The sequence below is a fragment of the Armatimonadota bacterium genome, assembly GCA_031081585.1.
Lineage (GTDB): Bacteria > Sysuimicrobiota > Sysuimicrobiia > Sysuimicrobiales > Humicultoraceae > Geohabitans > Geohabitans tengchongensis.
The window spans coordinates 1-56416 of record JAVHLY010000011.1 but is presented as its reverse complement, the minus strand read 5'-3'; the positions used below and the strand labels follow the sequence as shown (position 1 = coordinate 56416).

General features: G+C 75.3%; 55 protein-coding genes, 1 tRNA gene and 1 pseudogene (1 of these 57 cut by a window edge). 51 read left to right on the top strand and 6 right to left on the bottom strand.

Annotated elements, in window-relative coordinates:
- From RB146_06125 to RB146_06065, 13 genes are all read left to right on the top strand, one after another.
- Nucleotides 1-635 carry the 3' portion of a zinc metallopeptidase gene (locus tag RB146_06125; GenBank protein ID MDQ7828555.1) on the top strand. Its footprint begins 58 nt before the window's first position, so 635 of the gene's 693 nt are visible here — the last part of the coding sequence; the start codon falls outside the window, past its left edge; the stop codon is at nucleotides 633-635.
- Nucleotides 632-1936, top strand: a complete 1305-nt coding sequence (gene rsmB, locus RB146_06120) for a 16S rRNA (cytosine(967)-C(5))-methyltransferase RsmB (GenBank protein MDQ7828554.1) — start codon at nucleotides 632-634, stop codon at nucleotides 1934-1936. The genes RB146_06125 and rsmB overlap by 4 nt, the downstream gene beginning before the upstream one ends.
- 10 nt (nucleotides 1937-1946) lie before the next feature.
- Nucleotides 1947-2750 carry a DUF3662 and FHA domain-containing protein gene (locus RB146_06115; GenBank protein MDQ7828553.1) on the top strand — a complete coding sequence of 268 codons (804 nt, stop codon included), beginning with the start codon at nucleotides 1947-1949 and terminating at the stop codon, nucleotides 2748-2750.
- Nucleotides 2751-2850: 100 nt separating this feature from the next.
- A complete protein-coding gene (locus RB146_06110; protein MDQ7828552.1) occupies nucleotides 2851-3378 on the top strand; it encodes an FHA domain-containing protein in 528 nt (175 codons plus the stop codon).
- 5 nt (nucleotides 3379-3383) lie between these two features.
- The gene (locus RB146_06105) at nucleotides 3384-6083 is read left to right on the top strand and encodes an FtsW/RodA/SpoVE family cell cycle protein (protein MDQ7828551.1); all 2700 of its coding nucleotides are present in this window, start codon (nucleotides 3384-3386) and stop codon (nucleotides 6081-6083) included.
- A gap of 128 nt (nucleotides 6084-6211) precedes the next feature.
- The gene (pknB, locus tag RB146_06100) at nucleotides 6212-8242 is read left to right on the top strand and encodes a Stk1 family PASTA domain-containing Ser/Thr kinase (GenBank protein MDQ7828550.1); all 2031 of its coding nucleotides are present in this window, start codon (nucleotides 6212-6214) and stop codon (nucleotides 8240-8242) included.
- Nucleotides 8239-8940, top strand: coding sequence for a ribulose-phosphate 3-epimerase (gene rpe / locus RB146_06095; GenBank protein MDQ7828549.1), 702 nt, complete (start codon nucleotides 8239-8241; stop codon nucleotides 8938-8940). The genes pknB and rpe overlap by 4 nt, the downstream gene beginning before the upstream one ends.
- Nucleotides 8937-9995, top strand: coding sequence for a histone deacetylase (locus RB146_06090; GenBank protein MDQ7828548.1), 1059 nt, complete (start codon nucleotides 8937-8939; stop codon nucleotides 9993-9995). The genes rpe and RB146_06090 overlap by 4 nt, the downstream gene beginning before the upstream one ends.
- 253 nt (nucleotides 9996-10248) lie before the next feature.
- Nucleotides 10249-11514, top strand: a complete 1266-nt coding sequence (locus tag RB146_06085) for a S1 RNA-binding domain-containing protein (GenBank protein ID MDQ7828547.1) — start codon at nucleotides 10249-10251, stop codon at nucleotides 11512-11514.
- Between the two features lie 46 nt (nucleotides 11515-11560).
- Nucleotides 11561-11639: transfer RNA gene (locus RB146_06080), tRNA-Pro, on the top strand.
- 157 nt (nucleotides 11640-11796) lie between these two features.
- Nucleotides 11797-12309 (top strand): hypothetical protein, encoded by a 513-nt coding sequence (locus RB146_06075; protein MDQ7828546.1) that lies wholly within the window; start codon nucleotides 11797-11799, stop codon nucleotides 12307-12309.
- Between the two features lie 196 nt (nucleotides 12310-12505).
- Nucleotides 12506-14185 (top strand): SpoIIE family protein phosphatase, encoded by a 1680-nt coding sequence (locus tag RB146_06070; protein MDQ7828545.1) that lies wholly within the window; start codon nucleotides 12506-12508, stop codon nucleotides 14183-14185.
- A gap of 58 nt (nucleotides 14186-14243) precedes the next feature.
- Complete coding sequence (locus tag RB146_06065; GenBank protein ID MDQ7828544.1) at nucleotides 14244-14615, top strand: STAS domain-containing protein; 372 nt, start codon at nucleotides 14244-14246, stop codon at nucleotides 14613-14615.
- A 74-nt stretch (nucleotides 14616-14689) separates the two neighbouring features.
- On the opposite strand, the gene RB146_06060 is transcribed toward RB146_06065, so the two are convergent.
- Nucleotides 14690-15673, bottom strand: coding sequence for a Gfo/Idh/MocA family oxidoreductase (locus RB146_06060; GenBank protein MDQ7828543.1), 984 nt, complete (start codon nucleotides 15671-15673; stop codon nucleotides 14690-14692).
- Between the two features lies 1 nt (nucleotide 15674).
- On the bottom strand, nucleotides 15675-15995 hold the full coding sequence (locus RB146_06055) for a DUF5658 family protein (protein MDQ7828542.1): 321 nt from the start codon (nucleotides 15993-15995) through the stop codon (nucleotides 15675-15677).
- A gap of 265 nt (nucleotides 15996-16260) precedes the next feature.
- Here RB146_06055 and RB146_06050 point away from each other — a divergent pair, with 265 nt between their 5' ends.
- The 15 genes from RB146_06050 (at nucleotide 16261) to RB146_05980 (ending at nucleotide 29989) form a co-directional block, all read left to right on the top strand.
- A complete protein-coding gene (locus RB146_06050; GenBank protein ID MDQ7828541.1) occupies nucleotides 16261-17451 on the top strand; it encodes a glycosyltransferase in 1191 nt (396 codons plus the stop codon).
- Between the two features lie 92 nt (nucleotides 17452-17543).
- Nucleotides 17544-21278: an AAA family ATPase gene (locus tag RB146_06045; protein ID MDQ7828540.1), complete on the top strand. Its 3735-nt coding sequence runs from the start codon at nucleotides 17544-17546 to the stop codon at nucleotides 21276-21278.
- A gap of 50 nt (nucleotides 21279-21328) precedes the next feature.
- Complete coding sequence (gene ftsY, locus RB146_06040) at nucleotides 21329-22246, top strand: signal recognition particle-docking protein FtsY (protein ID MDQ7828539.1); 918 nt, start codon at nucleotides 21329-21331, stop codon at nucleotides 22244-22246.
- A gap of 142 nt (nucleotides 22247-22388) precedes the next feature.
- Entirely contained in the window at nucleotides 22389-22859 is a 471-nt protein-coding gene (locus RB146_06035) for a sigma factor-like helix-turn-helix DNA-binding protein (GenBank protein ID MDQ7828538.1), read from the top strand.
- 73 nt (nucleotides 22860-22932) lie between these two features.
- Nucleotides 22933-23550, top strand: coding sequence for a methyltransferase (locus RB146_06030; GenBank protein MDQ7828537.1), 618 nt, complete (start codon nucleotides 22933-22935; stop codon nucleotides 23548-23550).
- Nucleotides 23547-24911 (top strand): signal recognition particle protein, encoded by a 1365-nt coding sequence (ffh, locus tag RB146_06025; protein MDQ7828536.1) that lies wholly within the window; start codon nucleotides 23547-23549, stop codon nucleotides 24909-24911. Before RB146_06030 ends, ffh begins: the two co-directional genes overlap by 4 nt.
- On the top strand, nucleotides 24902-25186 hold the full coding sequence (gene rpsP / locus RB146_06020) for a 30S ribosomal protein S16 (protein MDQ7828535.1): 285 nt from the start codon (nucleotides 24902-24904) through the stop codon (nucleotides 25184-25186). Before ffh ends, rpsP begins: the two co-directional genes overlap by 10 nt.
- Nucleotides 25183-25545, top strand: coding sequence for a KH domain-containing protein (locus tag RB146_06015; GenBank protein ID MDQ7828534.1), 363 nt, complete (start codon nucleotides 25183-25185; stop codon nucleotides 25543-25545). The genes rpsP and RB146_06015 overlap by 4 nt, the downstream gene beginning before the upstream one ends.
- Nucleotides 25530-25934: a YlqD family protein gene (locus RB146_06010; protein ID MDQ7828533.1), complete on the top strand. Its 405-nt coding sequence runs from the start codon at nucleotides 25530-25532 to the stop codon at nucleotides 25932-25934. Before RB146_06015 ends, RB146_06010 begins: the two co-directional genes overlap by 16 nt.
- Entirely contained in the window at nucleotides 25903-26586 is a 684-nt protein-coding gene (gene rimM, locus RB146_06005; protein MDQ7828532.1) for a ribosome maturation factor RimM, read from the top strand. The genes RB146_06010 and rimM overlap by 32 nt, the downstream gene beginning before the upstream one ends.
- A gap of 7 nt (nucleotides 26587-26593) precedes the next feature.
- Nucleotides 26594-27478: a tRNA (guanosine(37)-N1)-methyltransferase TrmD gene (gene trmD, locus RB146_06000; protein MDQ7828531.1), complete on the top strand. Its 885-nt coding sequence runs from the start codon at nucleotides 26594-26596 to the stop codon at nucleotides 27476-27478.
- A gap of 131 nt (nucleotides 27479-27609) precedes the next feature.
- Nucleotides 27610-27951, top strand: coding sequence for a 50S ribosomal protein L19 (gene rplS / locus RB146_05995; protein ID MDQ7828530.1), 342 nt, complete (start codon nucleotides 27610-27612; stop codon nucleotides 27949-27951).
- Nucleotides 27952-27969: 18 nt separating this feature from the next.
- A complete protein-coding gene (gene lepB / locus RB146_05990) occupies nucleotides 27970-28614 on the top strand; it encodes a signal peptidase I (GenBank protein MDQ7828529.1) in 645 nt (214 codons plus the stop codon).
- Between the two features lie 54 nt (nucleotides 28615-28668).
- Nucleotides 28669-29502 (top strand): ribonuclease HII, encoded by an 834-nt coding sequence (locus tag RB146_05985; GenBank protein MDQ7828528.1) that lies wholly within the window; start codon nucleotides 28669-28671, stop codon nucleotides 29500-29502.
- A gap of 109 nt (nucleotides 29503-29611) precedes the next feature.
- Nucleotides 29612-29989 (top strand): YraN family protein, encoded by a 378-nt coding sequence (locus RB146_05980; protein ID MDQ7828527.1) that lies wholly within the window; start codon nucleotides 29612-29614, stop codon nucleotides 29987-29989.
- On the opposite strand, the gene RB146_05975 is transcribed toward RB146_05980, so the two are convergent.
- A complete protein-coding gene (locus tag RB146_05975) occupies nucleotides 29986-31119 on the bottom strand; it encodes a transposase (protein ID MDQ7828526.1) in 1134 nt (377 codons plus the stop codon). The two genes, RB146_05980 and RB146_05975, sit on opposite strands and share 4 nt — an antisense overlap.
- A 259-nt stretch (nucleotides 31120-31378) precedes the next feature.
- Here RB146_05975 and RB146_05970 point away from each other — a divergent pair, with 259 nt between their 5' ends.
- Complete coding sequence (locus RB146_05970; protein ID MDQ7828525.1) at nucleotides 31379-31822, top strand: MOSC domain-containing protein; 444 nt, start codon at nucleotides 31379-31381, stop codon at nucleotides 31820-31822.
- A 38-nt stretch (nucleotides 31823-31860) separates the two neighbouring features.
- On the opposite strand, the gene RB146_05965 is transcribed toward RB146_05970, so the two are convergent.
- Nucleotides 31861-32451: an SPOR domain-containing protein gene (locus RB146_05965; protein MDQ7828524.1), complete on the bottom strand. Its 591-nt coding sequence runs from the start codon at nucleotides 32449-32451 to the stop codon at nucleotides 31861-31863.
- 43 nt (nucleotides 32452-32494) lie between these two features.
- On the opposite strand from RB146_05965, the pseudogene RB146_05960 reads away from it, so the two are divergent.
- From RB146_05960 to RB146_05885, 16 genes and pseudogenes are all read left to right on the top strand, one after another.
- Nucleotides 32495-33998 (top strand): annotated as a pseudogene (locus tag RB146_05960) (YifB family Mg chelatase-like AAA ATPase).
- Nucleotides 33999-34178: 180 nt separating this feature from the next.
- Nucleotides 34179-35036 carry a DNA-processing protein DprA gene (gene dprA, locus RB146_05955; GenBank protein ID MDQ7828523.1) on the top strand — a complete coding sequence of 286 codons (858 nt, stop codon included), beginning with the start codon at nucleotides 34179-34181 and terminating at the stop codon, nucleotides 35034-35036.
- 193 nt (nucleotides 35037-35229) lie between these two features.
- Entirely contained in the window at nucleotides 35230-37362 is a 2133-nt protein-coding gene (gene topA / locus RB146_05950) for a type I DNA topoisomerase (protein ID MDQ7828522.1), read from the top strand.
- Between the two features lie 244 nt (nucleotides 37363-37606).
- A complete protein-coding gene (locus tag RB146_05945; protein ID MDQ7828521.1) occupies nucleotides 37607-38377 on the top strand; it encodes a GTP-sensing pleiotropic transcriptional regulator CodY in 771 nt (256 codons plus the stop codon).
- Nucleotides 38378-38648: 271 nt separating this feature from the next.
- Nucleotides 38649-39476, top strand: a complete 828-nt coding sequence (gene rpsB / locus RB146_05940; protein ID MDQ7828520.1) for a 30S ribosomal protein S2 — start codon at nucleotides 38649-38651, stop codon at nucleotides 39474-39476.
- On the top strand, nucleotides 39473-39988 hold the full coding sequence (locus RB146_05935) for a translation elongation factor Ts (protein MDQ7828519.1): 516 nt from the start codon (nucleotides 39473-39475) through the stop codon (nucleotides 39986-39988). Before rpsB ends, RB146_05935 begins: the two co-directional genes overlap by 4 nt.
- A gap of 13 nt (nucleotides 39989-40001) precedes the next feature.
- Nucleotides 40002-40739, top strand: coding sequence for a UMP kinase (gene pyrH, locus RB146_05930; protein ID MDQ7828518.1), 738 nt, complete (start codon nucleotides 40002-40004; stop codon nucleotides 40737-40739).
- Nucleotides 40740-40750: 11 nt separating this feature from the next.
- Entirely contained in the window at nucleotides 40751-41308 is a 558-nt protein-coding gene (gene frr, locus RB146_05925; GenBank protein ID MDQ7828517.1) for a ribosome recycling factor, read from the top strand.
- Nucleotides 41305-41505, top strand: coding sequence for a PASTA domain-containing protein (locus tag RB146_05920; GenBank protein MDQ7828516.1), 201 nt, complete (start codon nucleotides 41305-41307; stop codon nucleotides 41503-41505). The genes frr and RB146_05920 overlap by 4 nt, the downstream gene beginning before the upstream one ends.
- A complete protein-coding gene (locus RB146_05915; GenBank protein MDQ7828515.1) occupies nucleotides 41502-42218 on the top strand; it encodes an isoprenyl transferase in 717 nt (238 codons plus the stop codon). The genes RB146_05920 and RB146_05915 overlap by 4 nt, the downstream gene beginning before the upstream one ends.
- A complete protein-coding gene (locus tag RB146_05910) occupies nucleotides 42211-43059 on the top strand; it encodes a phosphatidate cytidylyltransferase (GenBank protein MDQ7828514.1) in 849 nt (282 codons plus the stop codon). Before RB146_05915 ends, RB146_05910 begins: the two co-directional genes overlap by 8 nt.
- Nucleotides 43060-43063: 4 nt before the next feature.
- The gene (locus tag RB146_05905; protein MDQ7828513.1) at nucleotides 43064-44116 is read left to right on the top strand and encodes a M50 family metallopeptidase; all 1053 of its coding nucleotides are present in this window, start codon (nucleotides 43064-43066) and stop codon (nucleotides 44114-44116) included.
- A gap of 18 nt (nucleotides 44117-44134) precedes the next feature.
- Nucleotides 44135-45292: a flavodoxin-dependent (E)-4-hydroxy-3-methylbut-2-enyl-diphosphate synthase gene (ispG, locus tag RB146_05900; protein ID MDQ7828512.1), complete on the top strand. Its 1158-nt coding sequence runs from the start codon at nucleotides 44135-44137 to the stop codon at nucleotides 45290-45292.
- A gap of 6 nt (nucleotides 45293-45298) precedes the next feature.
- Nucleotides 45299-45979, top strand: a complete 681-nt coding sequence (locus tag RB146_05895; protein MDQ7828511.1) for an MgtC/SapB family protein — start codon at nucleotides 45299-45301, stop codon at nucleotides 45977-45979.
- Nucleotides 45979-47181 (top strand): methionine adenosyltransferase, encoded by a 1203-nt coding sequence (locus RB146_05890; GenBank protein ID MDQ7828510.1) that lies wholly within the window; start codon nucleotides 45979-45981, stop codon nucleotides 47179-47181. The genes RB146_05895 and RB146_05890 overlap by 1 nt, the downstream gene beginning before the upstream one ends.
- 53 nt (nucleotides 47182-47234) lie before the next feature.
- Nucleotides 47235-48392, top strand: coding sequence for a hypothetical protein (locus RB146_05885; GenBank protein ID MDQ7828509.1), 1158 nt, complete (start codon nucleotides 47235-47237; stop codon nucleotides 48390-48392).
- On the opposite strand, the gene RB146_05880 is transcribed toward RB146_05885, so the two are convergent.
- Nucleotides 48350-48559 (bottom strand): hypothetical protein, encoded by a 210-nt coding sequence (locus RB146_05880; protein ID MDQ7828508.1) that lies wholly within the window; start codon nucleotides 48557-48559, stop codon nucleotides 48350-48352. The two genes, RB146_05885 and RB146_05880, sit on opposite strands and share 43 nt — an antisense overlap.
- A 557-nt stretch (nucleotides 48560-49116) precedes the next feature.
- Entirely contained in the window at nucleotides 49117-49770 is a 654-nt protein-coding gene (locus RB146_05875; GenBank protein MDQ7828507.1) for a hypothetical protein, read from the bottom strand.
- Between the two features lie 301 nt (nucleotides 49771-50071).
- Here RB146_05875 and RB146_05870 point away from each other — a divergent pair, with 301 nt between their 5' ends.
- From RB146_05870 to RB146_05845, 6 genes are all read left to right on the top strand, one after another.
- The gene (locus RB146_05870) at nucleotides 50072-50377 is read left to right on the top strand and encodes a hypothetical protein (protein MDQ7828506.1); all 306 of its coding nucleotides are present in this window, start codon (nucleotides 50072-50074) and stop codon (nucleotides 50375-50377) included.
- Complete coding sequence (locus RB146_05865; GenBank protein ID MDQ7828505.1) at nucleotides 50377-50997, top strand: transcription termination/antitermination NusG family protein; 621 nt, start codon at nucleotides 50377-50379, stop codon at nucleotides 50995-50997. Before RB146_05870 ends, RB146_05865 begins: the two co-directional genes overlap by 1 nt.
- Nucleotides 50998-51020: 23 nt before the next feature.
- Nucleotides 51021-52205 (top strand): SLBB domain-containing protein, encoded by a 1185-nt coding sequence (locus tag RB146_05860; protein MDQ7828504.1) that lies wholly within the window; start codon nucleotides 51021-51023, stop codon nucleotides 52203-52205.
- Between the two features lie 65 nt (nucleotides 52206-52270).
- On the top strand, nucleotides 52271-52735 hold the full coding sequence (locus RB146_05855; GenBank protein MDQ7828503.1) for a zinc ribbon domain-containing protein: 465 nt from the start codon (nucleotides 52271-52273) through the stop codon (nucleotides 52733-52735).
- A gap of 459 nt (nucleotides 52736-53194) precedes the next feature.
- Complete coding sequence (locus tag RB146_05850) at nucleotides 53195-56173, top strand: GNVR domain-containing protein (protein MDQ7828502.1); 2979 nt, start codon at nucleotides 53195-53197, stop codon at nucleotides 56171-56173.
- Nucleotides 56125-56352, top strand: coding sequence for a hypothetical protein (locus RB146_05845; GenBank protein ID MDQ7828501.1), 228 nt, complete (start codon nucleotides 56125-56127; stop codon nucleotides 56350-56352). Before RB146_05850 ends, RB146_05845 begins: the two co-directional genes overlap by 49 nt.
- Nucleotides 56353-56416: the final 64 nt, after the last annotated feature.

Here is a 56416-nt window from a genome sequence, read left to right as displayed (position 1 = left end):
CGCTGTACGCGCAGTACAAGGTGAGCAGCACCTTCAACCGGTACGCCCAGGTGCCCCTGCAGCGCGGGCTCACCGGCGCGGAGGTGGCCGCCGAGCTGCTGCGCCGACGGGGGCTTGGCCACGTGAGGATCGAGCCGGTGCACGGCCTGCTGGCCGACCACTACGACCCGCGCACGAAGACGCTGCGCCTCTCCCCCGCCGTCTACGGGAGCGCGTCGGTGGCCGCCGCCGGCGTCGCCGCCCACGAGGCCGGGCACGCCTTCCAGGACCGGGAGCGCTACGCGCCCCTGGCGCTGCGCTCGGCCATCGTGCCGGTGGCCCAGGTGGGGACGCCCGCCGCCTGGATCCTCTTCCTGCTCGGGCTGGTCCTGGGCGCGCCGCGCCTGGTGGACCTGGGGATCCTGATCTTCCTGGGCTACGTGCTCTTCGCCCTGGTGACGCTGCCGGTGGAGTTCAACGCCAGCAGCCGGGCGGTGGCTGTGCTGCAGGGCGAGGGGTTGGTCCTGCCGCAGGAGGCCGACGGCGTGCGCGCCGTGCTGAACGCCGCCGCGCTCACCTACGTCGCCGCCGCGGCCATGGCCGTGCTGCAGCTCGTCCGCTTGCTGGTCCTGCGGAGCGCGATGCGGGAGGAGTGACGGGCGCCGCCGACGCCCGCGAGACCATCTTTACCGTCCTGCGCCGCGTCGAGGCCGGGCAGGCCTACAGCACGGCGCTCCTCCACCACACCCTGGCGCGGACGCGCCACACCCCCGCCGACCGGGCCTTCATCACCGAGGTCGTGCTGGGGACGCTGCGGCAGCGCGGCCGCCTCGACCACGCGCTGAACGCCGTGCTGCCGCGGGGCCTCGCCACCCTCCCCGTGGCCATCCAGGTGATCCTGCGCCTGGGCCTCTACCAGCTCTGGTTCCTCGACCGGGTACCGGACGCGGCGGCCGTGGACACGAGCGTCGAGCTGGCCCGCCGCCACGGCCACCGCGGGACCGCGGGGCTGGTGAACGCCGTGCTGCGGCGCCTGGCCGCCGCCGGCGAGCCGCCGCCGCCCGACCCCGCCGCCGACCCGGCCGGCCACCTGGCCGTCGTGTACTCACACCCGCGCTGGCTGGTGGAGCGGTGGCTGCGCCGCTGGGGGTGGGAGGAGACGGCCAGGCTGTGCGCGGCTAACAACACCCCGCCGCCCTCCACGCTGCGCGTGAACCGGCTGCGGGCCACCCCCGACGAGGTGGCGGAGCGGCTGCGCGCCCGGGGCATGGCCGTCGCGCCGGGGGTGGTCCCCGAGGCGCTGCGCGTGCGCGGCCCGCTGGACGAGCGCCTCGACCTCTACCGGGACGGCCTGGTCACCATGCAGGACGAGGGGTCGATGGTGGTGGCGCGCGCCGTCGACCCGCGTCCGGGCGAGACGGTGCTGGACGCGGCCGCCGCGCCCGGCGGCAAGGCCACCCACCTGGCGGAGCTGATGGAGAACTGCGGACGGGTCATCGCCTGCGACGTCCAGCCGGGGCGGCTGCGGCTGGTGGCGCAGCAGGTGGCGCGCCTGGGGCTCGACATCGTGGAGGCCCACCACCTGGACGCCCGGGAGGCGGGGCGGCGCTTCGCCGGGGCGGCCGACCGCGTCCTGCTCGACGCGCCGTGCACGGGGACCGGCGTGGTGCGGCGGCGGCCGGAGATCCGCTGGCGCCTGCGCCCCTCGGCCCCGACGGAGATGGCCGCGCGCCAGGCCGCCCTCCTGGCCGGGGTCCGTGGCGCGGTGCGCCCGGGCGGGCGCCTGGTCTACGCGGTCTGCTCCCTCGAGCCGGAAGAGGGGCCGGAGGTCGTGGAGGGGTTCGTGCGCCGCTACCCGGCCTTCCGGGTGGAGGAGACCCGCACCCTGCTGCCGCACCGGGACGACACCGACGGCTTCTACCTGGCGGTGCTGGAGCGAACGGGGAGGGCGGCATAGGAGGGTCGCCGTGAGCCTGCTGGCCCGGCTGGAGCAACGGCTGGAGGAAGCGGTCGAGGGCTTCTTCTCGCGGCGCTTCAGCGGCCGCGTCCACCCGCTCGACCTGGCGCGCCGGCTGGCCCGCGCCGCCGAGGAGGGGCGTTTCGACGCCATCCACCACACCTACGCGCCCAACCGCTACGCGGTGGCGCTGCACCCGCGCGACTTCGCGCCCATGGCGGCGTGGCGCGAGGTGCTGGTCCAGGAGCTCGCCACCTACCTGCGCGAGCACCTGGACGAGGCCGGCTACCGCCTGACCGGGCCGCTGGCCATCACCGTGGAGCCGCGCGACGAGGTGGCTCCGGGGCAGATCCTGGTGCAGACACGGGTCGAGCAGGAGGTCCCTGGCGCCCGCCCAGCCGCGGGTGCGGCGGGCCCGACGGCGCAGCGCCCCGAGCCCGACGTGCGCGGCGCGTCGCCGGGCGCGCCGGAGCGGGAGGAGACGCAGGTCTTCACGGTGGCGCGGCCCCAGGCGCGCCTGGCGGTGGTGGCGGGTCCCGACGCCGGGATGGCGGTGCTGCTCCTCCCGGGCGTGACGGTGACCATCGGGCGGCGCGCCGAGTGCGACCTGGTGCTCACCGATCCCCTGGTCTCCCGCCAGCACGCCCGCGTCGAACCCGCGCCCGACAGGCGCGGCCACATCCTGGTCGACCTGGGCAGCACCAACGGCACGCGCGTGGAGGGCGAGCGGATCACGCGCCACCCCCTGCAGCCGGGCGACCGGTTCGTGGTGGGGCAGACCACCGTCGCCTACGAGCGCGACGTGGAGGGTTGAGTCCGGATCGTGGTCAAACTGTCCATATCGAGATGAACTGGGTCCGGACCCAGTCGTGTTCGGTCTCGGTGGGTCCCGGGCGCCCGGGTCTCGGCCCGTGATGGAGCTCGTCGTCTGGGCCGGGCGGTTCCTCCTGCTGGTCCTCCTCTACCTCTTCCTGGCGCAGGTCGTGCGCGCCGCGCTCCGCGACCTGCGGCCCCCAGCAGCCACGCCCGAGGCGCCGGCCGCCGGGGCGGGACTCCCGGAGAGGCCGCCGGCAGGGCTGCCCGAGGCGGCGGCCCGGCCGGTTGCAGCCTCGCCCGGTGCGGCCCTGCTCGAGGTGGTGGCCTCGCCGGGCACGCCCCCGCTCGGCCGGCGCTACCCGCTGCGAACCGGCCTCGTGATCGGCCGCGCGGCCACCAGCGACATCGCGCTCCCCGACCCCTTCGTCAGCACGACGCACGCCCGCTGTGTCGTGCGCAGCGGGCGCGTCTGGGTGGAAGACCTGGGCAGCCGCAACGGCACGCTGGTGAACGGGCATCGCATCGGCGGGCCGGTGGCGCTGCGGGCGGGCGACCGCCTGACCGTCGGGCGCGTCACCTTCCGCCTGGTGGCGGACGAGCAACAGGTGTCGACCGCAGAGGTGTGAGGGCGGTGGCACGCGCGCAGGAACGCCACCTGCTTCTCCTGGCCGTGCTGATCGCCGCCACCGGCCTCACCCTGGTACACCTGGCCCGCGGGACGGAGCACCCGTGGACCCCCGTGGGGATCGGCACGCTGGCGGTGAGTGGGTTCCTGGTCCCCCACCTGGTGCTGGCCGTCCGTCAGGGACGCGCGCCCACCGCGCCGCCCGTGCGCACGGATGACGGCAGCGAGCGCGGCGGAGGGCCCGACCCGCTCCTCCTGCCGCTGGCGGCCCTGCTCGTGGCGGTGGGTCTCCCCGCCATCTACCGGCTCGACCCCGTCCTGCTGCTGCGCCAGGCCCTGTGGGTGGTCTGCGGGCAGGCGCTGATGGTGGCCGTCCTGGTCGCCGTGGACGTGCGCGCGGTGGCGCGCTACCGCTACCTGGTCGGGGCGGCGGCGCTGCTGCTCCTGGCCGCCGCCGTCCTCTTCGGGGTGGAGGTGGCCGGGACCCGGCAATGGATCCGCGTCGGCCCGGTGACGGTGCAGCCCTCGGAGAGCGTGAAGGTGCTGCTCGTCCTCTTCGCGGCCGCCTACCTCTCGGAGAAGCGCCGCCTGGCCGGCGGCGCCTCGCTGCCGGCACGGTTCGCCGCCCCGCTTGGTGCCGTGGCCGCACTGGCCCTCCTGTTCCTCCTGGCGCAGCGCGACCTGGGCGCGGCCCTGCTGCTGGCCACCGTGACGCTGGCGTCGGTCTACGCCGCCACGGGGCGCACGCTGCCGGTGCTGGCAGGGTTCGTCGCCCTGGTGGCGGCCACCGCGGGGCTCGCCACGCTCTTTCCCCACGTGGCGCGGCGGCTGGTGGCGTGGCGCGACCCGTGGAGCGACCTGCAGGGGCTGGGCTACCAGGTGGTCCAGGCGCTGATCGCCCTGGGCAGCGGCGGCATCACCGGGACCGGGCCGGGACTCGGCCACCCCGACGTCCTGCCCGCGGCGGCCACCGACCTGATCTTTGCGGCGATCGGGGAGGAGCTGGGGCTGGCGGGCGCGCTCGCCGTGGTCTGCGCCACGCTGCTGCTGGCGGCCCGCACCTTCCGCACCGCGGCGCGGGCGCCGACGGCCCTGGAGGCGCTGCTGGCCGGCGGGCTGGGCACGGTCCTGGCCGCGCAGGCCGTCATGATCCTCGGCGGGATCCTGCGGCTGGTGCCGCTCACCGGCCTCCCCCTGCCCTTCGTCAGCTACGGGGGCAACGCCATGATCGTGAACCTGGTCATCGTGGGGCTGCTCCTGCGCGTTGGCGCGGCCGCGGGTGCGGGCGGCGATCCCGGCCTCCTCCGCCTGCGCGCACGGCTGCGGCGCCTCGGCATCGTGGCGGTGGGCGGGCTGGTGACCGTGGCGGTGGCGCTGGGGTGGTGGCAGGGGGTGCGCGGACCGGCGCTCGCGGCCCACCCCGCCAACCCCCGGCCGCTCCTGGCCGAGCGGGCGGTGGCCCGCGGTACTATCTACGACCGGCGGATGCGCCCGCTGGCGGTCACGGTGGGCGAGGGGGAGGCGCGGCGGCGCCGCTACCCGTCCGGGGCGCTCGCCGCCCACCCGGTGGGCTACGCCTCGCTGCGCTTCGGCAAGGCGGGCGTGGAGGCGGCGGAGGACGCCCACCTGCGCGGCCTCCCCTCGCGCGGTCTGCTGGCCGCCCTGGGCGTGCCGCTCCCCGCGCGCACCCGCCGCGGCGGCGATGTCGTGCTCGCCCTGGACCTCGAGGTGCAGCGCGCCGCCGCCGCCGCGCTGGGCGAGCGGGCTGGGGCGGTGGTGGTGCTCGACCCGCAGAGCGGTGCGGTACTGGCGGCGGTGAGCCGCCCCGCCTTCGACCCCAACGCCGTGGAGACGGACCTGCCGCGGTGGCGGGAGCGGGCCGACGCTCCGCTGCTCGACCGCGTCGCCCAGGGCCTCTACCCGCCGGGGTCCGCGTTCAAGGTGGTGACGATGGCCGCAGGGCTGGCGGCCGGAACGCTCACCCCCGAGACCACGGTCCACTGTCCCGGGAGCATCCTCCTGCGTGGCCGGCGCGTCACCGACCTGGGCGGGCGCGGCCACGGCACGGTCGACCTGGACGCGGCGCTGCGGCGCTCGTGCAACATCTACTTCATCCGGGCCGGCCTGGCCATGGGCGGGGCGGCGCTGCGGCGGACGGCTGCGGCGCTGGGCGTGGGACGCGCCCCGGCCTACGACCTGCCCGCGGCCGCCGGCCACCTCCCCAGCCTGCGGGAGCTGGCCGGGGAGGGGGTGGGGCAGGCGGCGTTCGGCCAGGGGAGCCTGCTGGTCTCACCGCTCCAGATGGCCCTGGTGAGTGCGGCGGTGGGCAACGGCGGGGTGCTCTACCGTCCCTTCCTGGTGGCGGCGCGCCGCAGGCCGGACGGGCGGGTGGTGTGGCGGGCGCAGCCGCAAGGGCGGCGGGTGCTGGACGCGCAGACGGCCGCCCTGGTGGCCCGGGCGATGGTGGAGGTCGTGCGCCGCGGCACCGGGCGGGCGGCGGCGCTCCCCGGCGTCGTGGTGGCCGGCAAGACGGGGACGGCCGACGCACCGGGCGGGGCGCCGCACGCCTGGTTCATCGCCTTCGCGCCGGCCGAGGCCCCGCGGGTGGCCGTGGCGGTGGTGGTGGAGCGGGGCGGCGCCGGTGGGGCGGTGGCGGCCCCGGTGGCGGCGCAGGTGGTGCGGGCGGCCCTCGCTGCCGCGCGGTAGGGTCGTCCGCCCCGTGTCCCGCCGCGCCGTGGAGGGTATGATGCGAGTAGGTTGCCGCCCGCGCCGGGCTGGAACCCTATCGGCCGTCCCCCGGTGACCGCACGGGACGGCGTGGACGTGGTCCCCAGATGATCGAGACCGGGCGCGTCGTCGCCGGCTACGAGATCCAGGAGCGCATCAGCGAGGGCGGGATGGCCACCGTCTACCGGGCCCGCCGCCTGCGCGACGGCCTCGTCTGCGCGCTGAAGGTCCTGCGCGACCAGTACGCCGCCGACGCCGAGTTCGTGGAGCGCTTCCAGCGGGAGGCGCGGGCCGTCCAGTCGCTCTCCCACCCGCACATGGTGCAGGTCTTCGAAAGCGGGCAGGCCCAGGGCGTCCACTTCATCGCCATGGAGTTCGTGGAGGGGCCCGACCTCAAGCGCTACCTGCGCGAGCGCGGGCCGCTCGCGCCGGCCGAGGCGGTGCGCATCGCCGTGCAGGTGTGCGAGGTCCTCGACTACGCCCACCGCCACGGCATCGTCCACCGGGACATCAAGCCGCAGAACATCCTGCTGGCGCCGGACGGGCAGGTGAAGGTGGCCGACTTCGGCATCGCCCGGGCGCTGGCGGCCGTCACCATCACCCAGACCGGCACGGTGCTGGGCTCGGTGCAGTACCTGGCCCCGGAGCAGGCGCGGGGGCAACCCGCCGGGCAGGCGGCCGACCTCTACGCCGTGGCCGTCGTCCTCTACGAGATGCTCACCGGGCAGCTCCCCTTCGACGGCGACAGCCCCATCGCCATCGCCCTGCGCCACATCCACGACGCCCCGCCGCCGCCGCGCCGCCTGAACCCCGCCATCCCGCCGTCCCTGGAGGGCGTGATCCTGCGCGGGATGGCCAAGCGGCCGGAGCACCGCTACCCCTCGGCGCGCGCCATGGCCACCGACCTCCTCGGGGAGACCGCCTTCTGGCGGGAGCCCCCGGGGGCATCAGCCGCCGAGGCCACCCTGGTCGCCCGGCCCCAGGGCACGGGCGGCCGGCGCCGCGACACCCGCCCTGCCCCGGCGGTGGCGCCCCGCAGCGGGCGCAGCGAGCGCCGCGGGCGCGACCGGCTGCGCGGCCGCGCCGATGCGGGGCGCACCTGGACCCCCGCCGTGGTCATGCTGGCCGTGGTCACCGTGGGCCTGCTCATCGGCGGGGTGTGGGCGACCTGGCGCACGGTGAGCGCCTACTTCAACGTGGCCGAGGTGGAGGTCCCGCGCTTCATCGGCCTGCCGCTCCCCGAGGCGCAGGCACGCGCCGCGGAGGCGCGGCTGGGGCTGGCAGTGCAGGGACGCGCCTACAGCGCGGAGGTCCCGAAGGACGCCGTCCTGTCCCAGGACCAGCCGCCCGGCAAGCGCGTGAAGGTGGGCCGGGTGGTCCAGGTGGTGGTGAGCCTGGGGCCCGAGCTCGTCACGGTGCCGGACGTCCAGGGGCAGGGGCTGCTGCAGGCGCGGCTGGCCATCGAGGACGCCCGCCTGCGCGTGGGGCAGATCGACGAGGCCTTCAGCGACGCCGTGCGGGGCGGGCTCATCATCACCCAGGACCCCGTGCCCGGGGCGCAGGTGCCGCGCGGGTCGGCGGTGGCCCTGGTGGTGAGCCGCGGCCCCGAGCTGGTGGAGGTGCCGCTGCTGGTCGGGCGCTCGCTGCGCGAGGCGCGCCGGCGGCTGGAGGACCTGGGGCTGATCCTGCGCCACGTGCGCCAGGCGGTGAGCCCCGACCTGGAGCCCGGGATCGTGGTCGACCAGGAACCGGCCGCCGGCACGAAGGTGCGGGCGGCCGAGGCGGAGGTCGTGCTGACGGTAAGCGTGCGCCCGGGCGCCGAGGGACGCCCCCCGGAGGCCCCGGTGGTGACGGTGGAGCGGCGGCCCACGCCTGCCCCCACCCAGGCCTCGCCGGGGGCGGAGCAGCCGACGCGCGACCCGCCGGGGACAAAGCGCACCGCCGTGCGGGTGGTGGTGCCGGAGGGGCCGGGGCCGCAGCGGGTGCGCATCGTCGTCATCGACCAGGAGGGCGTGCGCACCGCCTACCAGCGCGAGCACGAGGCCGGGGAGCGCGTGAACGTGCTGGTGCGCAGCCGCGGCTACACCATCATCCAGATCTACCTCGACAACCGCCTGGTCCAGGAGATCCGCCCCTGAAGCCGGCGCGCCACCGGGCCGGGCCGGACGAGATCCGCATCGCCGCCAGCGTCCTTGCCGCCGACTTCGCCCACCTGGGCGCGGCGGCGCGCGCCGCGGAGCGGGGCGGGGCCGACTTCCTGCACGTGGACGTCATGGACGGGCGCTTCGTCCCGCCCATCACCATGGGCCCCGTGGTGATGCGCGGCCTGCGGGCCTCGAGTGACCTCCCCCTCGACGTCCACCTGATGGTGGTCGAGCCCGAGCGCCACCTCGACGCCTTCATCGACGCCGGGGCCGCCCGCATCGCCGTGCACGTGGAGGCGACGGCCCACCTGCACCGCACGCTGGCGGCCATCCGCGAGCGCGGGGCCGAGGCGGTGGCCGCCCTCAACCCGGCCACGCCGCTCGAGATGGTGGCCTGGGTGCTGGACGACCTGGATGGCGTGCTGGTGATGAGCGTGAACCCCGGCTACGCCGGGCAGCGCTTCCTGCCGGGGACGCTGGAGCGGCTGCGGCGCCTGCGGGCGCTGGTGGGGGCGCGGTCGGTCACGCTGGCCGTGGACGGCGGGGTGAACGAGGAGACCGCCCCCCAGGCGGTGGCGGCGGGGGCGCGGCTGCTGGTGGCGGCCTCGGCGGTCTTCGAAGGCGAAGGCGGGATCGAGGCGTCGCTCGCCCGTCTGCGTGCCGCCGCGCAGCGGGGCCTGGCGCAGCCGTGAGCCCGGGTGAACCGCGTCCCGTCCTGCTGCTGACGAGTCCCGACTGCCTGCGCCACGACCCGGGACCCGTCCACCCGGAGCGGCCCGACCGGCTGCGGGCGATCCTCGACGCCCTGGAGCGCCGCGGCCTCGGCGAGGCGCTCCAGCGCCCCGAGGTTGTCCCGGTGGACCGCGCCCTGCTGGAGGCGGTACACGACCCCGGGTACCTGCGCACGGTGGAGCGGGCGGTGGCCGCCGGCGGCGGGCCCCTCGACCCCGACACGGTCGTGGGCCCGGGGTCCCTGGAGGCGGCGCTGGCGGCCGCGGGAGCGGCGGTGCAGGGGGCCGAGGCGGTGGCGCGGGGCGACGCGCGGGCCGCCTTCGCGGCGGTGCGGCCGCCCGGCCACCACGCCCGTCCGGCGGCGGCGATGGGGTTCTGCCTCTTCAACAACGCCGCGCTGGCGGCCGTGGCCGCGCGCGACCGCGCGGGAGCCCGCCGCATCCTCCTGGTCGACTGGGACGTCCACCACGGCAACGGCACGCAGGAGTGCTTCGAGCGGGACCCCACCGTGCTGTACGTCTCGCTCCACCAGGAGGGGTGGTATCCGGGGACGGGGGCGTGGGACGAGGTGGGGAGCGGCGACGGAGAGGGGTTCACCCTGAACGTGCCGCTCCCGCCCCAGACCGGGGACGAGGGCTACGCGCTGGTCTTCGAGGAGGTGGTCGTCCCGCTGGCGCGCGCCTTCGCCCCCGACCTGGTCCTCCTCTCCGCCGGCTACGACCCGCACCACGCCGACCCCCTCGGCGGCATGGTGATGACCGCCGGAGGGTTCCGGCGCCTGGCCACCCTGCTCCTGGACGCGGCGGCGGGCAGCCGCGGCGTGGCCGCCGTCCTGGAGGGCGGGTACGCCCTGGAGGCGCTGGGAGTCTGTGTGGTGGCGACGTTGGAAGCCCTCACCGGGCGATCCGCCGACCCCCCGATCCCGGAGGAGCGCCCGCCCGAACTCTCCTACGCGGTGATCCGCGAGCGCGTCCGTCGGGCGCGTTCGGTGGCGCTCAACTACTGGCGGATCTGAGACCGGCCACCGCAACCCGCGTCGCCTGACAATTCCGGCGGCGCGTGGGCTGGCGATCCCCGGGGGCAGCGCGATGGCGCGCCACTGCCGGCGCGCCCGGTCCGCCCGCGCGCGTCCTGCGCCGGATCCCAGGCGGGACGCCGCTTCCGGCCGCCCCCGGCGCTTGCCCTCCCGCGGCAGGGAGAGGAAACTGGATACACATGCCGAATAGGGTGGGCTGTCCCTGGACAGCACATCGGAGGGTGGGCCGACCATGAGTGAGGAGCGCGAGGAGCCCCGGGGAGAGGTCGTCGACCTCGCCGGAGCCCTGCCGCACCTGCAGGAGCGTCAGATCGTCCGCGGCACCGTGGTGCGCGTGGACACGGAGGGCGTCCTGGTGGACGTGGGCGCCAAGTCGGAGGGGATCATCCCGCCCAAGGAGCTCTCGCGGCGCGGGGAGGGGCTCGAGGAGGTCAGCGTCGGCGACGCCATCGACGTCATGGTGATGCGCGTCGAGGGCGACGAGGGCAACATCATCCTGAGCAAGCGGCGGGCCGACTTCCACCGCGCCTGGGAGCGGGTCATCGAGGCGCACCAGAGCGGGCGCATCATCCACGCCATGGTGGTGGACAAGGTCAAGGGGGGGCTGGTGGTCGACCTGGGCCTGCGCGGCTTCGTGCCCGGCTCGCACGTCGACCTCAGCCAGGCGAAGGGGCGCCGCTTCGAGTGGTTCGTCGGCCAGTCCATCCCCCTCAAGGTCATCGAGGTGGAGCGCGGCAAGGGCCGGGTGATCCTCTCCCACCGCCTGGCCGTGGAGGAGGAGCGCCGCCGCCGCAAGGAGGAGCTGCTGCAGACGCTGGAGGAGGGGCAGATCGTCGAGGGGACGGTGAAGCGCATCACCGACTTCGGCGCCTTCGTCGACCTGGGCGGGGTGGACGCGCTCCTGCCCATCAGCGAGATGGCCTGGACCTACATCAAGCACCCCTCCGAGGTGGTGCGCCGCAACCAGCACCTGCGCCTGATGGTCCTGCGCGTGGACCGGGAGGCGGGCAAGATCTCACTGGGGCTGAAGCAGGTGCTGGACGACCCCTGGCAGGAGGTCCTAGGCAAGCACTACGTCGGCGAGACGGTGCGCGGCAAGATCGTGCGCCTGGTGGCGTCCGGGGCTTTCATGCGGCTGCGCGACGTCGACGCCTTCATCCCCATCTCGGAGCTGGCGGAGCGCCGGGTGGCCAAGGTGGAGGACGCGGTGCAGCCGGGACAGACGGTGGAGGCGGTGATCATCGAGATCCGGCCGGAGGAGCGGCGCATGATCGCCAGCCTGCGCCGCGCCGCCCGGGAGCGCGAGCGCCGGCGGGTCAAGGAGTACATGCAGCAGCAGGACGAGGGCCGGGTGACGATCGGCGACATCGCCGGCAACCTGCTGCGCCAGGTCGTCTCCCCGCGCGCGGGCGGGCGCGGGGGCGTGGAGCCGGCCTCCGAGCACGAAGCGGCCTCCGGGCCGCACGAGCCGCCGGACGAGCCCGGGGAGGAGCGCTAGGCTCTCGGCCCGCGACTCCCCGGCCGTGGTACAATGAAGTGTCGTCCGGGGAGTGGCGCAGCTTGGTGTAGCGCGCAGCGTTCGGGACGCTGAGGCCGGGGGTTCAAATCCCCCCTCCCCGACCACCCTCAACGCGGATCCGCAGGATCTGCGTCCGGCTCCTCCTTCTCTGCCCAGGGTCCGCTCCCAGGCGCTATAGTGGAAGTCTGCCCAGGGTCCGCTCCCAGGCGCTATAGTGGACCCACTGGGTCGGCCTGATGACCCGGAGAGAGGAGCCCGCCCATGCGCATCCCCCTGCTCGTCCTCCTGGCCCCCGTCGCCGTCGTCCTGGCCGCGCCCGCGTGGCTGCCCGTCGCCGCCCAGGCGCCGAGCACCATCCTCCCCGGTCAGGCCATCGGACCGTTCCAGGTGGGCATGCCGATCGATCAGGCCCGCCCCCTGATGGACCAGTACGGCCGCGTCGAGCCGCTGGAAGCGGCGGACGTGCACGGGTTCTGCAACCCCGAGGCGAGCGTGGGGGTCTGCGTCCTGGACCGGTACCAGCGGATCGGCCTGGACACGCCGGGCACCGTGGTGATGGTGCTGACCGACGACCCGCGCTTCACCACCGAGCCGGGCGGACACAAGGCCGGCGGCCCGCTCGCCGACTTCCTGCGCACCTTCGGGGTGTACACCAGCAGCGCCGGGCCGCAGCCCGCCGAGGTGCGCTGGGACCCGCGCGGGCTCGTGGTCTTCGTCGGCGCGACGCAGAACGGGCTGACGGCCCAGGCGGTCGGCGTCTTCCGCCCGCGGTGACCGGCCCCGCCGCTGCACCCGGGACGTGACGACCCGCGCCGATCCCGGCCGGGACGCTCCGACGGGCCTCCCGGCCCGAGACCCGGGCGACGCGGGCCGCCCGGGAGCGCCGCAGCCCGCAGCGCCCGGCCGTCCGCCCGCCGGGCCGCACGGGAGCGCGGATCAGGGGCTGCAGGAGGCGGAGGCCGGGCGCGGCATGGCGGAGGCCGCGCGCGACGTGGCGGAGGCCGCGCAGGCCCGACTGACGCTGGTCGCGCGCGCCGGCGCGCTCATCGCCGAAGCCCGTCACCCGGTCGAGGCGTTGCGGCGCCTGGTACGGACCGCCGTCCCCGCGCTGGCGGACATCGCCGTCGCCTACCGCCTGGGGGAGCGGGGCACCCTGCGCCCCGTGGCCGGCGCCTACGCCGATCCGGCGCACCGACGGCTGGCGCGCGCCCTCCAGACCACCATCCCCCTGGACGCCCTGCCGGGAGTGCACCCGGTGGCGGAGGCGATCCGCACGGCGCGCCCCGTCGTCCTGCCGTCCGTCGGCGAGGCGGTCCTGCGCGCCGTCGCCCTGGACGAGGCGCACCTGGCGGCGCTGCGCGCGTTCGGCCTCACCTCGGGCGTGATCCTCCCCCTGCTGGGCCGCGAGCGAGTCCTGGGGGCGCTGGTCTTCGCCGCCGCGGGGTCGGGACGCCACTACGGCGAGGCCGACCTGCCGCCGTTCGAGATCCTGGCCAGGCAGTGCGCCGCTGCCGTGGAGCAGGCCGCGCTCTTCGCCCGCGAGCACCGCATCGCGGCGACGATGCAGCGGGCCTCGCTCCCGCGGGACCTGCCCATCGTCCCCGGCGTGGAGCTCTCCGCCTCCTACCGTCCGGCCACCCGCGAGGCCGAGGTGGGCGGAGACTGGTACGACGCCTTCCGCCTCCCGGACGGGCGCCTCGCCCTCTCCCTGGGGGACGTCGCCGGCCGCGGGCTCCGCGCCGCGGTGGCCATGGGGCAGGTGCGCCCGGCCCTGCGCGTCGCGGCGTTGGAGGGGGCCTCTCCCGCTGCGGTGCTCAACCGGGTCAGCCACCTCCTGCAGCTCGATGGACAGGAGGAGATGGCCTCGGCCATCTTCGCGATCTTCGACCCCGTGACCCTGGCCTTCACCTATGCCACGGCCGGCCATCCTCCCCCGCTGCTCGGGCGGCCAGACGGCCGCGTCGAGGTCCTCCCGCACGGGGGACCGCCGCTCGGCATCTGGTGCGCGGAGGGGTACGCCGACACCACGGTGACGCTCGCCCCCGGGGAGCTCCTCGTGCTCTACACTGACGGGCTGGTGGAGGCCACGCGCAACCTCACCGAGGGGCTGCGGCGGCTGATGGGGGTGGTCGGCGACCAGGCGCGCGCACCCGGCGGGCAGGCCGCTGCGGCCATCCAGCACGCCCTCCTCCGTCACGAGGAGGCGCGCGACGACGTCGCGGTGGTCGTCCTGCGCGTGCAGCCCATCGTCCTCGACGGCCTCCGCCTCACCCTCCCGGCCAAGCCGTCCGCCGTCCGCATCGCCCGGCAGGCCGTCAGCCGGCTGGCCGCCGAGGCCGGGCTGGACCGGCGGCAGATGTTGGGGGTGCAGGTGGCCGTCTCGGAGGCGGTGAGCAACATCATCGAGCACGCCTACGGCCCGGCGGGCGGGCCCATCCACCTGCGTGCGTCCCTGGCCGAGGGGCTCTTGACCGTGGAGGTGCGGGACGTGGGGCGATGGCGCACGCCCCGCGAGGAGGGCCGCGGTCGGGGGCTTGCCTTGATGCGGGCACTGGCGGACCGCGTCACCATCGAGCGGGGGGAGACCGGCACGACGGTGCGGGTCGACATCGCGCTCACGGGCGCGGGCGCCCGTCCTGCGGACCCTTGACGGAGGGAGGGTCGGAAGGTACCTGGAGGGGTGGAAGACCGCGCAGGGGGTGAGCGGGATGCCCGCCGTGCAGGGAGGGTTTACCAGCACGTTCGTCGAGGGGATTCCCCTGGTGGAGGTGCGCGGCGACCTCGACCTGACCAACGTGCGGGAGTTCGAGCGAGTCCTGGAGCGGGCCGCCCGCACCGACCGCCACGGCGTCATCGTCTCGCTGGCCGGGACGGCCTACTTCGACAGCAAGGGCGTGCACGCGCTCCTGCGCTTTGCCGAGCGGCTGGCCACTACCCGGCAGCGCCTGATGGTCGTCGCCCCGCGCGGCGAGTCGGCCCGGCGCATCCTGGAGATCGCCGGCGTAGTCGAGCTCATGCCCATCTACGAGTCGGTCCAGGCGGCCCTCGGCTCGGTCCACCACCAGTTCCCTGACCGATAGCGCGCCACTACGGTCGGCCGTTACCTCCTATCCAGCTGGCCGCGGGGGACTGGCGACCGCCCGCAGCGGGAGTCTCACGGCGCCGGGCCGCGTCCCGGCGCTCCCAGCCCCGCCGCTGCACGGATCAGGTCGATCGCCCGCATGTTCTGGACGGCCTCCTCCGGAGGGAAGCGCGGGGGAAGGCCGTCGAGCGCGCAGGCGGTGAAGTGCTCGACCATGCGCACGTACTGGTTGGTCCCCGAAATCTCGATGGGCATCCCCTCGTCGCCTCGGCGCAGGTGGACCACCGTGGGCTCTTCTTCCGGCTGGAAGGGGCGCGCCAGCGTGATCGTGCCCTCCTCCCCGACGACCTCCACACTCTGGCGGTAGGGTGCGCGCAGCCCGCAGTCCACCTGGGCCGCCGCGCCACCCGGGAAGCCCAGCAGGGCGGCCAGGCGCACGTCCACGTCGCCCTCCACCTGCGCCGCCGCCCGGGCCCACACCGGCTCGCCCAGCACTAGGCGGCTCGCGTTCACCCCGTAGCACCCCACGTCCATGAGCCCGCCGCCGCCCAGGTCGGCGCGCAGCCGGATGTCGTCGGGGCTGTGCACGGTGAAGGTGAAGGCCGCCCGCACCAGCCACGGCCGGCCGACGGCGCCCTCGCGCACCAGCGCGACCATCCGCTCCACCTGCGGGTGGAAGCGGTACATGAAGGCCTCCAGCAGGACCCGTCTCGCTGTCCGCGCCGCGTCGGCCATCGCCTGGGCCTCCCGGGCGTCGAGGGCGAGCGGCTTCTCGCACAGGACGTGCTTGCCGGCGTCGAGGGCCCGGGTCGTCCAGGGGGCGTGGAGGCTGTTGGGGAGCGGGTTGTAGACAGCGTCCACCTCGGGGTCGTCGAGGAGGGCCTGGTAGCCGGCGTGGACCCGGGGGATGGCGAAGCGGTCGGCCACCTCGCGGGCCCGGGTCGGGTCGCGGCTGGCCACGGCCACGACGGCGCAGCGCGGGGTGCGCAGAATGGCCGGGATCACCCGGCGCACCCCGATGCGTGCGGTGCTGAGGATGCCCCAGCGCAGGGTCACGCTACGTCGTGAGGAGCAGGCCCAGGAGGTGGAAGCCGACGACCAGCAGGTAGACGAGCGCTGTGGCCCGCACCATCACCAGCACGCGCCCCGCCCGGCCGCCCTGCCAGACCAGCAGGAGCAGCCCACCGGCCAGCAGGCCGAGCGCCGTGAACTTGGCCACGGCCGGCCAGGGGGTGAGCAGGATGGGCCGCAGCAGGACGTTGGCCTCCTCGACGCCGCGCTCGACCGCCGTGTAGGTGAAGAGCAGGTCGAGTGCGTTCGCCAGGAGCAACGCCCAGTACCAGCGCCAGATCCGGCGCAGGATCTCCGGCCGCGCCATCGCCACCCTCGACTCTGATTGGGGAAGCCGAGGTTAGCTTTTCCCGGGCGTGCCGGCCATCCCTTCTGCCCTTCGACGGATCCGCGGATGCGTCGGATGGAGGCGGAGGTGGTGCCGCAGCTGCCTGTGGCCGCGCCTGGCTGGAGCCGCGCACAGCGGTCGGGGAACCGCAGCGGCCAGGGAGCGGCCGGCCCGCCCCCGAACCTAGCAGGGCCGGATTCACACAGCGCCGGATCCTGAGAGGAGCGTCCCGATCGCATCCGCCGTGTCCGCCGCCCCTCCGCACCGCCTCACCGTGGCCATGGTCACGGAGTCCTACGTCCCACGCGTGAGCGGGGTCGTGCACGCCGTGCGCTCGCTCACCGCCGCCTTGCGGGCCACCGGTCACCGCGTCCTCGTGGTGGCCCCGCGCTACCCCGGCCACACCGACACCGAGCCGGACGTGCTGCGGTTGCCGTCCTTCCTGCCGCCGGGGCAGCCGGACTTCCCCCTGGCCCTGCCGGCCCGCCGGCGGGTGGCCCGGACCCTGGCCGCCGCCGGGGTGGCGGTGGTGCACGCGCACTCGCCCTTCATCGTCGGCCGGCTGGCGCTGGGGGTGGCGCGGCGGCTGCGCGCGCCGGTCGTCTTCACCCACCACACCCTCTACCACGAGTACGTCCACTACGTGCCGTGGGTGCACCCGGCGCTCAGCCGCCGCCTCGTGCTGCGCTACACGGCGGCCTTCGCCCGGCGCTGCCACCACATCATCGCCCCGTCGCGCTACGTGGCCGACCTCCTCCGCGCCCAGGGCGTCGGGACGCCGGTCACCGTGATGCCGTCGTCCGGGGTGGACGTGGAGGCCATCGGCGCCATCGACCGGGCGGCGGCACGGGCGCGGCTCGCCCCAGGCTGGGCCCCGCTCCTCGTCACCGTCAGCCGGCTGGCCCCGGAGAAGTCGGTGGAGCAGGTGCTGCGCGCCTTCCGGCAGGTTGTCGACGGGCAGGAGGCGTATCTGCTCATTGTCGGCGACGGCCCCAGCCGGGGCGGGCTCGAGGCGCTGGCTGCCGACCTGGCGCTGGGCGGGCGCGTCCGCTTCACCGGCGCCCTGCCGCACGAGGAGGCCCTGGCGGCGATGGCCGCGGCCGACCTCTTCGTCTTTGCGTCCCAGACCGAGACGCAGGGCCTCGTGCTGGTGGAGGCGATGGCCGCGGGTACGCCGGTCGTGGCGGTCGCGCGCGGCGGCGCCCCCGAGGTGGTGACGTACGGGGTGACCGGGCTCGTGGTGGAGCCCGACCCCGCGGCGCTGGCCGCGGCCGTGCGGGGCCTGCTGGCCGACCCCGAGCGGCGCGCGCAGATGGGGGCCCGCGCGCGGGAGGCCGCGCGGGCCTATGCCACGCCGGCCGTGGCCGCCCGGCTGGCGGCGCTCTACGAGGAGGTCCTGAGGCGCACGCGCGTCGACGCGCCCCACCGTTCCTAGGTCGCCGCTCCACAGGAGCGGCGGCCGCCGTCGCAGCAGGGGCGCCCGCCCCGCCGGGCCGACAAGCGCGGGCGGGCGAGGAGGAGGCCGGGATGTACCTGAAGCGCCTCGAGCTCGCGGGGTTCAAGACCTTCGCCGACCGCACGGTGGTCGAGTTCTCCCCCGGGATCACCGCCATCGTCGGCCCCAACGGCAGCGGCAAGAGCAACCTGCAGGACGCGGTGCGCTGGGCCCTCGGGGAGCCCAACGTGCGGGCGCTGCGCGGGGCCCGCACCGAGGACATCATCTTCGCCGGCAGCGAGGGGCGGCGCGCCCACGGCCTGGCCGAGGTCACCCTCACCCTGGACAACGCCGACCGGGCGCTGCCCCTCGACTTCAGCGAGATCAGCGTCACGCGCCGCGCCACCCGGGGCGGGGAGAGCGAGTTCCTGCTCAACCGCGTCCCCTGCCGCCTGCGGGACATCCAGATGCTCTTCCTGGGGACGGGGCTGGGCGGGCGCTCCTACGCCATGGTGGGCCAGGGCGAGGTGGACGCCGTCCTCAACGCCTCCCCCCAGGAGCGGCGCCTGTGGCTGGAGGAGGCGGCCGGCCTGGCCCGCTACAAGCGCCGCCGCGCCGAGAGCCTGCGGCGGCTGGAGCACGCCGCCCAGCACCTGCAGCGCCTCGGCGACCTGCTCGGGGAGCTGCGGGCACAGCACGCCCACCTGGCCGAGCAGGCCGCGGCGGCGCGGCAGTACCGGGACTACACCGCGGAGATCGCCGCCCTGGAGCAGGGGCTCCTCGCCGACGAGGGACGCCGGCTGCAACAGGCGCAGCGGCGCCTGGCCGCCCAGGTCGCCTCGGCTCGGACCCGCCTGGACGAGGTCACCGCCCGCGCGGCGCAGGCGCTCAAGGCGGCCGAGGCGCTGGCCGCCCGTCGCGAGGTGCTGGCCCGCCAGTGGGAGGCGCTGCAGCAGGAGCGGTTGACGCTGACGGAACACCGCGCGGCGGCAGACGCGGGCGTGGAGCGCGCCCGCCGGCGCCTGGAGGAGCAGCAGCGCGAGGAATCGCGCCTGCGGGCCGAGGCGGCCCAGGCGGCCGAGGAGCTGGCCCAGGTCGAGGAGGCGCTGGCGGCGCTCGAGCACGCCCGAGGGGAGGCGGAGCGCGCCGCCGAGGCGCTGCGCGCCCAGCTCTCCTCCCGTCCCGGTACGCCGGAGATGGGCGGGACTCCCGGCGGCGGGATGACGGGCGACCCCATCGGGGCGCAGCTGTCGGTACTGGCCCCGGGGGAGCCCGGAGCTCCCGACCTGCGGCCAGCGCTGCGACGGGCGGTGGAGGAGGCGCAGGCCCGCCGTGAGGCGGCGGTCCAGCGGCAGCGCCAGGCCGCTGAGCGGCTGGCGGCGGCGGACGCCGCCCTGGAGGCGCTCGCGCGCCAGGCCGAGGCGGCCCTGGAGCGGCTCCGGCGGGCCGAAGCGCGGGCGGCGCAGGCCGCCGACGCGGAAGGCGCGGCGGCAGAGCGCCTGCATCACGCGGAGGAGTACCTGGCCGCCGCCCGCACGGCGCGGGCGGCGCGGGAGGCGGCACGGGCAGAGGCGGAGGCGGCGCTGCGGGCCGCGGAGGCCCGGTCGCGGGCGGCCGAGGTGGCGGTGGAGCGCCTGGAGTCGCGCCTCCAGGCGCTGCAGGAGGCGGGCCCGACCGGTGCAGAGGGCGAGGCCCGTGCCCTGCTGCAGGCGATGGACGAGGTCACCCGCGCGGGGCTCCTCGGGCTGTTGGCCGAGCAGGTGACGGTGGACGCCCGGGCGCGGGCGGCGGTGGAGGCCGTGCTGGGCCCGCGCCTCTTCGCTCTGATGACCGCCGACTTCGCCGCCGCCGCGCCCGCCGTGGCCGCCGCACGCCGCGTGGGGGTGAACGCGACCTTCCTGCCGCTCGCCGATCTGCGCCCTCGGTCCGCCGATGTGCACCCTCAGACGACCACCAGTGAGCTTCCTCAGGTGTCCGGCCTGCTGGGCCCGGCGGTGGCCTTCGTCAGCGCCCCGCCACCGGCGGACCGCGCCGTGGCTGCGCTGCTCGGCGACGCCCTGATCGCCGAGACGCTGGACGCTGCACGAATCGTCCGCCGGCAGTGGCCCGGTCCCGTGGCCACGGTGGCCGGCGAGGTCCTCTGGCCCGACGGGGCCGTCACCGTGAGCGGTGGGGCCGCAGTCGACGCCTCGCCGCCGGGCCGGCAGGACCTCCCGGGCCGGCAGGGTGTCCCGGGCCGGCGGGACCTCCTGGGCCGGCAGGACCTGCTGGCCGAAGCGGAGCGGGAGCTCGCGCAGGCACGCGCGGCGTACGCGGATGCGGAAGCCGCGCGCGGGGCCGCCGTGCGGGCCCTGGAGGATGCCGCGGCAGCACTCTCTGCAGCCGATCAGGAGGTGGCGGCGCTGGAGCGGGAGGTGGCGGAGGCGGCCGCCCACCTGGAGGCGGTCCGGCGCGAGCGCGCGCACCTGCCCTCCGCAGCCGCAGAGGCCCGCAGCGACGCGCAGGGCCTGCAGGCGCAGGTCGAGGAGGTGCGTCGCACGCGTGCGGCGCTGGCCGACGAGGTCGCCGCTGCCGGAGAGGAGGCGGCGGCCGCCGCCGAGGCCCTGGCGGTGGCAGAGCGGGCCCTGGACGCGGCGGAGCGGGCGGTGGAGCAGGACCGGGCCCACGTCGAGCGCCTGCGGCTGCGCCTGGCCGAGCTGGAGGCCCGGCTGGAGGGGCTCCGCCAGCGGCGCGAGGACTTCACCCGCGCGCGCGAGACCCTGGCCCGTCGCCACGCCAGACTGCTGGAGGGAGCGGGCCTGCTGGCCGAGAGCAGCCGCGACCTGGCCGCCGAGCTGGCCGAGGTGGAGCGCGGCCGCGACGAGCTCGTCGCCGGGGCCGAGGCGCTGCGCATGCGCCTCGAGGCGCTCGAGGCGGAGCGGGCGGAGGCGGCCTCCGCCCAGGCGGCCGCCCAGGAGACTGTGAAGGGGCTCGAAGCGGAGGTGCACGAAGCGGAGGGGGCCCTCCACCGCCTGGAGGTGCGCGCCGCCCAGGCCGCGGCGGAGTGGGAGACGCTCCTGCGCCGCGTGCGCGAGGACCTCGGCACGACGTGGGAGGCGGTGGCGGACGTGCGCCTGCCGCTGCCGCGGGAGGAGGCGCAGGGGCGGCTCGAGGCGCTGCGCGGGCTCGTGGCGGCCCTCGGCGCCGTGAACCTGCGGGCCATCGAGGAGCAGGAGCAGCTGGCCGCGCGCATCGCCGTGCTCGAAGGGCAGGTGGACGACCTGCACGAAGCGCGCGCCACCCTCCTGCGCCTGGTGGCCCACCTGGACGGGGTGCTGCGGGTGCGCTTCCGGGAGACCTTCGAGGCGGTCTCCGCCGAGTTCGGGCGCCTCTTCGTGCGCCTCTTCGAGGGCGGCGAAGCCCGCCTCGAGCTCGTGCAGCCCGCAGACCCCGAGGGGGCAGAGGGGACGGAGGGGAGCGCCGAGCCGGGGCTCGAGGTGGTCGTGCGCCTCCCCGGCAAGGCGATGCGGCCGCTGGGGATGCTCTCCGGCGGGGAGCGCGTGCTGGTGGCGCTCAGCCTGCTGTTCGCCATGCTGCGCGTCCACCCGAGCCCGTTCTGCGTCTTCGACGAGGTCGAGGCCGCGCTCGACGACGCCAACACCCGCCGCTTCACCACGCTGCTGCGCGACCTGGCCGAGCGCACCCAGATCGTCATCATCACCCACAACAAGGGGACGATGGAGGTCGCCGACGTGCTGTACGGGGTGACGATGCAGGAGCCCGGCGTCTCCACCGTGCTCTCGGTGCGCCTGAGCGACCGTCCGACGGCGCCGGCGCTGGCCGGCTGACGCGGCACGCCCGCAGCGCGCGAAGGGACACGCCCTCAGGGACCTGAGCGATGGCGGAGACCGGGCGGGGGTGGTGGCAGCGGCTGCGCGAGGGGCTGGGGCGGACGCGGGAGCAGCTCGCCGCCTCCCTCGACGCCCTGGTGGGGCGCCCCGTCGACGCACGCACCCTCGAGGCGGTGGAGGAGGCGCTGATCCTCGCCGACGTCGGCGCGGCCACCGCCGCACACATCGTCGACCGCCTGCGCGCGGGCCGCGGACTGCGCACCGCCGCGGACGTGCGGGCGGCGCTGCGGCAGGCCCTGCGCGAGCTCCTCGGCCCGCCCGTCCCCCTGCGCACCGAGCCCCCGCCCGCCGTCATCCTCGTCCTGGGCGTGAACGGCACGGGGAAGACCACCACCATCGGCAAGCTGGCATGGCGGTTGCGCGCCGAGGGGAAGCGCGTCCTCCTGGGCGCAGCCGACACCTTCCGCGCCGCGGCCGCCGAACAGCTGTCCCGCTGGGGCGCGCGGGTGGGCGCCGAGGTGGTGGCGCACCGCCCGGGCGGCGACCCCGGGGCGGTGGTCTTCGACACGCTGGAGGCGGCGCGCGCCCGTGGGGCCGACGTGGCGCTCATCGACACCGCCGGCCGGCTCCACACCAAGGTCAACCTGATGGAGGAGCTGCGCAAGATCGACCGGATCGTCCGCCGCGCCGACCCTCCGGCGGTGGAGCGCCTCCTGGTGCTGGACGCCACCACCGGGCAGAACGCGCTGAGCCAGGCCCGTCTCTTCCACGAGGCGGTGGAGGTGACGGGGATCGCCCTCACCAAGGTGGACGGAACCGCCAGAGGGGGGATCGTGCTGGCCATCGCCCGCGAGCTGGGCCTGCCGGTGAAGCTACTCGGGACGGGGGAAGGGGTGGAGGACCTGGTCCCCTTCGACCCCGACGCCTTCGTCGACGCCCTGGTGCCGCCCGCGGAGGCGCTGTAGCGCCGTTTTCTGCAGGCCATCGCACTCCTCCCGTTGACCGTGCCCGTGCGGTCGGGTATGCTCGAAAGAGGAGTTTGTCAAGTTAAGTACCTTTACATAATCGGGTCGAAACTGGGTCGAGGGGACGGGGGCAGGGAGCGCGATGCGCCGCGACCTGGCCAGGCGATTGCTGACGATTCAGCTCTTCGAGACCTACGGCGGTCTGCTCACGGCGCGCCAGCAGCGCCTCATGCGCCTCTACTACTTCGACGACCTCTCGCTGGGCGAGATCGCCGAGCGGCTGCGCATCACCCGCCAGGCGGTCCACGACAGCCTCCAGCGCTCGATGGAGGCGCTGATCCGCCTGGAGGAACACCTGGGCCTGGTGGGCCGCCCGCGCCCAGCCCCGGCCCCCCAGGCCGCGCCCTCCCGTCCCGTGTCTGCGGGCCGCACCCCGCCGGCCCTGGCTGCGCCCGCCGCCGCCCGCCGGACCTTGCGCGCCGTGGCCCGTCGGCTGCGGGTCCTGGCCGACGACCTCGACCACCCCGACCTGCGCGCCCTGGCGGGAGAGGTGGACGCCGTGGCCGGACAGCTCGCGGCGGGCGATGAGGCCGGTGTGGGCGAGGTCTCCTGATGCCGTCGCGGGCAGGGCCGCTGCGGGCGAGGCCGCCGCGGGTGAGGCCGCCGCGGGCGGGGGGCGACCGCTCATGACGCCGCGTCCGGACGTCCCCGGCCACTACTTCAGCACCGTCCCCACCCCGCGCCGCCGGATCCGCGAGCTGGCGGTGACGCTGCGGGGGCGCCGCTTCGTCTTCCAGACCGACCGGGGCGTCTTCAGCGCGCGCGGCGTGGACCGCGGGACGCGCCTGCTGGCGGAGACGATGCCGGTGGGGCCGGCCGACCAGGTCCTCGACCTGGGGTGCGGCTACGGCGTGCTCGGCCTGGTGGCGGCGGCGCTGGCGCCGCAGGGGTGGGCGCACCTGGTGGACGTCAACCCGCGCGCGGTGGAGCTGGCGCGCGCCAACGCCGCGCGCAATGCCCTGGCCAACGTCACCGTCTACCTGGGCGACGGGGCGGAGGTCGTCCCCGGTCCGGTGGACCTGGTGGTGACGAACCCGCCCATCCGGGCCGGGCGGGCGCAGGTGCTGGCCCTCTTCGCCGGCGCCCACGCCCGCCTGCGGTCGGGCGGGCGCTTCCTGTTCGTGGCCCGCACCGCCCAGGGCGCCCGCACCCTGGCGCGCCACGTGGCGGCGCTGTTCGGCAACGTGCGCGAGGTGGCCCGGGGCGGCGGGTTCCGGGTCTTCGACGCGGTGAAGGAGGCGTGATGTTCGAGAGCCTGCAGGCCCGGCTCGGCGAGATCTTCCGGCGGCTCACCGGACGCGGCCACCTCAGCCCCGAGGACGTGGACGCGGCGCTGCGCGAGGTGCGGCTGGCCCTGCTCGAGGCCGACGTCCACTTCACCGTGGCGCGCGACTTCGTCGCCCGCGTGCGCGAGGCCGCCGTGGGCCAGGAGATCTGGAAGAGCCTCACCCCGGCCCAGCAGGTGATCAAGATCGTCTACGACGAGCTCGTCCGCCTGCTCGGCGGGGCCCACCGCGACCTGCGCACCGCGCCGCAGCCCCCCACCGTCCTCCTGCTGGTGGGGCTCCACGGGACCGGCAAGACGACCACCGCCGCCAAGCTCGGCTACCTGCTGCGCCGCCGCGGGCGCCACCCGCTCCTCGTGGCCACCGACCTGCGCCGCCCGGCGGCGGTGGAGCAGCTCGAGGCGGTGGGGCGGCAGGCCGGGGTCCCCACCTTCACCCAGCCGGGGGCGACCGATCCGGTGGCGGTGGGGCTGGCCGCGGTGGACCATGCCCGCCGCAGCGGCCACGACGTGCTCATCGTCGACTCGGCCGGGCGGCTGCACATCGCCGAGATCCTCATGGCGGAGCTGGCCCGCATGCGCGAGGCGCTGCGGCCCACCGAGGTCCTCCTCACCCTCGACGCCATGGCCGGCCAGGACGCAGTGCGCATGGCCCAGGGGTTTGCCGCCCTGGGCCTCGACGGGCTCATCCTCACCAAGCTCGACGGGGACGCCCGCGGCGGCGCGGCCCTCTCCGTGGTGGCGGTCACGGGCGTGCCCATCCTCTTCGTCGGGGTCGGCGAGCGGGTGGAGGCGCTCGAGCCCTTCCACCCCGACCGCATGGCCGCGCGCATCCTGGGCATGGGCGACGTCCTCACGCTCATCGAGAAGGCCCAGGCCACCATGGACGCGGAGGCGGCCGCCCAGCTGGAGCGGCGGCTGCGGCGCGGGGAGTTCACGCTGGCCGACTTCCTGGAGCAGCTCCGCCAGGTGCGGCGCATGGGGCCGCTCGATCAGCTCCTGGAGCTGCTCCCCGGCCTCGGCCGGATGCGCGGGACGCTGCAGGTGGACGAACGGCAGCTCGTCCACGTGGAGGCGATGATCAACTCCATGACCCCGCAGGAGCGGCAGAACCCGGCCATCATCGACGGCAGCCGCCGGCGGCGCATCGCCCGCGGCTCGGGAATGAGCGTGCAGGACGTCAACCGCCTGCTCAAGCAGTTCGAGGAGGCCCGCCGCCTGGTACGTCAGGTGCAGGGCCTGGGCCGGCGGGGGAAGCGACAGCGGGGCGCCGCCGGCGAGGCGGGCCCCTTCCCTGGAGGTGGACCACCATGGCGGTGAAGATCCGGCTGATGCGCCTGGGCAAGAAGCATCAGCCCTCCTACCGGCTGGTCGTCGCCGACTCGCGCCGGCCGCGGGACGGCAAGTACATCGAGGCGCTTGGCTACTACAACCCGCGCACCGAGCCGTCGACGATCCAGGTGGACGAGGAGAAGGCGCTCCTGTGGCTGAGCCGGGGGGCGCGCCCCTCCGACGCGGCCCGGGTGCTGCTGGAGAGGACCGGCATCCTGCGCAAGTGGGAGGAGCGGCGCCGCGCCGCCGCGCCGCCGTCGTGAGCGCCGGGCCCGCGGACGACCCCGCGGAGGCCGGGCGACGACTGGCCGACCTGGTGGGCTTCATCGCCCGGGGCCTGGTCGACCGGCCGGAGGCCGTGCACACCGAGGCCCGCGCCGACGCCCGCGGCACCGTCGTGACGCTGCGGGTCGCCCCCGACGACATGGGGAAGGTGATCGGTCGCCAGGGACGCATCGCCCGGTCGCTGCGGGCCGTCGTGCGCGCCGCCGGCCAGCGGTGGCGGACGCACGCGCACCTCGCCATCCACCAGGAGGGCGACGCCGGTGCCGGCGCGGACCGGCCGGGGAGCCCGGTCGGTCCAGGACGGGACGAGGAGGAGGACCCATGGCCATCACCGTGATCCGCCCGATCGTCATCAAGGCGGTCGTGACGGAGAGCTTCAAGCGCCTCTACCGCCGGGAGCTGGAGGAGGCGATCGAGCGGGTCGAGGAGCTGATCGGCCAGATCGAGACCCAGATCCGGCGTACCGAGCTGGAGCGGCAGATCACCCCGCAGGCGCGGGCGGTGCGGCAGCAGCTCGAGGTGGAGCGGGCGCGGCAGGAGGCGACGCGCGCCGAACTGCAGGCCCGGCTGCGCGAGGTCGAGCAGCTCGAGCTCAACAGCGAGTTCCCGCAGGGGACGGTGGAGAGCCTCACGGAGATCCGCGTCGGCGACAACCTCTTCCAGAAGCTCGGGCGCAGCGAGATCCTGGTCAAGGATGGGATCGTCATCGAGGTCCGCGAGCCCTGACCCCCACCCGGCCGGTGGTCGCGGCCTTCCGGGCCGCGCCCTGGTGGTGGGGCGGGTGCTGCGTCCCCACGGGGTGCGCGGGGAGGTGAAGGTGCGCCCGGAGACCGACTTCCCCGAGCGCTTCACCCGCCTGCGCGAGGTGCTGGTGCGCCGGGGCGACCGCACGGAGGTGCGGAAGGTGGAAGGGGTGCGCTGGCAGGGCGCGGTGGCCCTGGTGAAGCTGGCGGGCGTCGAGAACCCCGAGGCGGCGCGGACGCTGGCCGGCGCCGACCTCCTCGTGCCCTGGGAAGCGCGCGTGCCGCTGCCGCCCGGCACCTACTACGTCGGCGAGGTCCTGGGCCTCACCGTGCGCACCACCTCGGGGGAGGTGCTCGGCACCGTCACCGAGGTGCTGCGGGGCGCGGCGCACGACGTCTACCGGGTGACCGGGCCGGAGGCGGAGGTGCTCCTGCCGGCCACCCGCCCCGTGGTGCGGGCCATCGACCCGGCCGCCGGCACGATGACGGTGGAGGTCCCCCCGGACCTGCCCACGATCCGGCGCCCCACGCGGACGCCGGCCCGGGCCGGCACGCCGGCCCGGGCGGCAACGCTGGACCGGGCCGCAACGCCGGCCCCCGCCCGGGCACCGGGCCGGTCCCGGACTCCCGCGTGAGGCCCGCATGCGTATCGACATCGTCACGATCTTCCCGGAGGCGTTCACGCCGCTCGAAGTGAGCATCGTGGGGCGGGCCCGGGCGCGGGGTCTCGTGGACATCCGCATCCACGACCTGCGGGACTTCACCACCGACCGCCACCGCCAGGTCGACGACGTCCCCTACGGGGGCGGGCCGGGCATGGTGATGAAGCCGGAGCCCTTCTTCGCCGCCGTCGAGGCCATCCGGCGGGAGGCCGGCGGGACCCCGCGCCTGCTCCTCCCTTCCCCGCAGGGGCGGCGGCTCACCCAGGCGCTCGTGCGGGAGCTGAGCCGGGAGCGGCACCTGGTGATCCTCTGCGGCCACTACGAGGGGATCGACGAGCGGGTGCGGGAGGGGCTGGGGGCGGAGGAGATCTCCCTCGGCGACTACGTCCTCAGCGGCGGGGAGCTGCCGGCCATGGTCATCGTCGACGCGGTGGCCCGCCTCGTCCCCGGGGTGGTGGGCGATGCGGCCTCCGTGGCGGCGGAGTCCTTCAGCGAGGGGCTGCTGGACTACCCGCACTACACGCGGCCGGCGGAGTTCCGGGGGATGCGCGTACCCGAAGTCCTCCTCTCCGGGCACCACGCCGAGATCCGGCGCTGGCGCCGGCGGGAGCAATTGCGCCGCACCCGCGAGCGGCGGCCCGACCTGCTGGAGCGGGCGGTGCTCACCGAGGAGGACCGGCGCCTGCTGGCCGAGCTCGACCGCGCGGAGGGGAGCGCCACGGGCGAGCGGTCAGCCGTGCAGGGTGCGGGCGGTGGGGCGGCGGAACGACGGGACGCCCGCACCGGCGGCGACGGCGGTCCCGCAGAGCGCCCCGATGTCGGGGCCGGGGAGGAGGGTCCGCAGGCGCCTCAGCGCGGTGCGTGATCGGCCCGGGCTGCCTGGCCGGTCGGGCGGACCGCGGTTGCGCGCCGCGGACGCCGCGCGTCCGGGATGCCTGGGCAGCACCCGCCCCGGTCGCCTATAATCAGGGGTCGTAATCGGAGGGAGAGGGCTCCATGGACAAGCTGGCAGTCGTCGACCGCGAGGGCCTGCGTGCCACGCTCCCCGCGTTCGGCCCGGGCGACACGGTGCGGGTGCACATCAAGGTCGTGGAGGGCGGGCGCGAGCGCACGCAGGTCTTCGAGGGCGTGGTCATCGCCCGCAAGGGCGCGGGGCGCCGCGAGACCTTCACCGTCCGGCGGGTGAGCCACGGCATCGGCGTGGAGCGCATCTTCCCCGTCCACTCGCCGCGCATCGAGCGCATCGAGGTGGTGCGCCGGGGCCGGGTGCGGCGGGCGAAGCTCTACTACCTGCGGGAGAAGGTCGGCAAGGCCGCGCGCATCCGGGAGCAGCGCTAGGCCGCCGGACGGCCGGGCATGCGGCTGGAGTGGCTGGAGCGCCTGCCGCTCACCATCCCCACGTTCATCCTGCTGGCCGCGGTCGGGCTCGGCCTCGTCCGGGTGCTCCTCCGCCGCACCGCGCTGGTGCCGGCGCCGTGGCGCCACGCCGTCCTGGAGACGGTGGACGCCACGCTCGTCGCCGCGGTGCTGAGCTTCCTCATCATCACCTTCGTCGTCCAGGCCTTCTACATCCCCACCGGCTCGATGGAGCCCACCCTGCAGGTGGGCGACCGCATCCTCGTGGCCAAGTTCGCCTACCGCTTCCGGGACGTCCGCCGCGGCGACGTCATCGTCTTCCGCTACCCGCTCGCCTCCAGCAAGGACTTCGTCAAGCGGGTGGTGGCGCTGGCCGGGGAGACGGTGGAGCTGCGGGAGGGGCTGGTGCTGATCGACGGCCGTCCCCTCAGCGAGCGCTACCCGACGCCCCTGGGTGGCGGCGACCGCGCCTGCACCAGCACCTACGGCCCCCAGCGGATCCCGGAGGGCCACCTCTTCGTCCTGGGAGACAACCGCTGCAACAGCGAGGACAGCCGCTTCTTCGGCTTCGTCCCGGAGCGGAACGTCATCGGCCGGGCGCTCGTCATCTACTGGCCGCCCGACCGCATCGGCCTGATCCACTGAGGGAGCGGGCGGTGCACCGCGCGCCTGTGGCCGGGATCGCCTGACGCCGACGCGATGCGTCCGGCCGGATTGCCGCCGCCGTCACGCCTGAGCGTCCGGGAGATCGCCGCGCTGCTGGGCGGCGAGGTCGACGAGCGGTGGCTGCGGCGGCTGGCGCGGGACGCCCGGGCGGGGGTCCGCCGCCTGGCCGCACAGGCCCTGCGCCGCCGGGCGCGGGGCGAACGTGAGCGGGCGCGGCTGGAGGCGCTGCTGGCCGTGGAGCGGGCCCGCCGCGCTGAGGGGTTCGTCCGGGTGGCCGGGGTGGACGAGGCCGGAGTGGCCCCCCTCGCCGGGCCGGTTGTCGCGGCGGCGGTCATCCTTCCGGAGGGCGCCTTGGCGCACCTGCCGGGACTGAACGACTCCAAGGTCCTGCCCGCGGACCGGCGTGCGGCGCTGTACACCGCGCTGCTGGCCTGCGGGGCGCGGGTGGGCGTCGGCGTGGCCGACGTAGGGGAGATCGACCGGCTGAACATCCTGCAGGCGACCCGCCTGGCCTGGCGGCGGGCCGTCCTGCAGCTGCAGCCCCCGCCGGACTTCGTGCTGGTGGACGGACGCTACCGCCTCGACCTCCCTCTGCCCCAGGAGGCGCTGGTGGACGGCGACGCCCGCTGCGCCGCCATCGCCGCCGCCTCCATCGTGGCCAAGGTCACCCGCGACGCCATCATGCGCGAGCTCGACGCCCGCTACCCGGGGTACGGCTTCGCCCTGCACAAGGGCTACGCCACCCGCGCCCACGTCGCGGCCATCCGGCGCCTGGGTCTCACCCCTGAGCACCGCCGCTCCTTCCTGACGGTCCGCCTGCTGCAGGAGCCGCTCTTCCCGGAACTGGACGGCCGCGCGCCTCGCTGAGGGTGCGCCCGCGGGCGCACCCGCCCGGCCGGCCCGGGGAGGTCTCCTGACCCGGCCGCCCCACTCCACCCCCCCGGCAAACCATGGCCGCCCTGCCGATGAGAGAGGTGTGAGCGGAAGACGGCAGGTGCTGGGCCGGCGCGGCGAAGAGGTGGCCGCCCGGTACCTCCAGGCGCGCGGGTACCGGATCATCGCCCGGAACCTGCGGACGCGTCTGGGGGAGCTGGACCTGGTGGCCCTCGACGGCGAAGCCGTCGTCTTCGTGGAGGTGAAGACCCGCCGCTCCGGCCGGGCGGGCGGCGGGGCAGAGGCGGTCGACGCGGCCAAGCGACGCCGGCTGCTCAGACTGGCGCGGGCGTTCGTGGCCGCCCGGGGCCTGGCAGACCGACCCTGCCGGTTCGACGTGGTGGCGCTGGCCGTGCGGGCCGGCCGGGCGCGGATCGAGGTGGTGCGCGATGCGTTCGGAGAAGGGGACCGGGGCGGCTAGGAGCGCAGGGCCAGGACCACGCCCGCCGCCAGCCCCAGCACCACGACGAGGACAACCAGGGCGACCCAGCGCCAACTGGTCAGACCCTCGCGCAGCGCCGGGCGGGGCTGCACCTCCTGCGGTGGTCCGTCCGCTGCGGCGGGGCCGGGTTCGACGCGGCCGGACGGGATGCTCCCTTGCGGGCCGACCGGCCAGACGGGCTCGCGGTCCACCTCCTGGAGCGCCCACACCTCCTGAGCCGGGGCTGCGTCAGTCGGAGAGAGGGGCTGGGGGTCGAGCACGGGCGCGGTGTCGGAGAGGCCGACGACGGGCGCAGGTGGCTCTGTCCTTTCCCCGGGCTCGACGTCGGGGAGCATCTCAGGCACGGGACCCCGAGGCCAGGGGGCTGCCGCACCTACCGCTTCGGGGTCCACCGCCACCGGCTCCGCTGGGGGCAAGTCGGAGCGGTCCAGCTCTGTCGCCTCCGGCACTGCCGGCTCAGGAATCCGGGTGATTTCCTGCTCTCGCCGCACGTGCCTGAAGGCTTGCTCGACGGCGCTGACGGTGCGGATGCGCGGCCAGAGGTGCGGCGGGAAGCGGTAGAAGGCCAGGCAGGCGGCCAGGTCCGGCTCCATCGTTCGCACCGCCGGCTCGCCCAGGCGCAGCCACCGCCCGTGCCACTCGCGGAACCGGGCCACGGCGGTGCCGCGGTCGGGCGCCGTGAAGATCTGGCGCGCTTCGTTCATGCAGGCGCGGCGCCACCGCGGGCTGATGCGACGGGCCAGCGCGAGCAGCCGGTGGGGGACGCTCAACTGCTGCGGAACGTCCGGGAAGGTGGCTTGCGCCGCTTTGACTAACGCCGGATGGCCGTCGGAGGCGATGAGGACGAGCTCGCCCCCGATGCCGCGCTCGCGCAGCCCGCGCAGGAGTTCGCGCCAGTTGTGCTCGTCCTCGCGGGCGGCCGGCCGGGCGGCGAGCGGCACACGCTCCCCGTCCAGGGTGAGGCCCAGGGCGCAGAGCAGCACGTCGCTGCCTCGCCCGGGGCGGCGGAGACCGTCCAGGAGGAGGAAGGCGATGGGACGCTCTGGGACGCTGGGGGGCCATCCCTCCGAGTCCCCCTTTCGGGCCTCCGTGACGGCGTCGTCAGCCATGGCCGCTGTCGTTCCTCGGTCCATCGGTTCGTGCCCGGCGCGGGCCGGCCCTAGACCTCCCGCAGACTTCCCTCCGACCGGCATGAAGGAGTTCCGGGTAGCGCCCCGACCGGCAGGGTGGGTCCGCCCCGCCGGGGAAAGCTTCCCGGCGATGGCCGACCGTGCTGCTGACCATCTCCGTCACGGCCGGGCGGGCCGGTCGACCGGGGGCACAGCGGCCCGGTCGGCGAGCCAGCCCGCCCTGGTGGTACGTGGCGTCGTGGAATCGATCCACATCGCCGCCGCCCCGGGCGCCCCCATGCAGTCGGTGACGGAGGTCAGGGCTGAGGCCGGACGCGGGCTGGTCGGCGACCGCTACTACGAGGGCGCCCCGTCGCCACACGGCCACGGTGGCCAGCAGGTCACCCTCGTCGAGGCCGAGGCGGTCGACGCGCTCGCCCGCGACTACGGGGTCGTCATCGACCCGGGGGAGACGCGCCGCAACATCGTCACGCGGGGCGTCCCGCTCAACCACTTCGTCCACCGGGAGTTCCGCGTCGGCGAGGTGCGCCTGCGCGGGGTGGGCCTGTGCGAACCGTGCCACCACCTGCAGCAGCTCACCCGGCCGGGGGTGCTGCGCGGCCTGGTGCACCGGGGCGGGCTGCGCGCGGCGATCCTCAGCGACGGGACGATCCGCGTGGGCGACCCGGTGGAACCGGTCTGAGGGCCGAAGGCCACGGGGCCGGCCGCCGCGGGATCCCGTCAGGGACGCACGATCACCGTGACGGACACTCCGGCCGCCTCCGCCCGGCGGACGAGGGCCGCGGCGTGTGCGGCGCGGCGGAACGCCCCCAGGCGCACGGCGAACCCTTCGCGCGTGGCGACGAGGTAGGGCGCAAACCCCAGGCCCCGGAGCCGGACCATCAGGGCTTGCGCCTCCTCCCGCGTCTCCACGACTGCCACCTGCACGATGTGCAGCGGACGCCTAGCAGGCGCCGGCGAGACCACCTCGCTCTGTCCCAGCACGATGGGCGTGGCGCGCGCGGCCGGCGGAGGCGGCGAGGTTTGCGGTGACGGCGTCGGCGTCGACATCGGGCCGGCTGCGGCAGGAGCCCCGCCCGGCGCCGGCCGCGTCGGCCGGACGGTGGCGGTGGCGCCGGGCGTCCGCGGCCCGCCGACCATCCGTGCGGGAGCGGAGCCCGGTGGAATCGTCGGGGGCGGCGGCAGCGCCGCCTCGTTCACCGTCGGGGCGGACCCGGCCTCGAAGAGCCGCCCGGCCAGCCACCCCAGCCCCAGGGAGACGGTCAGGAGAAGGAGGGCGAGCCCGATGGAGAGGAGCCGGTTCTCCGCCATCGTCCCTTAATTCTGCCGCATCCGGCCGATGAAAAGGGGAGAGATGCTGGCGCGTGTGGGAAGCGCGACGCTCGCAGGCATCGAGGCGGTGCCAGTCGAGGTGGAGGTCGACGTCTCGCCGGGGTTGCCCGCGTTCGCCATCACCGGGCTCACCGACGCCTCGGAGCAGGATGCCCGCGAGCGGGTGCGCGCGGCGGTGAAGAACTCCGGCCACCGGGTCCCGGCGCGGCGCATCTTGGCGAACCTGGCACCGGCCGACCTGCGCAAGGACGGCGCCGCCTACGACCTGCCCATCGCCCTGGGGCTGCTCGTCGCCACCGGGCAGGTTCCGCCGGCGCTGGCCGACGGGGCGCTCGTCGTGGGTGAGCTCTCCCTGGATGGACGAATCCGCCCGGTCCGCGGTGCGCTGGCCGTCGCGCGCCTGGCGCGGCGCCTGGGCGTGCGCCGCCTGGTCGTCCCGGAGGGCAACGCCGCCGAGGCGGCCGTCGTGGAGGGCGTCACGGTCGTGCCGGCCGCCTCCCTCGCCCAGGCCGTGGTCCGGCTACTGGGGCGCGAGCCGGTGCCGCCCGTCGCGCCGGCGCGGGCGCCATCCGCCCAGGAAGGTCCGGACTTCGCCGACGTCAAGGGGCAGGGGCAGGGGCGCCGCGCCATGCCGCGCCATGGTCCTGGCCGCCGCTGGCGGTCACCACGTCCTGCTGCTCGGCCCGCCCGGCAGCGGCAAGACGATGCTGGCGCGCCGGCTGCCCTCCATCCTCCCGCCCCTCGACCCCGAGGAGGCGCTGGACGTGACCACGATCTACAGCGTGGCCGGGCTGGTCCCACCGGGCGGCGGCCTCCTCAGCGCGCGTCCCTTCCGCGCCCCGCACCACTCCGCCAGCCGCAGCGCTCTGCTGGGCACGGCCGGCCGCCCGGGCGAGGTGACGCTGGCGCACGGCGGGGTGCTCTTCCTCGACGAGCTCGCCGAGGTCCACCGCGACGTGCTTGAGGCGCTGCGCGAGCCGCTGGAGGAGGGGAGCATCACCGTGGCGCGCGCCGGCGGCACGGTGCGCTACCCCGCGCGCTTCCTCCTCGTCGCCGCCATGAACCCCTGCCCCTGCGGCTACCACGGCCACCCGCGCCGGGAGTGCACCTGCACGCCGCCGCAGGTGGCCCGCTACCTGGGCCGCGTCTCCGGGCCGCTGCTCGACCGCATCGACCTGCACGTGGAGGTGCCCGCGCTGGCCCCGGCGGAGATCACCGCCGAACCGGACGGCGAGGGCTCGACCGCCCTGCGGGCGCAGGTGGCGCGGGCGCGGGCGTTCCGTCACGCTCGGGGCGAGCGCGCATCCTGGGCGGCCGCACCCACCGCGCGCGACCTGCGCCGCCACTGCCGGCTCAGCGCCGAGGACCGCGCCTTCCTGCGGGACGCGCTGGCGCAGCTGCGGCTGAGCGCGCGCGCCCACGACCGGCTGGTGCGCCTGGCCCGGACCATCGCCGACCTCGAGGGGGCGCCGGCCATCGCGCGCCACCACCTGCTCGAAGCGGTCACCTACCGCGCGCTGGACCGGCCGCGGGAGCCGGCGTGGAGCCCTGCGGCGCCGGCCGGCCCGGGCGACCACGAAGCGGCGCGGCCGGCGGGAGCGGGGTGAGGGGTGCGCGGACGGCAGGGAGGAGGCGTGCGCGGGCGGCAGGGAGACCGGGGGCAAGGTCGGCCGACGCCGACACCGGCGCCGAGGCCGGAGGCGGCGGTGACGGTGGTGCGGCCGGAGGACGACGCCTACCCGGTGGCGCTGCGCACGCTCACCGAACCGCCGCCGTTGCTCTACGTGCGCGGCACGCTGCGCCCCGAGGACGCGGTGGCCGTGGCTGTCGTGGGGGCGCGGCGCGCCACGCCCTACGGCCTGCACATCGCCGAGCAGCTGGGACGCGACCTGGCCCGCCACGGCGTCACGGTGGTGAGCGGGCTGGCCCGCGGCATCGACGGGGCGGCCCACCGCGGCGCGCTGGCCGCCGGCGGTCGCACGCTGGCGGTGCTGGGGTGCGGTCCCGACCGCGCCTACCCGCCCGAGCACGCGCGATTGCTGGCGCAGGTGGTGGCCGCCGGCGCCGTGCTCTCCGAGTACCCGCCGGGGACGCCGCCGCTGCGCCACCACTTCCCGCTGCGCAACCGCCTGATCAGCGGGCTGAGCCTCGGCGTCGTCGTGGTGGAGGGACGGGAGGACAGCGGCGCCCTCATCACGGCCGAGTGCGCGCTGGCCCAGGGGCGGGAGGTGCTGGCCGTGCCGGGGTCGGTCTTCGCCCCGACGAGTGCGCTGCCGCTGCGCCTCCTGTACGAGGGCGCCACCCCGGTGCGCCACGTGGAGGACGTGCTGGACGCGCTGCGCCTCCCCCGGCGCGCCGCCCCGCCCGCGGCGCCGCAGCCCGTGGCGCTGGACGGCCCCGAGGCCCTCCTCTACGGGCACCTCACGCTGGAGCCGCAGCACATCGACGTCCTGGCCCGCCGCTGTGCGCTGCCCGTGGCCACGGTGGGAGCGGCGCTGACCGTGCTGGAGCTGCGCGGCCTGGTGCGGGCCCTGCCGGGGCAGCGCTACGTGCGGCTGCCTTGACACCCTGTGCTACCGTAGGGGATGAGTTTGGCCCGGGAGGGCCGCGGGGGGCGGCGGATGGTCCATCCGCCGCTCGGTGTCTGTGACCGTCCCCGGTCGGCGGGTCCGGTGGCCACCGCCCCGGGCGGTGTCACACGGCCCGGGCGAGGTCTCGTCCGGTCCCGACCGGGGAAACAGACAAGACGTGTCACCCATGGCGAAGCCGAAGACCCTGGTCGTCGTCGAGTCCCCCACGAAGGCGCGGACGCTGCGCAAGTTCCTGCCGGCGCGCCGCTACGAGGTGGCCGCGTCCATGGGGCACGTGCGCGACCTCCCCAAGAGCCAGCTCGGCGTCGACGTCGAGCGCGACTTCACCCCCAAGTACATCGTCATCAAGGGCAAGGGGGCGGTGCTCAAGGGGCTGCGCGAGGCGGCCCGCAAGGCCCAGGGGGTCGTCATGGCCACCGACCCCGACCGCGAGGGAGAGGCCATCGCCTGGCACCTCAAGGACGCCCTCACCCCGGTCAACCCCAACATCCGGCGCATCGAGTTCCACGAGGTCACCCGCGACGCGGTGGAGCGCGCGCTGGCCGCGCCGCGCGACATCGACCTGCGCCGGGTGGACGCCCAGCAGGCCCGCCGCATCCTGGACCGCCTGGTCGGCTACAAGCTCAGCCCGCTGCTGTGGAAGAAGGTGCGCGGCGGGCTGTCGGCGGGGCGGGTGCAGTCGGTGGCCGTGCGGCTGGTGGTCGACCGCGAGCGCGAGATCGCGCGCTTCCGCCCGGAGGAGTACTGGTCCATCGAGGGGGTCTTCACCCCGGACGGCCCCGACGCCGCCGTCCCCGCGCGGCTGGTAAGCCGCGACGGGACGCGCTACGGGACGCCGCTGGAGGCCAACGTCGAGGTCATCCGCACCGCGGCCCAGGCCCAGGCCCTGGTCGAGGAGATCCGCCGGCAGGCCTACCAGGTGGCCGAGGTGCGCCAGGGGGAGCGCCTGCGCCACCCCGCGCCCCCGTTCATCACCAGCACCCTGCAGCAGGAGGCCTACCGCCAGCTGGGCTTCACCGCGGCGCGGACGATGCGCCTGGCCCAGCAGCTCTACGAGGGCGTCGACCTGGGCGACGAGGGCACAGTGGGCCTCATCACCTACATGCGCACCGACTCGGTGCGCGTCAGCGAGGCGGCCCAGGCGGAGGCCCGCCGCTACATCGCCGCCGCCTACGGCGCCGCCTACGTCCCCGACACCCCGCGCCGCTACCGCTCGCGGCGCGAGGCCCAGGAGGCACACGAGGCCATCCGCCCCACCGCGGTGACGCGCACGCCCGACCAGGTGAAGCGCCACCTGCGCTGGGACCAGCACCGCCTCTACGAGCTGATCTGGAAGCGCTTCGTGGCCAGCCAGATGGCCTCGGCCGTGCTGGACACCCTCACCGTGGACATCCGGGGCGGCCCCTTCCTCTTCCGCGCCACCGGCGCGCGCCTGCGCTTCCCCGGCTTCCTCGTCGTCTACCGGGAAGCCAGCGACAACGGGGAGGAGGAGGCGGAGCGGTGGCTCCCCGCCCTGGCTGACGGCCAGGGGCTGCGGCTGCTGCGCATCGACCCGCGCCAGCACTTCACCCAGCCGCCGCCGCGCTACACCGAGGCCTCGCTGGTGCGGGCGCTGGAGGAGCTGGGCATCGGCCGGCCCAGCACCTACGCGCCCACGCTGGAGACGATCAAGTCGCGCGGCTACGTGCGCGTGGAGGACCGGCGGCTGCGCCCCACCGACCTGGGCGTGCTCGTCACCGACCTACTGGTGGAGCACTTCCCCGACGTCTTCGACCTGCACTTCACCGCCCAGCTGGAGGAGGAGCTCGACGAGATCGAGGAGGGGCGCCGGCCGTGGGTGCAGGTCGTGCGCGAGTTCTACACGCCCTTCGCCCGGGACCTGCGGCGGGCCGAGCGCCTCATCGAGGCGGTGGACTTCCCCGAGGTGGCCATCGGGGAGGCCTGCCCCGAGTGCGGGCGCCCGCTGGTGCGCAAGCACGGCCGCTTCGGCGAGTTCATCGCCTGCACGGGGTTCCCCGAGTGCCGCTACACGCGCCCGCTGGGGATCGGCGTGGCCTGCCCGTTCTGCGGGGGGGAGATCGTGGAGCGGCGCACCCGCAAGGGGCGCACCTTCTACGGGTGCGTCACCTACCCCGCCTGCCGCTTCACCTCGTGGGCGCGGCCGGTGGCGCAGCGCTGCCCCCGCTGCGGCAGCCTGATGGTGGAGAAGCGCACGCGGCGGGCCACGACCATCGCCTGCACGAACAAGGCCTGCGGCCACACCGAGCCCGCCCGCCAGCCCGAAGCCGTCCCCGTCTGACCCGTCGTCCCCCTCGACCCGTCGTCCCCCTCGACCCGCCGTCCCCGTCTGACCCGCCGCCCCATCCACCCCGCCCGCGGCGCCGCCCGCCGCGCCGTCACCCCCTCCACGCAGCCTGCCCCGTTCCTCCCTCCGGGTGAGCCTGTCATTATCGCAACTGTGTTTAATTTGTGAACAGGAGCGGCACCATGATCCTGACGGCCACACGAATGGGGAGGACGACGCCGAACCGGAGCCCCGGGTGATGGAATCCCTGCTGGAGAAGACGCGGGCGATCACCGAACTCGTCGAAGCCTCGGACGAGGCGCACGTGGACGTCGGGGACGTGACGCAGCGCCTGGCCGCCGTCACCGCCGCCACCGTCCTGGTGGTGGGCGAGGGGGGGCGCGTCCAGGCCCTGGCCCCGCACCCCGCCCACCCCCTGCGGGAGGAGCTGGCGCCGGGGCGGGACCTGCCGCCGGCGGCGCGGGAGGCGCTCGGGACCATCGACCGCATCGAGGGCAACGTGCGCCACGACGGGATCCTGTCGCTGTTGCGCGGGACCGGGCCGGAGCGGCAGGCCACCGTCATCCCCCTGCGCGTGGCCAGCCGGCGGCTGGGCTGGCTCCTGCTGCTACGCAGCCACGGCGGGTTCGACGAGAAGGACCTGGTGCTGGGGGAGTATGCCGCCACCATCCTCAGCCTGGAGGCCCGCCGCCCGCCTCCGCCGGCGGCGGAGGCGCGGGAGCAGCAGGCCCGCGAGCAGGTGCGCGCGGCGCTCGCCGCCCTCTCCCTCTCCGAGGCCGAGGCGGTCTGGCACATCCTGAGCGAGCTGCGCGGCCCGGAGGGCGTGGTCGTAGCCAGCCGCGTGGCCGACCGCGTGGGCATCACCCGCTCCGTCATCGTGAACGCCCTGCGCAAGCTGGAGAGCGCCACCGTCATCCGCTCCCGCTCCCTGGGCATGAAGGGCACCTACATCAAGGTCCTCAACCCCCTGCTGCTGGAGGAGCTGCGCCGCACCCGCGCCCGCCGCTGAGCCCCGTACGTCCCGCGGCCCCGGCCCGTCGTGTCCTGCAGAGAGATCCGAGACATCCTGACTGAGTCGTTGAACGGGCCAAAGCCCGCGTGCTATACTCAGCAAGACTCGTACGCCACCCCGTGTCCGTGGGGGGGAAGGCCTGGCCTTCCCCCTCTTTGTGCGGGCGGGGGAGGTCACACACCGCCGGACGGCGGGCGGGGTGTCCGCCCTGCGGATGGGCCCGCCGGAGGAGGGCGGTGGCGGCGCAACCCGGGGAGGGAGGAACGCGGTGCCGGTCGTCACGATGAAGCAGCTCCTGGAGGCGGGGGTCCACTTCGGGCACCAGACCCGGCGGTGGAACCCCAAGATGGCCCGCTTCATCTTCACGGAGCGGAACGGCATCCACATCATCGACCTGCAGAAGACGGTGCCGCTCATCGAGGAGGCCTACCGCTTCGTGCGCCAGGCCGTGGCCCAGGGAGGCGAGATCCTCTTCGTCGGCACGAAGAAACAGGCCCAGGACGCCATCCGCGAGGAGGCGACCCGCGCCCGCCAGCCCTACGTGAACGAGCGGTGGCTGGGCGGGATGCTCACCAACTTCCAGACCATCCGCAAGCGGATCGAGCGGCTGCGCGAGATCGAGGACATGCGCGCGCGCGGGCTCATGGACGTCCTGCCCAAGCGCGAGCAGGCCCACATCGCCGACGAGTACGCCCGGCTGGAGAAGTACCTGTCGGGGATCAAGCAGATGAACCGCCTGCCCGCCGCCGTCTACGTGGTGGACACCCGCAAGGAGCACATCGCCGTGGCCGAGGCGCGCAAGCTCGGCATCCCCCTCATCGCCATCGTCGACACCAACGCCGACCCCGATGAGGTCGACTACCCGATCCCCGGCAACGACGACGCCATCCGCGCCGTGCGGCTGATCACCAACCGCATCGCCAACGCCGCGCTGGAAGGGCTGGAGGAGCGGCGCAAGCTGGAGGTCGAGGAGGAGGCGGCCGCCCGCGAGCCGGTGCCGGTGGCGGTGGGCGCCGAGGCCGAGGAGGGGCCGGCGGGGGAGGAGGCCTTCGAGGAGCTCCTCCCCGTGGAGGTCGAGGCGGAGGTGGAGGAGTGAGGACGCCGATCACCGCCGACGCCGTGAAGGCCCTGCGCGCGCGCACGGGCGCCGGGGTGATGGACTGCCGGCGCGCGCTGGAGGAGGCCGGCGGGGACCTGGAGCGCGCCGCCGCGCTGCTGCGCGAGCGGGGCCTGGCCACGGCGGCCCGCAAGGCCGGGCGGGCCACGACGGAGGGGCTGGTGGAGGCCTACATCCACGCCGGGGGGCGGCTGGGCGCGCTGGTCGAGGTGGACTGCGAGACCGACTTCGTGGCGCGCACGGAGGACTTCCGGCGCCTGGCCCGCGAGCTGGCCATGCAGGTGGCGGCCACGGGCCCGCTGTACGTCTCGCGCGAGGAGGTCCCGGAGGACGACCGCTCGCGCCCCGACCTGGCCCAGCTCGTCCTCCTGGAGCAGCCCTACATCCGCGACCCGCGCCGCACCATCGGCGAGCTGGTGCGGGAGACCGTGGCGAAGGTCGGGGAGAACATCCAGGTGCGCCGCTTCGCCCGGTTCAGGGTCGGCGAGTAGCGGAGGGCACCCCATGGCCGAGGGGCCGGCCCCACGGTACCGGCGGATCCTCCTCAAGCTCAGCGGGGAGGCGTTGGCCGGCGAGGGCAAGGCCCCCCTGGACGCGCAGGTCCTCCGGCTGGTGGCGCAGGAGGTGCGGGAGGTCACCGCCGCCGGGGTGCAGGTGGCCATCGTCGTGGGCGGGGGGAACTTCGTCCGCGGCGAGGAGGTCTCGCGGCGCCTGGGCCTGCACGAGGTCACCGGCCACACCATGGGGATGCTGGCCACGGTGATGAACGCGCTGGCCCTGCAGGACGTCATGGAGCGCGAGGGCCTGGTGACGCGCGTGCTGAGCGCCGTGGAGATGCACCAGGTGGCCGAGCCCTTCATCCGCCGCCGCGCCATCCGCCACCTGGAGAAGGGGCGGGTGGTCATCTTCGCCGGCGGCACCGGCAGCCCGTACTTCACCACCGACACCGCCGCCGCCCTGCGCGCCATCGAGGTCGAGGCGGACGCCCTGCTCATGGCCAAGCGCGGGGTGGCCGGCGTCTACGACAAGGACCCGCGCACCCACCCCGACGCGGTGCTCTTCCGCCGCCTCGACTACATGGAGCTGCTCAACCGCGACCTGCGCGTGATGGACGCCACGGCGGTGGCGCTGGCCCGGGACAACGCCATGGACATCATCGTCTTCGACGTGGCCGTGCCGGGCAACATCCGCCGCGCCGTGCTGGGCGAGGAGATCGGCACGCTGGTGGGGGGCCGGCGGTGAGCCGGCCGGGGATGACCGGCGAGGTCCTCCAGGACGCGCGGGCGCGCATGCAGAAGGCGGTGGAGGCGACGCGGCGCGAGTTCGCCGCCGTGCGCACCGGGCGGGCCACGCCGGCGCTGCTGGAGCACGTCAAGGTGGACTACTACGGCGTGCCCACCCCGGTGACCCAGCTGGCCACCATCTCCGTCCCGGAGCCGCGCCTGCTGGTCGTACAGCCCTGGGACCGCAGCGTCGTCAAGGAGGTGGAGCGGGCCATCCTCAAGAGCGAGCTGGGGCTCGTGCCCTCCAGCGACGGCGTGGTCATCCGGCTGCCGCTCCCGCCGCTCACCGAGGAGCGGCGCCGCGAGCTGGTGCGGCTGGTGCGGCGGCAGGCGGAGGAGGGGCGCGTGGCCATCCGCAACATCCGCCGCGAGGCCAAGGAGCTGATCGAGCAGCTGGAGGAGGAGGGCGAGGTCTCGGAGGACGACGCCCGCCGCGCCCTGGAGGAGCTGCAGGAGCTCACCGACGAGTTCATCGGGCAGCTGGACAGGCTCCTGGAGGCCAAGGAGAAGGAGATCCTGGAGGTATGAGCCTCCCGGACCTCCTCGGCTACCGGCTCGACGAGGCGGAGGCCCGGCTGCGCGCCGCCGGGGTGCCGGTGCGGGTCGAGGAGGCCGCCCCGCCGCGCGGCCGCCCCGCCGGGCCGCGCCGGGTGGTGCGGCAACGCCTCGAAGGGGAGGTCCTGGTCCTCACGGTGGCCGCCGAGCGGGTCGAGGCGGGGGCGTGAGCCTTCCCCGCCACGTGGCCATCATCATGGACGGCAACGGGCGGTGGGCCCGGGACCGCGGCCTGCCCCGCCTGGAGGGGCACCGGGCCGGGCGGCGCGCCGTGCGCCGCGCCATCGAAGGGACGATCGAGCTCGGCATCCCCTACCTGACCCTCTACGCCTTCTCCACCGAAAACTGGCAGCGCCCGGCCGATGAAGTGGAAGGGCTGATGGTGCTCCTGCGGGAGGCGGTGGCGGAGGAGGCGGACGAGCTGCACCGCCAGGGGGTGCAGGTGCGCATCGCCGGCGCGCTGGACGCGTTGGACCCCGCCATCGCCGCGGAGCTGCGGCGGGTGGAGGCGCGCACGCGCCGCAACCGGCGGCTGGTGGCCAGCTTCGCGCTGAACTACGGCGGCCGGGCGGAGCTGGTGGAGGCGGTGCGCCGCATCGCCCGCCAGGTGGCGGCGGGCCGCCTCCGCCCCGAGGCCATCGACGAGGCCACGGTGGCGCGCCACCTCTACACCGCCGACCTGCCCGACCCGGACCTGCTCATCCGCACCGGCGGGGAGCAGCGGCTGAGCAACTTCCTCCTCTGGCAGGTGGCCTACACGGAGCTGTACTTCTGCGACGTCTACTGGCCGGAGTTCGACCGGCCCCACCTCCAGGCGGCCGTGGCCGCCTTCCAGCAGCGGCAGCGCCGCTTCGGCACGGTGGGGGTGGCATCGGGTGGCTGACGAGCGCCTCGCCCCCGCGCCTGCGCCTTCGGCCCGGTCCCCGGGCGACCCGCTGCCGGAGGTGGCCCGGCGCCTGGTGACGGTCGCCCTGGCGCTGCCGCTCTTCCTGGCGGCGCTGCTGCTGGGCGGCTGGCCCTGGGAGGCGCTGCTGGGGCTGCTGGCGCTGGTGGCGGGGTGGGAGGTGGTGCACCTGGCGCGGGCCGCCGGGCTCGATCCGGCCCCCGAGGTGGCGCTCCCGGGGTGTCTGGCGCTCTTCGCCGCGCTCGTGTGGGCCCCGGGGTGGAGCGCCGGCCTGGCCGCGGCGCTGCTCGTCGCCGCCCTCCTCGCCCAGTTCCCGGGCCCGCGCCGCCTCGCGGCGCTGGCCAACGCCGGCGCCACGCTGCTCGCGGCCCTCCTGCCGCTGTTGCTGGTCGCGCTGGCCCTCCTGCGGCGGTCCCCCGGGGGGCAGGGCCTGACCCTGGCGGTCGTGGCGGCGGTGTGGGCGGCCGACGCCGCGGCCTACTTCGCCGGCCGGGCCTACGGGCGGCGCCCGCTCGCCCCGGCCATCAGCCCGCGGAAGAGCTGGGAGGGGGCGGCGGCGGGGCTCCTGGCCGGTACCGCCGCGGGCGCCGTGACTGCGGCCCTCGCGGGAGTGCCGGTGGGCGTCGGGACCGTGCTGGGGACGGTGAGCGCCGCAGCGGGCGCCGCAGGCGACCTGGCGGAATCCGCGCTCAAGCGCTCCGCCGGGGTGAAGGACGCTGGGGTCCTGCTGCCCGGCCACGGAGGGTTGCTCGACCGGTTCGACTCCCTCCTGCTGGCCGCCCCCGCCGCGCTGCTGGCGGTGCGGGCGTGGATGAGGTGAGGCGATGAGCGAGCTGTGGCCGACGCTGGCGACGGGCCAGTGGCTGCTCCTGGCCGTGCTGGCGTTCGGCGCCATGATCTTCTTCCACGAGCTGGGCCACTTCCTGGTGGCCAAGCGCGTCGGCGTCACCGTGCACGCCTTTGCGCTGGGCTTCGGCCCGCGCGTCTGGGGATTCCGCCGGGGCGGGACCGAGTACGCGGTCAACCTCCTCCCCTTCGGCGGCTACGTGCGCATGGCCGGCGAGGACCTGGACGAGCCGGCCGACCCGCGCGGCTCCTTCCGCCACCGGTCGGTCGGGCAGCGGGCGGCCATCGTGGCCGCCGGGCCGGTGATGAACCTGGTCCTGGCGGTCTGCATCCTCGCCCTGCTGGGCTCCACCTACGGCATCCAGGTGGGCGTGACGAACCGCGTGGGCACGCTGCTGCCCGGCTGGCCGGCGGAGCAGGTGGGGCTGCGCCCGGGGGACGCCATCGTGGCCATCGACGGCGAGCCCATGGAGCGCGGCGAGGAGGTGGTGCGCACCATCCACCGCAGCCCGGGGAAACCCCTCGTGCTCACGGTGGAGCGCGCGGGCCGGCGCTTCACCGTGCGGGTCACGCCGCGGCTCGCCCCCAACCAGCAGATCGGGCTCATCGGCTTCTCCCCCGAACCGGTGCGCCGGCGCTACACCCCGCCCGTGGCGCTGGCCTGGGCGGTCCGCCGCACCGGCGAGATCGTCGTCACGCTGGTGGGCGCCATCGTGGGCCTCATCCGCGTGGGGCAGCTCTTCGAGAACCTGGGCGGGCCGGTGGCGGCGGGGGCGGCGCTGGTGGAGGCGGCCCGCACCGGCTTCGAGCACTTCCTCTACATGTCGGCCTTCCTCAGCGTGGTCATCGGCATCTTCAACCTCTTCCCCTTCCCCGCCCTCGACGGCGGCCGGCTGGTCTTCCTGGCCGTGGAGGCGCTGCGGCGCCGCCCGGTCGACCCCCGCCGGGAGGGCTACATCCACCTGGTCGGTTTTGCGCTGCTCCTCCTGCTGCTGGTAACCTTGACGATGCGCGACATCCGCCGCCTGTAGGCGGGCGCGCCGGCCGCCATGCTCACGACCGCTCCGTCCGTCCCGCGCCGGCTCACGCCCCGCACCCAGACCCGCCGCGTCCGCGTCGGGCGGGTGGAGGTCGGGGGCGGGGCCCCCGTCTCCGTGCAGTCGATGACCGTCACCGACACGCGGGACGTGGACGCCACGCTGGCGCAGATCTACCAGCTGGCCGCGGAGGGGTGCGAGATCGTCCGCGTAGCCGTGCCCGACCGGGCCGCCGCCGACGCCCTGCGCGAGATCGTCCCGCGCAGCCCCCTTCCCGTGGTGGCCGACATCCACTTCGACTACCGGCTGGCCCTGCGCGCGCTGGAGGCCGGGGTGGCCAAGCTGCGCATCAACCCCGGGAACATCGGCAGCCGCGACCGCACCCGCATCGTCGCCCGGGCGGCCAGGGAGCGCGGCGTGCCCATCCGCATCGGGGCCAACATCGGGTCGCTGAGCAAGGCGATGCTGCGCCGTTTCGGCGGCCCCACCGCCGAGGCGCTGGTGGCCAGCGCCCTGGAGGACGTCGCCGTCCTGGAGGACCTGGACTTCCACGACATCGTCGTCTCGGTGAAGGCCAGCGACGTCCCCATGGCCATCGAGGCCTACACGCGGGTCAGCGAGGCCGTCCCCTACCCGCTGCACGTGGGGATCACCGAGGCGGGCACGCTGGGGCCGGGGACGGTGAAGTCGGCGGTGGGGATCGGCGCCATCCTGGCGCTGGGGATCGGGGACACCATCCGCGTCTCCCTGGCCGCCGACCCGGTGGAGGAGGTGCGCGCCGGCTACGAGATCCTGAAGAGCCTGGGGCTGCGCACGCGCGGGGTGCAGCTGGTGGCCTGCCCCTCCTGCGGCCGGGCCGAAGTGGACATCATCGCCATCGCCGCCGAGGTGGAGCGACGGCTGGCCCAGGTGCGGGCGCCGGTGAAGGTGGCGGTGATGGGGTGCGCCGTGAACGGCCCGGGGGAGGCGCGCATGGCCGACCTGGGGATCGCCTGCGGCCGCGGCATGGGGCTGCTCTTCCGGGAGGGGAAGATCGTGGCCAGCCTGCCGGAGGACCGCCTGGTGGACGCGCTCATGGAGCAGGTCGCGGTGGTGGCGCGGGAGAAGTATGGGGCGGCGGAGCGAGCCGACGCCGCCGGCGCCGCGCCGGCGCCCGCCCGCCCGTCCTGAGGGACGATGCCGGAGCTCCTCACCGCCCCCATCCCTACCTGGGAGATCCTCCTCCGCCTGCTGCTGGCCATCTGCCTGGGCGGCCTCATCGGGCTGGAGCGGGAGACGGTGGAAAAGCCCGCCGGCTTCCGCACCCACATGCTGGTCTCGCTGGGGGCGGCCCTCTTCACCCTGGTCTCCCGGGTGGGCTTCTTCGGCAGCGGCGCCGACCCCGCGCGGGTGGCCAGCAACATCGTGGTGGGGATCGGCTTCCTGGGGGCGGGGACGATCTGGCGCAGCGGCGTGACGGTGCAGGGGCTCACCACCGCCGCCAGCCTGTGGACCGTGGCGGCCATCGGCACCGCCACCGGGGTGGGGTTCTACGAGGGGGCGGTGGCCACCACGGCGCTGGTCATGGCCGTGCTCATCCCCTTCAAGCGCATCGAGCGCTGGATCCCCCGCCGCGGGCAGGCCACCGTGGAGGTGCTCATGGTGGACCGCCCCGGGCAGCTCGGCAAGATCGGCACGGTGCTGGGGGCCTTCAACGTGAACATCGAGCACGTGGAGCTCTCCCAGAAGCTGAACGAGCACGTGACCATGAGCCTGGCCGTCCGCCTGCCTTCGCGGGTGACCAAGGAAGAGGTGCTGGTGGCGCTCGGCGACGTGGAGGGCGTGGAGGAGGTCCGCTGGAAGGAGGCCGCCGGCTGATGCGCAACACCAACGTCGAGTTCCTCGCCGGCAAGCCCGTGGCGGAGCACGAGGTGGAGATCGTCGAGCGCAAGGGCGTGGGCCACCCCGACTCCATCTGCGACGCCATCATGGAGCGGGTCTCCATCGCGCTGAGCCGCGAGTACCTCTCGCGCTTCGGGGTCGTCCTGCACCACAACATCGACAAGGCCTTCCTGGTGGCCGGCGGGGCGGAGGTGGCCTTCGGCGGCGGGCGCATCACCGAGCCCATGCGCCTGATCTTCGGCGACCGCGCCACCTACCGCTACAACGACGAGGAGGTGCCGGTCCCCGAGATCGCCGTCACCACCGCGCGGGCCTGGATCGCCGAGCACCTGCGCTTCGTCGACCCCGAGGAGCACGTGATCTACGACGTGCAGATCAAGCCCGGCTCCCCCGAGCTCGTGGACATCTTCCACCGGGAGGTCCCCGGGGCCAACGACACCTCCGCCGCCGTCGGCTACGCCCCCCTCACGCCGACCGAGCTGATCGTCCGCCAGGTGGAGAACCTGATGAACTCGCGCACCTTCAAGCAGGAGTTCCCCGAGGCCGGCGAGGACATCAAGGTCATGGGCTTCCGCCACGGCAACCGCCTGTCGCTCACGGCGGCCGTGGCCTTCGTCGACCGCTTCATCGAGGGGGAGGCGCACTACTTCCGGCGCAAGGCGGAGATGCGCGAGGCGGTCTACGACTTCGTCCGCCGGCACACCACCTTCGATGAGGTCACCCTGGACATCAACACGCTGGACGCGCCCGGCCGCGGCCTGGGGGGCGTCTACCTGAGCGTCACCGGGACCTCCGCGGAGAGCGGCGACTCGGGCCAGATCGGCCGCGGCAACCGGGTGAACGGGGTCATCGCCGTGAACCGCCCCATGGGGACGGAGGCGGCGGCGGGCAAGAACCCCGTCTCCCACGTGGGGAAGATCTACACGATCTTCACCCACCAGGTAGCCGCGCGAATCCACGAAGAGGTGCGGGGGATCCGCGAGGTCTACGTCTGGATGCTCAGCCAGATCGGCGCGCCCATCGACCAGCCCAAGATCGCCGCGGCGCAGATCATCCCGGCCCCGGGCGCGCGCAAAGCGGCCATCCGCCGGCAGGTCCTGGAGGTCCTGGAGCGGGAGCTGGCGGCGCTGCCGGTCCTCACCCGGGAGCTGGCCGAGGGGCGCTACCCGGTCGTCTAGCTAGCGGCGGCTTCGGAGCGGCTGGCGGCCAGCCTCGGCTGCGACGGTCCACTGTGGGCGGAGCGGGAGAGCACCACGGCTTTCAGTGGGGGCCCCGGCGCAGAGCGCTGGCCATCCTGGCCCTGGCCGTGCTCCTCCTCGCCGCCTGCGCCATCACGCAGACCCCCGCGCCGGTGGGCACGGCCGCCCTGCGGCCGGGTGAGCCGCGACGCCTGAGCGACCGGCCGGCACTCAGCCCGCCCGCCTGGAGCCCTCAGGGCGATCGCATCGCCTACGCCACCACCGACGGCATCTGGGTGCAGCCGCTCGCGGGGGGGGAACGCCGGCTGGCGCCGTCGGGGGTCGTGACCGACCTGGCGTGGTCCCCGGCAGGTCAGCTCCTTGCCTACATCGACCGCGGCGAGGTGTGGGTGCTGCGGGTGGACGGGTCGCGCCGCCGCCGCATCCGCCTGCCCCCGTCGCGGGACGGCATGCCCTGGTTCGCCACCCACGTGGCCTGGGGACACACGGGCGACCGGTTCGCCGTGGCCGCCCGCGCCGCCGGGGCCCGTCCCGGGGACCCGCCCCGGGCGGGGGTCTGGCTGCTCGGCGCCGACGGGGGGTTCCGCCGCCTGGTCTACGAGCGCACGGGGGTGGAGGTGGCGGGGGTGCAGTGGTTCCCCGACGACCTCTTCCTCTTCATCGCGGTGGGCGGCCGGGAAGGTCAGCCTCCCACCCTGTGGCGCTGGCGCATCACCTACCCCGACCGCCGCCCGCTCCTCCGGGTGGCCCCGGACGCCTGGCTCCACCGCCTCTCCCCGGACGGCCGTCGGGTGGCCTTCGTGGCGCCCGAGGCGGTGCGCCCCCCCGCGCCCGACGGGGCCCGCGTGCCGATCCTCTCCCACCGCCAGCACGTCTGGGTGACGAACGCCGACGGCGGCGCCCGACGGCGCCTCACTGAGCAGGCCGCCCGCGTCACCGGATTGGACTGGTCTCCCGCCTCGGAGAAGGTGGCCTTCGCCACTGTGCTGGACGACGCCCACGGGGAGATCTGGATCGCCGACGTCCTCGGCCCCGGGCGCCTGCGGGCCGCCCGCTTCACGGCGGAGTTCCCGGACCCCGCCCTGCCGTTGCAGGTGCGCTGGGCTCCGGACGGGCGGCACCTGGCCTACGGCACGAACAGCGGCAGCTACACCGGGCTGGTCTGGGTGGTGCCGTTGGAGCGGCGGTAGGGGGATCGGGGCACGACGGCGCGCAGGTCCGCGTCGGCTCGATGGCCGGCCGCCAGGGCCCCACGGAGGACGCGGCGGAGGCGGGCGGCCTCGTCGGGGACCTCCAAGGCCTCGTAGAGGTCGGCCGCCTTCGGCAGCGGCCCGGCCGCCTCCTCCGCCGACCCCACGGCAGCGAGGGTCTGCCCCAGGCAGGCGAGCGCCGCGGCCTGGCTGCGCGGGTTGCCGGCCCGGTTCGCTGCCTGGAGAGCCTCGCGTGCCCAGCGGGCCGCCTCCTCGGGCTGCCGCAGGGCCAGGGCGATGCGCGAGAGCAGCGCTTCGGCTTCGCCCGAATCGGCCCCGCACCCCGTCCGGCGGACGACCTCCAGGCAACGCTCCGCCCACCGCCGTGCCCGGCGGTACCCCTCCTCCTAGCTGCCGGGCTCGGCCAGGCTGTCCGCCCGCTCGGTCTCGACAGCCCCAGGTTGTAGAGGGCGGCCTGGACGCCCCAGGGGTGGGCGTCTGCCGTCGCGTACTCGAACGTACAGAGGAAGTGGGCGACGGCGGCGTCGAGTTCCCCACGGGCCCGCGCTAGCTAGGTGTCCCAGCCCGCGGAAAATTGCCCCCAGCTCCCGGTAGTGGCGTGTCCCTTCCAGCCGATGCCAGGCCCCGACGTAGGCGGCGTGGGCCGCCTGCCACTGGCGCGTCGCCCGCAGCATCCACCCGTGGATGATGTGGGCCCGGGCCGTCACCAGGTAGTCCCCCCCTGCTCCTTCGCTACCCGGACCGCGTCCTCGGCCTCGGCGAGGGCGGCGCGGATCTGGCCGCGCAGCTCCAGCAGGCGTGCTCGCAGGACTCGCGCCAGCACCTGGTGCCGGGCGTGGTGGACGCCGTTCTCGGCCACGCGCGCCAATGCCGCTTCTGCCTCGTCCAGCACTCCCCGGTCCAGGGCCCACTCAGCCTCGGCCAGCGCCGACCCCAGGACGTAGCGGGCCTCGGCGTCGTCCAGAGTGACCGGCTGGGCCACCTCCAGCAGCAGGTGGGCGCGCACCTCCGCCAGGGGGACATCGAAGGCGATGGCCTCGGGACCCAGGGCCAGCCGGAAGAGCTGCGTCAGGGCCCCCCGGGGGGACTCGATGAGGCGCCATCCCCGCCGCTGAACCTGGCTGACGTGCCGGCGGATCTCCTTCCCCACGCTGGCCGCCTTCGACCGGCTCCAGTGCGGCAGGGCGCGGATGTCGGCGGCGGTGAGGAAGCGATGATTGCCCTGCAGCCGTTGCAGGGCGAGGAAGGCGTAGAGGTCGAGGAACTTGGGCGTCAGGCCCAAACGGCGACCGCCCAGGCGCAGCTCGTGGGCCTGCAGGGACACCTGCAGGGTGGCCTCACCATCGGTCTGGGGCATCCCAACACCCAAAGGGTTGAGCTGCTGTGAGAATCTGTGAATGCATTCTCTGGACGCCCTTCCGATCAAGTAGGCGCCACCTGCGAGGAAGGCACGCGGCGGCGGCTGCCCTGGTCATCGCGACGAAGCGAATATACGTTTCGTTGAGAGCACATTCCCCCTTTTCCCAGATCGACCGCGCGGCGCGTTCCCGCTATAAGGGTCCTCAACAGCCCAAGAACCGCTCACGGAGTCTCGTAAGTCTGTTCGCCGGTGTGTTCGTGGACGCCCGGGCGGGCAGCCCGGTGCCCGAGGGGAGGCCATGGGCTTCACGTACCGCAACGCGGCCGCCGACCAGTGCGCGTACACCGGCACGGCCGGCAGCCGTCACGTGGTCCGGTTCCAGGGCAGCGACTACACCATCATCGGGATCTTCTTCCGCCTGCTGCCCGACGGGCGACGTGCCCTCTGGTACGTCCTGCGCTCCGCGCTGCACCCGCGGGACGGGTTGCGCATGTGGGAAGCGCCTCCCGTGGGGGTCAATCAGAACGGCCAGGCCGGCGGGGACGCCGCCCGCCGGGTCGTCCTGGACGGCGACGCGGCCGCCGGAGGGGTCGTCCCCCCGTGATGGTCTGGTACGCGGTACGCGCCAAGCGGGGGCAGGAGGCCCGCGTCGTGGCCCACCTCACGCCGCGCGGCGTGGGCACGCTGCTCCCCCTGCTGGAGGTGATCCGTCGCTACCGCACGCGCCGCGTCACCCTGCTGGAGCCGCTCTTCCCCGGGTACCTCTTCGTCCGGACTCCCCCCGCTGTCGCGGACCCGCGCACCTACGACCGGGTGCGCTGGGCGCCGGGCGTGCGCTACGTGCTGGGGACGGAGGAGGGGCCCGTCCCCGTCCCCGACGAGGTGGTCGGCGCCATCCAGGTGCGCGTGGCCGAGCTGGGGTTCGTGCGCCCGCGCCGCGGGTACGACCGCGGCGCCCGGGTGCGCTTCCTGCGCGGGCCCCTGGAGGGCTGGAGGCCGTCTTCGACCGGTCCATGTCCCGCGCGGGGCGCGTGCGCGTGCTGCTGGACCTGCTGGGACAACCGCGCGGCGTCGAGGTCGACCTGGCCGACCTGGAGTCGGCCTGACCGTATACTGGCCGCGGCTCGGCCGCGGCCGCGCCTTGCGGACAGCGCCGCACGACCGGCCGCCGGAGAAGTTCGGCGTGCACGGTTGGGGCGGAACTGTGTCCCGGTGACACCCTGAGAGCCGCAACGGAGGTCAGCGGGATGGACGCCCGCCGTCGTCTCGCCGCCGCCGGCGTTGCCGCCCTGGCGGCGCTGCTGCTCCTGTCGCCCGCGTCGCCCCAGGCCGTCTCGAACTACATCCTCGGTCCCGGGGACCTCCTGGAGGTCTCGGTGTGGGGGTACCCCGACCTCACCCGCACCGTGGCCGTCCGCCCCGACGGCAGGGTCAGCCTGCCGCTGGTGGGGGAGGTGCGCGCGGCCGGCCTCTCCGTGGCCCAGCTCACCCGGGTGCTCACGCGGGCCTACGCCGAGTACATCCGCGAGCCCCAGGTCACCGTCATCGTCAAGGAGTTCCGGCGCATCCGTGCCTCGGCCCTGGGACAGGTGGAGCGCCCGGGCACCTATGTGCTCGCGCCGGGCTCGCGCCTCCTCGACCTCCTCTCCGAGGCGGGCGGGCTGACCGAGGCGGCCGCCCCCCAGGGGCAGCTGCTGGTGGCCGGGCGACCGCCCAAGCCTGTCGACCTGCAGAAGGTGCTGGCCGGCGACGCGACGGCGAACCTGGTGCTGCTCGGGGGCGAGACGCTGGTGGTCCCCGAGGACCTGACCAACATCGTGAACGTCCTGGGCGAGGTGCAGCGGCCGGGACGCTACCGGCTGAAGGGGGAGGTCCGGGTGCTGGACGCCCTGCTCATGGCCGGCGGGCTGACCGAAAAGGCCTCCCTGGGCGGGGCGCGGCTGGTGCGGGCCTCGCGCGAGACCGTGGCGCTCCACCTGGACGCCCTGCTGCTGCGCCAGGAGATGGGCCACAACCTGCCGCTGGCGCCGGGGGACACCCTGTTCATCCCGGAGGAGCTCAACACGCGGATCTACGTCCTGGGCGACGTGAACAGCCCGGGCGCCTTCCCGGTGCGGGGCCCGGTGACGCTGCTGCAGGCCATCGCCATGGCCGGCGGGCCGGTGCAGCGGGGCGCGGCCACGGCCAGGGCGGTGCACATCGTGCGGCGCAACGGGGGCGGGGACCAGGTGGTCGCGGGCGGACGGGTGGAGCGGCTGCCCAACGGGGGGACGCTGGTGAGCGTCGAGCTGGCCGCGCTCATGCAGCCGGCGGGGGCGGCGCGGGAGATCGCGGTCCTCCCGGGCGACGTGGTCGTCATCCCCCAGAGCCAGCTCAGCGGCCTGCAGGTCATCCTCAGCATCCTGTCGGGGATCCTGGGGCTCTTCCGCTAGGGATGGTGGCGGGGCGGCGGAGGAGGGGGAGGGGCTCGCTTTTCCAATTCTCCCAACGATGGAACGTGCGTGGCGTCGTCGGCCGCGCGGCGTCGGGGACGGTGCGCGGCCACGACACCACCACCCTCTCCCAGGGGCGTGAGGACCGCATGCCGATCTACGAGTACCGCTGTCAGGAGTGCCGCACCCGGGTCCAGCTCTTCTGGCTCCCCCCGGAGGTCCCCGACCCCGTCTGCACCCGCTGCGGCAGCCGCCGCCTCACCCGCATCATCTCCCGCGTGGCCCGGGTGCGGTCCGAAGAGGACCGGCTGGAGTCGCTGGCCGACGACCCGTCGCTGGCCGAGGTGGACGAGCACGACCCCCGCAGCGTGGCGCGGTTCATGCGCCGCATGGGGCGGGAACTGGGAGAGGACCTGGGCGATGACTTCGACCAGGCGGTGGAGGAGCTGGAGGCGGGGGGCGCCGGGGGCGAAGGGGAGGAGGGCGAGTCGGGGTCCGCGGGGGAGATGGCGGCGGCCGGGCGGGAGTAGGGGTGTCGGACATGCCCTCCTGGCCCTGCTCCTCGTCCTCCTCCTGCCGACCGCGGGCCAGGGGTGGCAGGCCCCGCCCGCAGCGCGGCCGGCAGCCCTGGTCCCCACAGACCACTGGGCGTACGAGGTCCTGTACCGCCTCGCGGTCCTGAACGCCGCCCCGCTCTGGGCGGCATCCACCCGCCCGCTCACACGGCTGGACATCGCGCGGATGCTCGTGGCCGCACAGGAGACGATCCGGTCTGGCACGCTACCGGGCGCCGCACCCGCCTGGGCTCTCGAGGACCTGGAGGCCCTGGCCCGGGCCTTTGCCCCTGAGGTGGCGGCGGTCCGGGGAGGCCAGGCGGTCCGCGGAGGGGGCGCCGACCCAGGCAGCGAGGCCCGACCGGGAGCCCGGCGGGGGAGAGAGCACGACGCATGGCTGGGCGCAGGAGGCGTCCGGGTTACCGGCCGTACCGCATGGGCCCGGCACCCCGGTGGGAGACCCCCTTCCCCTGGGAGCCGCCCGCGCAGCCGCCCGGGGAACCGGCAGCGAGCGGGGCCACCCTCGACCGCCTCACCGTGAGCGCAGTTCGTCCCGGCACCACCGTCCTGCGCCAGACCTTCGACCTGACGCTGCAGCTCGGTCGGGACCTCCACCGGTGGGGGCCTGGCGGGCCCGGAGCCCTGGGAGGCTTCGTCCTCTCGGAGCACGCCGGCCCCCTCGACGCCCTGCGGGTGGCAGCCGCCGGTGACCGGCTGCGCGGCCTCAAGCTCCTGGCCCCGCTCGAGGACGGCCGGTGGCTCCACGGCCTGCGCTACGACTGGCTGCCCACCGCCACGCTGCGCGTGGGCCTCTCGGAGACCGTCGTCACCGCCTCGGGGGTCTACGCCCCCTACGTGCTGACCCCCGTGCCGTTCGTGGCCTACTGGCTCTCGTTGCGGGCCCGCCGCCCTGCGGGCTTCGACGATAAAGTGAACCTGGCTCTGGACCTGGACTGGCGCCCCCGGCCTGGAACCGCGCTCTACGTCGAGGCCTACGTCGACGACTACACCGCCCCCGGCAACCCCTTCCCCAGCCGCCTGGGAGGAGCCGTGGGGATCTACCTCGTCGACCTCTTCCGCGACGGGCGCACCGCGCTGCGGCTGGAGCACGTGCGCGCCACCAACTGGATCTACACCACCACCGGCCGGGCCGCGGACTACACCTGCGCGGCCGCAGCCTGGGCCACTGGTGCGCCCCGGACTGCGAGGCGTGGGCGGTGGAGGCGGCGCGCCCGCCCGTGGCAGGGCGCGCGGGGGTCGCCCTCCGCTACACCCTCCTCCGCAAGGGGCCCGGGCGGCTGGGGGACGTCTGGGCCGACCCGGGCGACGCCTGGGCGCGCCTCTTCCTCTCAGGGGTGGTGGAGACCACCCACGCCCTCACGGCGGCGGTGCGCTGGCAGCCCTCCGATGCGGTCGCGCACCGCCTCAGCGCCACGTGGGCGTCGACTACGAACGCCGGCCACGTCGCCGGCGCGCAGCGACAAGACCTGTACCTGGTGTGGGAGGCCACCCTTGGACTCTGAGCGGAACAGCGATATCGTCCACGACCCTGCCCAGGACCCCTCCCTGGAGCAGGAGCCCACGCTCCGGGACTACCTGGACGTCTTCCTGCGGCGCTGGTGGCTGGTGGCCGCCTGCGTCATCATCCTCGCGGCCACGGCGCTGGGGTTCAGCATCGCCTCCCCGCCTGTCTACCGCGCCCAGACCTCGGTGGTGGTGGACCGCGGCGGGTCCAGCCTCGGCCTGGTGCCGGACATCACCGGCATCAGCCAGCAGACCTTCGTCGACACCCTGGCGGAGATCGTGAAGAGCCGGGCGGTCCTCTCCCGCGCCGTCAGGCTCCTCGGGGTGGAGGCCGCCGCGGCGGAGGAGGCCCTGGACACCCTGCGCCGCGGGCTGAAGGTCCAGCGCGCGCGCAACACCGACCTGATCCTGATCCAGGCGGAAGGCCCCACGCCCTCATCTGCCGCCGCCAACACCAACGCCGTCGGCCGCGCCTTCCTCCAGTGGCACCTGGAGGCGCGCCGCTCCCAGGCCCGCGCCGGGCGGGAGTTCATCGAGGGGCGCCTCTCTGCCCTCAGCGGCGAGCTGCGCGCCGCCGAGGACGCCCTGGCCCGCTACAAGGTGGAAGGCGGGCAGGTCTCGCTCTCCGAGCAGACCACCCTGGTCCTGGAGAAGCTGGCCGACTTCGAGGCGCAGCGCCGCGCGGCGGAGGCGGAGCGGCAGGGGGTGGAGGCGAGCCTCCGCCGCGTGCGCACCGCCCTGGCCCAGCAGGCCCCCACCGTCGCCGCCACCGTCCTCCAGGGCGAAGACCCGGTGGCCACCCAACTGCGCAGCGACCTGGCCAAACTCGAGGTGGAGCTGGTCGGCCTGCGCAAACAGTTCACCGACCGCCACCCCCAGGTCATCGCCACCCGGGCGCGCATCGAGGAGGTGAAAGGGCGCCTGCGGCAGCAGGCGGCGCAGACCCTGCTCTCCCGGCAGATCACCCTGAACCCCCTGCACCAGGACCTGGCGGCGCAGGCGATCCGGCTGGAGGTGGAGCGGCAGGCCCTGCAGGCCCGCGAGACCGCCCTCTCCGCCGCGGCCGCCGCCTACGCCGGGGACCTGAAGCGCCTGCCGCCCAAGGAGGTGGAGCTGGCTCGCCTCACCCGCAACCTCAAGGTGGCGGAGGAGACCTACCTGCTGCTCTCGGGCAAGCTGCAGGAGGCCCGCATCGCCGAGGCCTCCATCGTGGGCGACCTGCGCATCGTGGACGCCGCCGTCCCGCCGGCCACGCCGGTCCGACCCCGGGTCAGGCTGAACACCCTGTTTGGGGCGCTGCTCGGGCTCATGGTGGGGGCGGGGGCTGCCTTCCTCAGCGAGTCGCTGGATGTCACGTTCAAGACCGCCGAGGAGGCCGCCCGGTACCTGCGGCTGCCGCTCCTGGCCGCCGTCCCCCTGGTGCACCGCCGACGCAACGAGCAGGACGGCCACCCCCTGCTCACCACGTCCCACCCGCGATCGCCCTTTGCCGAGGCCTTCCGCCACCTGCGGACCAACCTGCTCTACACCAGCCCGGACCGGCCGCTGCGCCTGCTGTTGATCACCAGCCCCGGCCCGGGGGAAGCCAAGAGCACCGTGGCCGTGAACCTGGCCGTGGCCCTGGCCCAGGCCGGGCGGCGGGTGTGGCTGGTGGAGGCCGACCTGCGCAAGCCCACCCTGGCCTGGACGCTCGGGCCGGAGGGGACGCTCGGGCTGACCGACCTGCTGGTGGACGGGTGGCCCGTGGACCGGGCCCTCCGCGGCACGGAGGTGGACAACCTCTGGTTCGTCCCCAGCGGCACCATCCCCCCAACCCGGCGGAACTGCTGGGCAGCCAGAAGATGCGCGCCCTGCTGGAGCAGGCGCGGGACGGCACCGACGCCGTGGTGATCGACGCCCCGCCGGTCCTCCCGGTGACCGACGCCGCGGTGCTGGCCCCCAGCGTGGACGGGGTCCTGCTGGTGGTGTGGCTGGGGCGCACCCCGCGGGAGGCGGCCCGCCGCGCCCGCGACCGCCTGCTGGCGGTGGGCGCCCGTCCACCGCACCCGGTTTCCATGGACACCCGATAATGGGGGGGAGGTCAACATGGGAGACGGAGGGACGGCGGTGGCTACGGCGCAACGCCCGCACGGG

Coding starts and splice junctions, on each gene's coding strand:
- RB146_06110 (MDQ7828552.1), top strand. CDS start 2,851: ATGGAGCTCGTCGTCTGGGCCGGGCGGTTCCTCCTGCTGGTCCTCCTC.
- pknB (MDQ7828550.1), top strand. CDS start 6,212: ATGATCGAGACCGGGCGCGTCGTCGCCGGCTACGAGATCCAGGAGCGC.
- RB146_06085 (MDQ7828547.1), top strand. CDS start 10,249: ATGAGTGAGGAGCGCGAGGAGCCCCGGGGAGAGGTCGTCGACCTCGCC.
- RB146_06075 (MDQ7828546.1), top strand. CDS start 11,797: ATGCGCATCCCCCTGCTCGTCCTCCTGGCCCCCGTCGCCGTCGTCCTG.
- RB146_06070 (MDQ7828545.1), top strand. CDS start 12,506: ATGGCGGAGGCCGCGCGCGACGTGGCGGAGGCCGCGCAGGCCCGACTG.
- RB146_06065 (MDQ7828544.1), top strand. CDS start 14,244: ATGCCCGCCGTGCAGGGAGGGTTTACCAGCACGTTCGTCGAGGGGATT.
- RB146_06055 (MDQ7828542.1), bottom strand. CDS start 15,995: ATGGCGCGGCCGGAGATCCTGCGCCGGATCTGGCGCTGGTACTGGGCG.
- RB146_06045 (MDQ7828540.1), top strand. CDS start 17,544: ATGTACCTGAAGCGCCTCGAGCTCGCGGGGTTCAAGACCTTCGCCGAC.
- ftsY (MDQ7828539.1), top strand. CDS start 21,329: ATGGCGGAGACCGGGCGGGGGTGGTGGCAGCGGCTGCGCGAGGGGCTG.
- RB146_06035 (MDQ7828538.1), top strand. CDS start 22,389: ATGCGCCGCGACCTGGCCAGGCGATTGCTGACGATTCAGCTCTTCGAG.
- RB146_06030 (MDQ7828537.1), top strand. CDS start 22,933: ATGACGCCGCGTCCGGACGTCCCCGGCCACTACTTCAGCACCGTCCCC.
- rpsP (MDQ7828535.1), top strand. CDS start 24,902: ATGGCGGTGAAGATCCGGCTGATGCGCCTGGGCAAGAAGCATCAGCCC.
- RB146_06010 (MDQ7828533.1), top strand. CDS start 25,530: ATGGCCATCACCGTGATCCGCCCGATCGTCATCAAGGCGGTCGTGACG.
- rimM (MDQ7828532.1), top strand. CDS start 25,903: ATGGGATCGTCATCGAGGTCCGCGAGCCCTGACCCCCACCCGGCCGGT.
- trmD (MDQ7828531.1), top strand. CDS start 26,594: ATGCGTATCGACATCGTCACGATCTTCCCGGAGGCGTTCACGCCGCTC.
- rplS (MDQ7828530.1), top strand. CDS start 27,610: ATGGACAAGCTGGCAGTCGTCGACCGCGAGGGCCTGCGTGCCACGCTC.
- lepB (MDQ7828529.1), top strand. CDS start 27,970: ATGCGGCTGGAGTGGCTGGAGCGCCTGCCGCTCACCATCCCCACGTTC.
- RB146_05985 (MDQ7828528.1), top strand. CDS start 28,669: ATGCGTCCGGCCGGATTGCCGCCGCCGTCACGCCTGAGCGTCCGGGAG.
- RB146_05975 (MDQ7828526.1), bottom strand. CDS start 31,119: ATGGCTGACGACGCCGTCACGGAGGCCCGAAAGGGGGACTCGGAGGGA.
- RB146_05965 (MDQ7828524.1), bottom strand. CDS start 32,451: ATGGCGGAGAACCGGCTCCTCTCCATCGGGCTCGCCCTCCTTCTCCTG.
- topA (MDQ7828522.1), top strand. CDS start 35,230: ATGGCGAAGCCGAAGACCCTGGTCGTCGTCGAGTCCCCCACGAAGGCG.
- RB146_05945 (MDQ7828521.1), top strand. CDS start 37,607: ATGGAATCCCTGCTGGAGAAGACGCGGGCGATCACCGAACTCGTCGAA.
- pyrH (MDQ7828518.1), top strand. CDS start 40,002: ATGGCCGAGGGGCCGGCCCCACGGTACCGGCGGATCCTCCTCAAGCTC.
- frr (MDQ7828517.1), top strand. CDS start 40,751: ATGACCGGCGAGGTCCTCCAGGACGCGCGGGCGCGCATGCAGAAGGCG.
- RB146_05920 (MDQ7828516.1), top strand. CDS start 41,305: ATGAGCCTCCCGGACCTCCTCGGCTACCGGCTCGACGAGGCGGAGGCC.
- RB146_05905 (MDQ7828513.1), top strand. CDS start 43,064: ATGAGCGAGCTGTGGCCGACGCTGGCGACGGGCCAGTGGCTGCTCCTG.
- ispG (MDQ7828512.1), top strand. CDS start 44,135: ATGCTCACGACCGCTCCGTCCGTCCCGCGCCGGCTCACGCCCCGCACC.
- RB146_05895 (MDQ7828511.1), top strand. CDS start 45,299: ATGCCGGAGCTCCTCACCGCCCCCATCCCTACCTGGGAGATCCTCCTC.
- RB146_05890 (MDQ7828510.1), top strand. CDS start 45,979: ATGCGCAACACCAACGTCGAGTTCCTCGCCGGCAAGCCCGTGGCGGAG.
- RB146_05875 (MDQ7828507.1), bottom strand. CDS start 49,770: ATGCCCCAGACCGATGGTGAGGCCACCCTGCAGGTGTCCCTGCAGGCC.
- RB146_05870 (MDQ7828506.1), top strand. CDS start 50,072: ATGGGCTTCACGTACCGCAACGCGGCCGCCGACCAGTGCGCGTACACC.
- RB146_05865 (MDQ7828505.1), top strand. CDS start 50,377: ATGGTCTGGTACGCGGTACGCGCCAAGCGGGGGCAGGAGGCCCGCGTC.
- RB146_05860 (MDQ7828504.1), top strand. CDS start 51,021: ATGGACGCCCGCCGTCGTCTCGCCGCCGCCGGCGTTGCCGCCCTGGCG.
- RB146_05850 (MDQ7828502.1), top strand. CDS start 53,195: ATGGGCCCGGCACCCCGGTGGGAGACCCCCTTCCCCTGGGAGCCGCCC.
- RB146_05845 (MDQ7828501.1), top strand. CDS start 56,125: ATGCGCGCCCTGCTGGAGCAGGCGCGGGACGGCACCGACGCCGTGGTG.